The sequence below is a fragment of the Clostridium guangxiense genome, assembly GCF_021043395.1.
GTDB classification, from domain to species: Bacteria; Bacillota; Clostridia; order Clostridiales; family Clostridiaceae; genus Clostridium_S; species Clostridium_S guangxiense.
Genome location: NZ_JAJNKE010000001.1, coordinates 1 through 57,671, shown reverse-complemented (window position 1 = coordinate 57,671; position 57,671 = coordinate 1). Strand labels below are relative to the sequence as shown.

The following is a 57,671-nucleotide window of genomic DNA, read 5'->3' as shown; positions in this document are numbered from 1 at the left end:
TATCTTTAAACTTAGAAGTGTCTAAAGATGAAGAAACAGAATTTTTAGAAAATCTAATATATGAAGATATAAACTATAGAAGGGTTGATGACAGGTTGTATCTTGAGTTCTTACAAAACAAAATAAAAGTTAAACTGTCAGATCTAGAGAAAAGCATTTTAATAAAATCGATATTATATAATAGGTCAATAAAAAATATATCAAAAGAGATTAATATATCACCAAAAAAAATATCTGAGATAAAGTATGTTGCGTTAAAGAAAATAAAAATTAAAGGAATGTAGGCGTTGACTTCAAAAATCGTTGGTAGTATAATTGTAAGAAAATTATTAATTGTTAAAAACTTAGAAGAGGAAGAGTATGTAATGAGAATTATACAGAGAGTAAGAGTTGGTGAAAGCTTATAAATTTGAGTTGCAGAAGGTAGCCTTGGAGTTACGGATTTGAACGGAGTAGGATTCGTCGGTTTTGCCGTTATTTAATGAGTAAAATACTAGCTGTTGTTGGGGAGAATTATTCAACAGTTTATTTAATAAGATGGGTGGTACCGCGATTAGACTTCGCTCCATTAGGAGTGAGGTCTAATTTTTTTATAAATTAAAATAATATTTAGGGGGCTTTTTAATGTCAGAATCATACGTTTTTTACGAAGGTAATATTGTAAAGGAAAGTGAGGTGAAAATAAGCATAAGATCTAAAGTATTCAATTATGGTCTTGGATGCTTTGAAGGTATCAGAGCTTACTTTGATGAGGATAGCGGTCAACTTTATGGTTTTAAGTTAAGAGAGCACTATACTAGATTTCTTCAATCATGTAAATCATTAAATATAAATATAAATTATACTGTTGAAGATTTGAGTAAAGCTACTGTTGAGCTCTTAAAGAAAAATAATTTTAAGCAAACAACATACATAAGACCTATTGCATATAAGGGGGCTGATAGCATAGGTCCAACTTTAGCTGATGATGATAATAGAGTACTTATTTACTGTCAACCATTAGACAAGTATGCTGGAAAACCAGAATTAAGTGTATGTGTATCTTCATGGAGAAGGTTAGAGGATAATATGCTTCCTCCAAGAACAAAACCTATAGCTGCATATCTTAACTCAGCATTAGCATCACTTGAAGCTGCGCAAAACGGATTTGATGAAGCATTATTTTTAACAAACACTAACCATGTTTGTGAAGGACCTGGAGAAAATGTATTTATTGTTAAAAAGGGAAAGTTAATAACACCTCCACCTTCTGATAACATTCTTGAAGGAATAACAAGAGATTTAGTTATGAAACTTGCAAAAGAGGAACTTGGAATAGAAGTAGTTGAAAGAAGTATAGCAAGAACAGAACTCTATGCTTCAGATGAAATGTTCTTTAGTGGAACGGCTATGGAGGTTACACCTATTGTTAAAATTGATAATAGGGTTGTAGGAGATGGAAAACAGGGAGAAGTATGCAAGAAAATTAAGAACTTATTCTTTGAAGTTGCTACTGGTAAAAATGATAAATACGCAGATAGCTGTACTCCTGTTTATTAATATAAGGCAAAAAATTGCAGTGTGATATAATTCACACTGCAATTTTTTTATGCAAATTACAGATATTTAGCGAATAATAAAATAGCATAAATAGCGCACATTATAAATTAAATTATAAATAAATTCAACATTTTATTAATAAATTATTAATAAAATGTTGAATAAATAATAAAACTGTGATATCATTATGTAAAATAACAAACGTTACATAATATGTAAACTTTACAAGGGGGAATTCTTATGTTTAAGAAAAAAATTGCTTTAGGACTTACTGCATTAATGCTAACTAGTATTTTTTCAGCATGTGATGCTAGTGCAGGTGGAAGTTCTAGTGGAACTATTAAAATTGGTGTAGTTGTTCCACTTACAGGTCAAATTGCAGCTTATGGAACATCCGCAAGAAATGGTCTTAATTTACTCCAAGCAGAAGTTAATAATAAAGGAGGAATTAATGGAAAGAAGGTAAAATTTATTTATGAAGATGATGAAAATAAACCTGCATCTGCTGTAAATGTTGGTCAAAAACTTATAAATGATGATAAAGTAGCTGCAATAATAGGACCGCTTACAAGTACTTGTGCAAATTCTCTTGCACCGATAGCACAAAGAAATAAAGTACCTATGGTTACGGGAACAGGAACTAATCCTAAAATTACTCAAGCAGGAGATTATATTTATAGAACTTGTTTTATTGATCCATTTCAAGGTACAGTTGTTGCTAAATATGCAAATAAAAATTTAAAAGCAAAGACCGCAGCAATTTTATATGATAATGGAAATGATTATTCAAAAGGCCTTGCAGAATATTTTGAGAAAGCATTTAAATCATCAGGAGGTAAAATTGTTGATTCTGAAACATATAACACAAATGATCAAGACTTTAACGCTCAACTTACAAAAATAAAACCGAAAAATCCAGATGTTTTATTCTTGCCAGATTACTATGCTACTGTTGGTATGATAGCAAAACAGGCAAGAGATCAAGGAATTAAAGCTACTTTTTTAGGTGGCGATGGATGGGATTCTGCTGATTTATTTAAGGTTGGTGGTGACGCTGTAGATGGTGCATGTTTTTCAGATCATTATTCAGCTAAGGATACTTCCGCTGAAGTTACAAAGTTTATAGCTAGCTATAAGAAAAAGTATGGTAACACACCTGATGGGATGGCAGCTTTAAATTATGATGCTGGAAAAGTATTAATTCAATGCATTCAAAAAGCTGGCAAAACAGATGGTGAAAGTATAAAAAAAGCTTTAAAAACTTATAGTGGTACTGTCGTATCAGGCAAAATAAAATTTGATAAAAATAGAGATGCGGTAAAAGCTGCAGTAATATTAAAAGCTAATAGTAAGAACAAGGATTTTGATTTTATAGAAAAGGTACAGCCTTAGAGTTAATAAAATTTAGAAATGAGGTGTATAGCAAATGGAATTTTTACAACAGGTTATAAATGGACTTGCACTGGGAAGTGTATATGCACTTATTGCCATAGGCTATACCATGGTGTATGGCATAATAGGACTTATAAACTTTGCCCATGGTGATATATATATGATGGGGGCTTTCTTTGGGTTCTTTGCAGCAACAATTTTCAAACTACCATTCATACCAACTCTTTTAGTTGGTATGATAGGAGCAGGTATTTTAGGAATTTTAATTGAGAAAATAGCATATAAGCCACTTAGAAACTCCCCCAAACTGTCACTTCTCATAACTGCTATTGGAATGTCACTTCTTTTAGAGAATGGAAGCAGATTAAACTTTATTTTTGGACCAGACTACAGAACTTATCCTTCAAAGCTTTTGCCTGAAAAAATAATTCAAATTGGCGCTTTAAGGTTAAATTCACTTCATCTGCTTATTATATTGATTTCAATTTTACTTGCAGTAATTCTCCAAATAATAGTTTTTAAAACTAAGGTTGGTAAAGCTATGAGAGCAACTTCTTTTGATAAGGATGCAGCTGCGTTAATGGGCATAAATATAAACAATATAATTTCTGTTACCTTTGCTATAGGTTCTGCACTTGCAGGTGCCGCTGGAGTTTTAGTTGGTATTTTATATTCAAGAATTGATCCATATATGGGAATAATGCCAGGGCTTAAAGCGTTTGTTGCAGCAGTGCTTGGCGGAATAGGAATAATTCCAGGGGCAGTTCTTGGTGGAATTATAATGGGAGTAGCTGAAACTTTTACAAAGGTTTATATTTCATCTAAACTTTCAGATGCAATTGCCTTTACTATTTTAATAATAATCTTGCTCATTAAACCTTCTGGAATTTTGGGTAAAAAAGTTAATGTGAAAGTGTAGGTGACTAGAATATGGTTAAAAGCAGTTTTAAGAGATTAGGAATATTTATTTTAGCTTCTTTAATAATATTTGTAGTTTTTTCATTACTTATATATAAAGGAATATTAAGTGCATATTACGAAAGGATACTTATATTAATATGCATAAATATAGTTTTAGCCTTAAGCTTAAACTTAATACTAGGCTTTACTGGTCAGTTTACCTTGGGTCATTCAGGTTTTATGTCAATAGGAGCCTACACATCGGCAATGATTACAATAAAACTTAACTTGCCATTTCCACTAGCATTATTAAGTGGAGGAATTTTAGCAGCAATTATAGGATTTTTAATAGGAATTCCAACTTTAAAACTAAAAGGAGATTACCTTGCAATTACGACTTTGGGGTTTTGTCAGATAATAGTTGTAATTATTCAAAACATACCTCAAATTGGTGGAGCTCAAGGACTTACAGGTATTCCGGGAAAAACAAATTTTGCGTGGGCTTTCTTTATTATGATTGCAAGCATAATTGTAATTTACAATATAGTACACTCTTCTCAGGGAAGAGCCATGATTTCTGTTCGTGAAGATGAAATAGCAGCGGAGGCCATGGGTATTAATACTACAAAATATAAGATAATGGCTTTCGTAGTTGGTGCTTTTTTGGCTGGTATTGCAGGAGGAGTATACTCTCATTATATGATGTATATAGAACCACAGTCTTTTAATTTTTTAAAGTCTACAGATTTTGTTGTGTATGTGGTATTAGGTGGTATTGGAAACATTCCAGGATGCATATTATCCACCATTGTACTTACTTATTTGCCTGAAGGACTTAGGGGTTTTGGAGACTTAAGAATGGTTATATATCCAATACTTCTAATTGTAATAATGATATTAAATGCAAAGGGAATGTCACCTTCAAAACTGTTAAGAAGAAAAAGTAAAAGGGGGAATTATAATGCCACTGCTTAATGCTAGTAATCTTACCATGAAATTTGAGGGACTTGTAGCAGTAGATGATTTTTCACTTAATATAGGTGATAATGATCTTATAGGGCTTATAGGCCCTAACGGTGCAGGAAAGACAACAATATTTAACATGTTAACAGGGGTTAGAACACCTACCTCAGGCACTATAGAGTTTAATGGAGAAGATATTACAAATATAAAACCATATGAAATAACAAAGAAAAAAATAGCAAGGACTTTCCAGAATATACGTTTGTTTAACGAAATAACTGTATTAGATAATGTTAAAATATCTTTTAATTATCAAATTAAATATAATTTACTTCATTCAATTTTGAGGCTTCCTAGCTTTTTTAAGGAAGAAAAAGAAATTGAAAAAAAAGCTTTAGAGCTTCTATATATTTTTAAATTAGATGGAAAAAAGTATGAAAAGGCAAAAAATTTGCCTTATGGAGAACAAAGAAAATTAGAGATAGCAAGAGCTTTAGCAGCTAACCCTAAACTTTTGTTACTTGATGAACCAGCTGCTGGCATGAATCCACAAGAAACTAGGGAACTTACGGAACTGATTAAATGGATAAGAGAAAGATTTAAAATTTCTATATTATTAATAGAACATGATATGAAACTTGTAATGAATTTATGTGAAAGAATAGTTGTTTTAGATTATGGCAAAAAGATAGCTGAAGGAACACCAACAGAAATAAAATCAAATCCTCAAGTTATAACTGCATATTTAGGAGAGGAGGATATGGATGCTTAAAATTAAAGATTTAAATGTTTATTACGGAGCGATACATGCTCTTAAAAATATAAATATGGAGGTTGATGAAGGGGAAATAGTAACTTTAATAGGGGCGAATGGAGCGGGAAAAACATCTACACTTAGAGCTATATCTGGGTTGGTTAAAGTAAATTCAGGAGAGATTAATTTTGAAGGAAATGCTTTGAATTTAATGCCAAATTATAAAATACCCCATCTTGGGTTATCACATGTACCGGAGGGAAGAAGAATTTTTTGTAACTTAACAGTTATGGAAAATCTTGAATTAGGTGCGTATATAAGAAAAGATAAAAAAGGAATACAAAAAGATTATGATAATGTCTTTGATAAATTTCCAAGACTTAAAGAAAGGACTAAACAGATGGCCGGAACATTAAGTGGAGGAGAACAGCAAATGCTTGCCATGGGAAGAGCTCTTATGATTAAACCTAAAATATTGCTGCTCGATGAGCCTTCCATGGGGCTTGCACCTTTAGTTGTTAAGGATATATTTTCTATAATCAAAGATATAAATGAGGCAGGAACTACAATTTTACTTGTAGAGCAAAATGCACGTATGGCTTTATCTATAGCTGACAAAGCTTATGTAATTGAAACTGGTAATATTACCATGGAAGGAGATGCTAGAGAATTATTAAATAGTGACTCTATTAGAAAAGCTTATTTGGGAGAGTAGTTAAAATAACTGCTGCAGGTTTATTTATATGCAGCAGTTATTTTAACAAATATTTTAATCTATTTCTTATAAGAACTATTGAAAAATTGGATTATTTGAGTTAAACTTAACTTAGAAAATGCAAGTGATAATGATTATCTCATGATAAGGAGGGATAGCAATGAAAAAAGTAGTTCTATTAAGACATGGCGAAAGTGAGTGGAATAAAGAAAATAGATTTACAGGTTGGGCAGATGTAGATCTTTCAGATAAGGGTATAGAAGAAGCTAAAAAAGCAGGTCAAGTATTAAAAACAGAAGGATACACTTTTGATATTGGATTTACTTCTGTGCTTAAAAGATCAATAAAAACCTTATGGTATGTGCTTGAAGAAATGGACTTACTTTGGATTCCTGTACAAAGATCCTGGAGACTTAATGAAAGACATTATGGTGCACTTCAAGGACTAAATAAGTTAGAAACAGCTAGAAAGTATGGAGAAGAACAAGTTTATAAATGGAGGAGGGATTCAGGAATATTTCCTCCATCACTAAAAAAAGATGACAAAAGATACCCTGGCTTGGATATAAAATATAAGGATTTAAAAGAAGAAGAAATACCATTAACTGAAAATTTAAATACTACAATAGAAAGAGTAATCCCTTATTGGAAAAATGTAATTGTACCTATAATTAAATTAGATAAAAGGGTTGTAATTGCAGCACATGGAAATAGTTTAAGAGCACTTGTTAAATATTTAGATAATCTTTCAAACGAAGAAGTAACAGCATTAAATATACCCACAGGAGTTCCATTGGTATATGAACTTGGTGATGATTTGAAACCAATTAAACACTATTATTTAGGGGATTTAGAAGAGATAGAGTTGAAGACACAAGCAGTTGCAAATCAAGGTAAAATATAATAGATACACCAAAAATCAGGATGAAGTTAAAAACTTAATCCTGATTTTTTTATTTTGTAAGATAAAAAGTTTTATTAACATAATTAAAATTATGTTAATAAAAAAATTGTAAACTAAAATAATATAAAAAAACTTTCTGGGAAAACTAAAAAAAGTGATTAAAAGAAATTTTTATTACGGAGATGAGAAAAGTGAAGAATAATTTTTTTAAAAAAGTTATTAGCACGATTCTATGTGTAACACTACTTCTAATTTTAGTTGGCTATAGTAATTATTTTAAAAAGTCAGCTCTTAAATTTAAAGCTGATGGTACCTTTAAAATCATTCAATTTACAGATGCTCATTTAAATTCAAAAATTAATAATAAAACTATAAAGCTTATGAATGATATTTTAGATGAAGAAAAGCCGGATTTAGTCGTACTTACTGGAGATAATATTGATGGACGTTATTGTAATTTTAGTCAAGCTATTAAGTGTATTTCTAATATATCTAAACCTATGGAAGATAGAAAAATACCATGGGCAGTTACACTTGGAAATCATGACACGGAACACGATGGTATTGGAAGAGCAGAAATGATGAGAATTTATTCAGACTATAAATATAATGTTGGAAAAATCGGCGATTATAATATATCGATAAAAAAATCTCATGGAATAGGAACAGCATTTAATATTTATATGATGGATTCAGGAAGCTATAGCTTAGGTGGATATGGGTATATAAATCAAGATCAAGTTAATTGGTATTTAAAGACCGCTTTAAAACTTAAAATAATTCATCATAATGCTCCTTCAATTATGTTTTTTCATATTCCACTTCAGGAATATAAAAATGTTTCAAAGGCATCAAAAGTTGTTGGGGAATACAATGAAGATGAATGCGTACAATCAGCTAACGCTGGAATGTTTCATGCTTTAGCAAAAATGAAAGATGTTAAAGGGGTATTTGTAGGACATGATCATAACAATGATTATATAAGTAAACTAAATGGAATAATTTTAGGGTATGGTAGATGTACAGGATATGATGCCTATAGCAAAAAAAATTATGATAGAGGTGCAAGGGTTTTTCTCATAAATGAAAATAATCCTAGTGAATTTAAAACATGGATTAAATTATATAAAAATATAAGATAATTAAGAAAAACAACATATAAGAAATATTAGAGACATTTAATATTTCACTTTTTAGTAACTAAATTAATTGGATTTTTAATCCGACTAAAGATAAACAATCATGGTAGTAGAAATTTACTTAAGCTTAGAATATAAAGCAAGGCAAATTTTTACCATTAGGATATTTATCTGTAAGCTATATACAAATTTATTGTATATGGCTTTTATTTTACAAAAAATTACAAATAATTAAGGAGGAATAATTAAAAAAATGACGATTGAAAAGGTGGATTTTAATGCTAAGCATTACAGTTATGAGGCAGAAAAAGTAATATCAAATTATATTTATGAAAAGATTAAGGACAAAGAAGAAATTGTTATTCTATGCACTGGGACAACCCGTATTATTGGTGATGCACTTGGACCAATTACTGGGACATTTTTAGAAGAAAATAATGTTGAAAATGTATATGGTAATCTTCAGAAACCTGCTGATGCAACAAATTTATCTAAAGTGGTAGAAGAAATAAAAGCTAGTTATTCAAAACCATATATTATTGTAGTAGATTCTGCAGTAAGCTTAGGAACTTCTTATTTAATGGGAAAACCTGAATTTTTAAAAAGCATAACTGTGGAGGATAAAGCTATAACAGTTAGATCATGGGATACTAAAAATGCAATGCCTGTTGGAGATATTGGTATAACAGCTATAGTCGCTTATGGGTGGTACTATAATTTTCAAAAAAAGATGGAAAATGCTGACTTAGCCATTATTTACAATATGTCAAAAATAATAGCTAAATCTATAAAATCTGCATTGTGCAAGAAGGCAGCATTATAAAAGATTAAAATAACTGCATGTATTAACTTCATGCAGTTATCCTAAAAGAGAAAGGATGAAATTCATCATGAATAATGGATATTTAAGTGTATATTATTATGAAGCAACTGCTGCAAAGAAAATAGAGAAGTTTATCAAAACATATAAACAAGACAGCAGTGACATAGTAATATTGTGCATAGGATCAAGTAATTCAAATGGATGGTCTATGGGTCCAATTGTAGGTTCTATGCTTAAGGATAAAGGAATATTAAATGTATATGGTACTCTAGATAAAACAATAGTTGAAGATAACCTTATGAAAAATTTATTTCAAATAAAGATAAAATATAAAAATCCATTTATAATTGCTGTAAGTTCAGATCTTGGTGATATAGATGATATAGACAGCATAATACTTAAAAATAAAGCTTTAAATTCAGAACTTTTACACTCATTTAAGGTAGGTAATTTAAGTATAAAAGGGATTGTAAACCAATTAGATTATGAATGTTTGTATCAAATGAAAAAAGCTGATTTATGCAGCGTCTATTATATGGCAAAAACAATATCAAAAGGTATTGAAAATGTGGTAAATAGTAGGTAATAATTTCAAATAAGAAATGGTGGGTTTATCCTGCCATTTCTTATTTTATCATATAAAGCCATTAATATTTAAAAATTTAATAATTTAATAATTTAATTGTAAATTACTATAGAATATAAATCTTATGCATTATATAATTTAATAAAATACTAATGCAAGGGTGGCTATAAAATGGAAAAGAGAGTATTACTTACTGAGAATATTGAAAAAGATGGCATAGAATATCTTGAGAAAATGGGATATGAAGTAAAAGTAGCACGTGGAACCTCAGAGGATATACTTGTAGAGGAAGTTAGAGATTGTGATGCTATGTTAGTGCGCATGGCTAATATAACTGCAAAAGTTATACAAGCTGGTTGCAAGTTAAAAGTTATATCGAAATTTGGAGTAGGAGTAGACAATATTGATGTTGAAGAGGCAACAAAACAAGGAATACAAGTTACAAATTCAGCAGAGTCAAACAATAATACTGTTGCAGAATACACTATTGGCCTTATTTTAGCTCTTTCAAAAAAGTTTTTCTTATATGACCATGAACTTAGAAAAGGTAATTTTGGTATAAGAAATAGCTTGGGCATTGATCTTAAGGAAAAAGTAATTGGAATTATTGGGGCAGGAAGTATTGGAAAGTTAGTAGCTAAAAAAGCTGTACTTGGGTTTGGAATGAAGGTAATAGAATTAAAAAGACATAAGGATTTTGAACCAGAAGATGGAATTAAGTATACTTATGATATAGAATACTTGCTTAAAAATTCAGATTTTGTAAGTTTGCATGTACCTCTTACTGAAGAAACTTCAAAATTAATAGGGGAAAAAGAAATATCTATTATGAAACCAGAAGCATTTTTGATAAATACAGCAAGAGGGGGAGTAGTGGATAACGAAGCACTTGTTAATGCACTTTTAAATAATAAAATAGCTGGAGCAGCTGTTGATGTATATGAAGGAGAGATTCCGTCTAAAGATAATCCACTTTTTAAGCTAGACAACGTAATTGTTACGCCACATACAGCAGCGCATACAATTGAAGGTATGCAAAGAATGTCTGTTCATCCTGCCATTGGAATACATGAAGTTTTAAGTGGAAAGAGGCCTTCATGGCCAGTCAATGATGTAGAGGAGATGAAAAAATGATTTATGATCCATTAAGTTATAGATATAGTTCAAATAGAAATGTAATATATGGAACAAAGGGAATGGTTGCTACGGGACAACCACTTGCTGCACAAGCTGGGTTAGCAATATTAAAGGAAGGTGGAAATGCAGTAGATGCGGCCATAGCTACAGCTGCTTGTCTTACTGTATTGGAACCAACAGCTAATGGAATTGGAGGTGATGCTTTTGCAATAATATGGATTAAGAATAAGATGTATGGGCTAAATTCAAGTGGACCAGCTCCAAAGAATCTTTCTTTAAATGAATTGCTTGACAAGGGTTATAAGGAAATTCCTAAAGATGGATGGATACCTGTAACAGTTCCTGGAATTCCTGCTGCTTGGTGTGAACTATCAAAAAAATTTGGGAAATTACCACTTTCAAAGGTTTTAGAACCAGCTGTTGATTATGCTGAAAATGGATATCCTTTGGCCCCAGGGACAGCAGAATATTGGTATAAAAGTGTAAAGCGCTTTTCAAAATGCAGTGGTAGTGAGTTTAAATATTGGTTCGATACATTTACGAAGGATGGAAAAGCACCTAATGCTGGCGAAATTGTTAAGCTTAAATATCATGCTAAAACTTTAAAAAGTATTGGGGAGACTTATGGCAAAGATTTTTATTGTGGAGAAATTTCCGAAAAATTAGATGAATTTTCAAAACAATATGGTGGTTATATTAGAAAAAGCGATTTAGAAAATTATAAACCTGAATTCGTTAAACCTGTTAGCATAAATTATAGAGGATATGATATATGGGAACTTCCTCCAAATGGCCAAGGCATAGTAGCATTAATGGCTTTGAATATATTAAAAGGATATAACTTTACTGAGAGGGAAAGTGTAGATACATATCATAAACAAATAGAGGCAATAAAAATAGCCTTTGGTGATGCACGTAAAGTCATAGCGGATGGGAGTACTTATGATATAAATAAATTATTGAATGATGCTTATGGAGAGGAAAGGAGAAAATCAATACAGGAAAACGCCGTTGTTCCTAATGAAATTAAAGATTTGAGAAATCTTAAAGGAGGTACAGTGTATTTATGTACTGCTGATATGGAAGGAAATATGGTTTCATATATACAGAGCAATTATGCTGGATTTGGATCGGGAATTGTTGTGCCAGAAACGGGAGTGGCCTTAGCAAACCGTGGAAATTGTTTTTCGCTTGATCCAAGTCATCCTAATTGTGTAGTAGGCGGCAAAAGACCATATAATACTATTATTCCTGGTTTTATAACAGAAAACGGAAGAGCTGTAGGTCCTTTTGGAGTTATGGGAGGGTTTATGCAGCCACAAGGACATGTTCAAGTCATAATGAATATGATTGATTTTCATATGAATCCTCAAGAAGCACTTGATGCACCAAGGTGGCAGTGGATTTCGGATAAAAAGGTATTGATTGAGAAGGAGTGTGCCAAAAATTTAGATTTTCAGCTTATACGTAAGAATCATGACATAAAAATTGAAATTGAAAAAGGTGCCTTTGGTAGGGGACAAATCATATTAAAGGATAAAAACAATGTACTATGTGGTGGAACAGAAAAAAGAACCGATGGTCAGATTGCAGTATGGTAATAATAAAAAATGCAGCAGAATAAACTTCACTGCATTTTTTATTTTACGCTATGTTTTAAGATATTTATTTTAATTAACATATAAATAATTGTATAAACAAATTTATTTTGCTTTGCAACTTATTTATTTTGGCTATTTTTTAGCTAACTAACTGTATATAAGTGTTTATTCACCTATATGCGGTTTTTTTTGTACAAAAAATTAAGAAAAGAGGTTTAAAGTTATGGAAAGAAAAAATGAAGAAATTAACGAGAAAAAGGAGGAACTTTATAAGCTTATAAAAAAATATGGTATTAAGAATTATGAAGTGTTATTAAAATCAAAAGAAATTAATGATGACATTAACAAAGAAATGAGAAGGAAAATTAATATGGAATTTCAGTTAAAAGTTTTTAGCGATAAAAATATTATATGGCTTCAAAGTAAGAATTATTCAATTATATATAAGGATTGTAAGGTTTATATTGGTTTAATAGCTAAAAACGATAATACTTTATGGTTTGGATGCATTAATAAGATCTTTTCTACAACTAAGGAAGCTTTTAATTACTTAATAGGTGAACTTGAACATAGAGAAGAAAATAACTTGATTTTATAATTTAATTAAAAAGGAAAGCTTTTAAGCTTTCCTTTTTTAATAAGGTTGTGTTTCAAAATATAGTTTTTAATAAAAAAGGTTCCACTGGGGAACCAAAGTAAAGTTGAATACCATTCTATTAAATTTTACATAAAGATTTATAAAAAATCAAATAAAATCATGTGATTTTACAATCCATTAATAAAAATAATAATTATGTGCTTCTAGTTCCTGTGTAAAAGTTAAAAAAGTACACATATAAGCATAAAAAAGGTGGCATAAAAATGGTAAGATACATGGGTTTCAAATATTATACAATAGTATCGAACTTAAGAAAACTTTAATTTGAATAGGAAATAAAAAATTTAATTAGTAAGCTTTTAGGGGGAATTTCATTGAATAAAACAGATATTATTAAAATGTATTTTGACGAAGGGAAAAAAATACAAGAAATTGCTATTATGATTGGCAGTACAAAACAGAATATATATAAATGCATAAAAAGTGATTCTAGATATTTAAAGGAAGCTGCTAGAAGAAGAGAAGAAAAATCCTTAAAAATCTTTAAAAAATCAGAACAAATTATAAAACTATATTATGAAAATCATAAAAAGGTTTTTGAAATTGCTAAAGAAGTTAAATTGAGTAATTCAGCCATTACATATGTTATAAAAAATGATAAACGATATAAGTTTGAAAAGGAAAGACGAAAGAGAGAAAGTTTAAAAAGAAACAGAGAACTTTCAAAAAAGATTAAAGCTGAAAAAAGAAGTAACTCCAAGGATGATATAATTATGAGTAATTTAAAGTTATTACAAATTCAAAATGCTATATCTATGTCTAGAACACGTAAGATATCAAATGTTGGAATTGTGGACATTAATTTAAGTCATTATAAGTTTAACAGCAAAAAACAAAAACTTGAATTTGATAAATCCTGTGGTGATAGGCCATTTGATTTGCCTAAAAATATAGGGATACATTCTTTTAAAATATATGAGGGGAAAACATATGAAAAGAATAAGGTATGATAATTAGGATAAAGCAAGGAATTTTACAGCAATTCCTTGCTTTGTTTTTTGTGTAGAGAGAAAGTGGTTTAAATGTTTTTTATGAGGAAAAGAGGTGAAACATTAATTGGAAAATATGAAAGCAGGTGATTTTATGAATATACAACCTGTATCGCCAGAAGTGGCCAGCAGTAAGTTAGTTACTGTCGTTATGATGCTTTACAATTTTTTAACTCCAATTATATATCCAATAGCACTTTTAGGATATGCAGCTGCATTTATTTTTCTTATAGGTGGAGCACTACTACACAGCAAGACCATAAAGAAAATGGCAGCGGCAGACTTTGGAGTCATAACATTAGCATTAGTATTTTATTACTTTATGCCAGTATTTATAGGACTTTTAAAGAGCCTTACAAATGTGGTTAAGTAGGAAGGAAAGGTGATTTAGATGATTAAGGAAAAGTTAAAGAAGGTTAATGAGAAAACAAAAAAGATTTGGTTAAAGGCAAGCAAAGTTGCAGTTTCAGCAGGAATATTTATTATGACAAATCCTATTTGTGCTTTTGCTAAAGATGCAACTTTTACATCAGGTAGTAATTCTTCTGATAGTTCAGGAGGAACCACATCAACTCAAATAACTACACAAACTCCAACAGATGTTGCTAGTGCAATATTTAAAGCTAATAAAGGAATAGCCGCAGCTTTTGGTGGTGCACTTGTAGGAATAGCTGTAGTTGTTATAGGTATTAAAATGCTTATGGCAAGTAAAAAGCAGGAAGCAAGATCAGAAGCTATGGATTCGGTGTTAACTGTAATTATTGCAGCGCTTTTACTTGGAGGTTTTGCAGTATTTGCTGGTCTATTCTGGGGAATGGGTCAATAAAGGAAAAGAGCAGGAAACTGCTCTTTTTTTATAAGGAAGGAATGGTTTTATGAGGTATTTTCAGGTACCTTTCAATATAAATGATGAGGACAAAATTATAGGTGGCTACATGTCCCTAAGGCAATTTGGATGGATTATTTGCGCCGGGACTATAGTTGCACTTGTGTTTTTAGGAGATAGAAGTTACATGACTATCCATAAAAGCACCACTGGTTCATCAAGCATAACCTTTAATTATATAGGTCTTACTATAAGGCTTATTATATCAATTGTAGTAGTGGTATTTTCAGCTTTATGTGCCTTTTTTAAGGTGGATGATACCTATAATTTTGATAGTTACTTAATTAAGATGCTTAAATTTAAGTATAGAAATAAAACATTTAAATATGAAAAGTAGAGAGAAGGTGTGAAAGTGGTTTTTATAGGAATAGTATTTCCAGTGCTTGCAGGTATTTTTATGCTTTTTGTAGTTATTTACACGAGAAAGAGTAAGAAACCTAAGGTTAAAAAAAGTAGTAACGGAGACCAGCACGAAAAAGGTGATTATGAACAGAGGCTTGATAGAAACGCTTTAAAAAAGCTTATGAATATAAAGGAAATAAAGAATAACAAAATATACATGAGAAATGGAGCAATTAGAGTTAACCTTGGCATATCGTCTCCAGATTTTGAACTTTTAACGGATGAAGAGCAGACGACTTTTGAAAATTGTCTTATAATGTGTGCTCTATCGCTTAATTTTCCGGTTATGTTTCATACAACTTTAAAGAAAATGGAAATAAAAGAACCAGCGGAGCAAGTTGAAAGAACTATGAACAGCAGCGATACTGCAATTTCAGATGGTCTTAAAGATTACTGCTCCCAGCTTTATACTGCATATAGGAAGATGGAAGATGAAAAAGGTGTCTTTGTAAGGAAGAGCTTTTGCACTGTAGGCGCATATCTTCCAGGTAGAGACGAAAAAAAGGTACTTAATGAACTTCAATCAAGAGTTGACAATATAGCAGGAGGACTTTCAAGAGCAAGAATGAAAGTCAATCTTTTAAATTCTGAAAGTACAGCTCAAATTTTTGCGGATTTATTTAATAGAGGGAAGAATATAAAAGTACGTGAACTTGAAAAGGCTGGAGTATTTGATTTGTATAGTGAGGGGGTAGGACAGGTTGTTGAAATTGATGAAGAATAGAAGTAATTCTAATAAACGAGGAATGGAAAATAAAAAGAATGATAATATAAATTCTCAAGGTAATGTTCAGGAGGATGCCGAATTAACTGAAGAAAATAACTTCTTTACTAGGGGAACACTAAATATATTAGATCTAATATCACCGGATGGAATAATTGAAGGTAAAGATTATATGTATATGGGTCCCAAAAAATACTGTAGGGTATATGCAATTATTGGATTTCCAAGAAATATGGCTGTTGGATATCTTAATGAACTTTTTCAGATAGGAAACATCGATGTTACAACCTATGTTGAGAATATACCGGATTCCAGTGTTATAAAAAGGCTTACATCTAAATTCAGTCAGTATATGAGTAATATTAATCTTCAACTGAAGCATGGTTACTCCATAGATTACGGTATGAAGCTTGCAGCTGAAGACTTAGACGATATGAGAGCAAAGATACAGACCAATACAGAAAGAATGTTTTATGCCCAGCCAATAGTTTTGTTATGGGGTAAAAATCCAGCGGATCTTGATGATAGAGCAGAAATGTTTGATACAATTTGTGCAAGAAAATCTCTTGTAGCTAAATGCCTTGTGGGTGATCAGCTTAAGGGTTTTTTAACTGGTATGCCATATTTAGATGTAAAGTATACTGGAGGATTTAGAAATATGACGACAGGCTCTATTGCAAGTCTTATTCCTGTTGGAAACACAGAACTTTGCCATAAAAATGGAATATTCTATGGAGAAAATTTGTTTACGAAATCTCCAATTGTCTATGATGAATTTATAGGAGCACCAACACTTACAAATCCTCATACTTTTGTTTCAGGCACAACTGGTGCTGGTAAATCAGTATTTTTAAAGCTTAAAGCAGGAAGATGTGCAGCAGCAGGAAGGTGGACAATCGTACTTGATCCTCAAGAAGAGTACCGATCGTGGATAGAACATCTAGGAGGTCAGTATATTCAGCTTAAACCAGGAGTTAAATCTGGAATAAATCCTTTTGAACTTGAAGTTGAAGAAGATGAAAACGGCAAAAGAAAAATAGACATATATGGAAAACGTTCAGAAATAATAGAGATGATATCTATATTCTCTGAAAAGTTTAGAAATGGTATGCCGCTTCAAGGTGAGGAAATTACAGCAGTAGATGAATGCGCGGCGGAGCTTTATGAAAACTTAAAAATAACTGAGGAACCAGATACTTTGTATGAAGAGAAGAGTTATGAAAAAAACGAACAATTTTATACAGGAAAAGTTAAGAAGGACTTACCAACCCTAAGTGATCTAAGAAATGCACTTATAGTTAAAAATGAGAAACTTCAATCAGAAGGAGTAAAAGAGCTTATTGAAGTTATGAAGATGATAACCGGTGATGGTCCAATGGCTATGTTTGATTGTAAATCCTCAATAAATTTAAACAGCAGGATAATTGCAATAAGTTATAAACACCTTACAGATGAATTTACTAAATTTTATGCAATGATAAACAGCCTTTCATGGATATGGACAACCTTCTCAAATTACAAATATAAAGATATTCAAAAGGAAGTTATAGTTGATGAAGGTCATTTATTTGCAAAGTTTGAAAGATCGCTTCATTTTCTTGAGCTTATAGCAAGGCTTGGAAGAAAATTAAAAATAGCGTTAACGCTTGCAACACAGTTTATGCAGGACTTTATAGGAAGTAAACAAACTGAAGCCATAGTAAATCTATGTGGAACTAAAATACTTCTAAAACAGGATGGGGCAGTAGCTAAAAAGGTTGCAGAATTTTTAGGCTTATCTTCAAGATGTGAGCAGCTTATGACAACCTTTATATCGGGACAAGCTATACTTCTTTCAGAGCAGGAACTTGTTTTAATGCATGTAAAGCCATTTGATTTTGAATGGGACTTTGTAAAAACATCATAAAGGAAGTGAAAAAATGTTGGATTTTACATTTCTTGCAAACGTACGTATTGTAGATGATGGAGGAAGTGGAAAGGTGGTATCGCCAGCAGTTTCAAAAGCAGTATCGGCAGTAGCAAATTCATCAAATATTAATTTTATATCAACAAATAGCAATGCTTCAACAAAAATAATATATGAATATATAGCTGCTTTTGGAGGTGTCATTATAGCCTTTGCCATAATAATGGCAGGAATTAAGCTATTACTTTCAGCACATAAAAAAGATGCAAGAGAAAAGGCTATGGATTCATTGGGAAAGATAATAGCTGGTGGATTTATTATAGGTTCAAGCCTTATATTTGCTGGTTTTATAGCTAATGTAGCAAATCAAACAGGAATTGAAATTACAGCTGAAACTCCTGGTGCTGGCAGTCCATCATTTGATACTATAGATGATGATAAAGGTAGTTTTGTGTTAAGGGCATTAACTGATGTAATTGATTTAATTCCGAATAAGCTTTTTGATTGGATTGGAACTGGTTTTGGCTTTCAATCTCTTGATAAACTTATATTTAATACAAGTTCTACTGATATGTCAATGCCTCCATTTAAAAATTCAGAATGGCACAATTTAAATTATCTTTATATAAGTATTTGTACCATAGTTGCACCATTACTTTTAATAATGGTTGCAAAAACAGGTATTGAAATGGTCATTTATTCAGATTCCACATCAAAAAAAATAGACTTAAAGGAAGAAATATCAAAATGGATATTATGCGCTTTTTTACTTGGAACAGCACCTTTTTTAGTTCAAGGGTTGTTTGAACTTTTTAATTCATTTACTGATTCTTTAGGTATAGCAACATCAGCTGTATGGGGAACAGGTGGAACATCAACTTCAGGTGCTACTAAAGCCTTTGGCGTAGATACTTTTAAAAACTTAAAAACTGGTTCAGCATTAACTACAGCTATAGTTCATTTTTTATATGCTTGGCAGATGATAAAAATAAATTTAGTATTTATTTCAAGGAAAGTTGTCCTTGCGGTTATGTACGCATTTACTCCAATAGCGATAGCTCTTTGGGGAATAAATAAAAGGGTACATGCAGCCAGCATATGGTTTGGAGAAATATTAACTAATGCAGCAATGCAGTTCTTTTATGCTTTTACTTTTACAGTAATGATAGTGGCATTAGGTTCGGATTGGAAAAACTGGATATTAACCTTAGTATGGATGTTGGCTATTATAAAAATTGCAGATATGCTTAGAAATTCACTTCAAGGATTTTTTACAAGACTTGCTGGAATTGATGAACAAAGTCTTGCAGGTGGGGTATTCGGAACTGTAGGTTCAACTTTTGCAGGCATGACAGCAGCCTTTGGAATGGCTGCTAATAATAAAGAATTTAAAGGCTCAAGTGTAGGCGGTAAAGTATTTGGAGATGCATTAGGAACAGGTAATGGTAAAAAAGATAAGACAAGTGGAAATAGTGGTACAGCTGCAAACATGCCTTCAAGTAAAGATACACCAGATGTTAAGTCACAAAATAGCAGTTCACCTGCTACTGGAACATCAGCTACTGATGGAGGAACAGGTAGTTCTGGAGGTATAAATCCTTCCGGTTCAACACCAGATGTACAGTCTCCCAACTCAGGTACTGCACCTACAATGTCACCAGATTCGGATAGTGAAAATTCTAATGAAAGTACAGGAAATCCAAGTGATGATTTGCCACCAACAATTCCAACAGACAATAATGATAGTACAGATGTAACAAATGGTGAAAAATCGGGTTCAAGTAGTGAAGGAATAAATCCTAGCCAAGGTAATTTAAACAAAGCTTCCAATAGTAAGTCTATGAAACCAGAAGATTTTAAGAAAAAGAGCAATGAGCAGGCGCTTTACAACTCAATGCTTGCAGATAATTTAAATAGAGAAATGGCTAAATCAAGTAGAAGAAGTGCTTCGGGAATAGCATCAGGAGCAATGCAGGCAATGACAATGAATGATCCTACTATGAAGGGCTTTGTTCAAGGTGCAGGAAATATAGCAGCAGGTATTCAGAAAAGAAGAGCTGTTGCAAGAGCTATAAATAAAACAGCGGACCAAATGCAGCAGCTTAGTGGAGGTAAAATGTCAAAACAAGAGGCACTTACTACACTGTTTGGAGATTCTAAAGTAAATTATCTTCAATCCAATTTTAAAGGTTTTAAAGTACTTTCAAATTCAAACAACAAGGCTGCTAACTGGGTAAATAACAAAGTTTCAGGTGGTGTTAACGGGGCAGTAAACAGAATAAGAGAAATAGGCTCCAATAAGCAGAAATTTGCTGGTGATATAGCAAAAGGAAATAATGAAGGTGCAGCTATGGACTTGGCAGCAGCACATCCATTTAATAAATTAAATGATAGTGAGAAAACAAAAATCATAGCACAAACTAACCCTTATACTTCAATGGATGGTTTTAATCACTGGAATAATTAAGTTAAAGAATAATCTCTAAAATTATTTAGGGATTATTCTTTATTTTTATACATAAAAAAGTGCTTTCGTTTTCAGTCATGTATGCAGCACTAAAAGGGAAAAACATGGAGTGGCTTTTTTAAGGTTTTGCAGATGAAATGGTAAGAGGTAGAAACAGTTACAATTTAACTTTCAAATAGTTTAAGCTCCAGAAGACAAAACTTCTGGAGCTTTTCTTTTTGAAAGGAAGTGATAATAAATGTTCAATGAAGAAAGTGGTGAGGATAATAGAAATTCAAAGGTTAAATCTTTTATAGGAGGGATGGCAAAAAATAAGGGCAAGAAAACATTAAGAAAATTACTGATAAAGCTTATGATACCCTGGGGAGCTTTGATATGCTTTGTATTATTCATAATTATATTCTGTATAGGAGCTGCTAAGGTTGGAATGACAGGAGAGCATACATTTTCTGACACAATGAATAAGTACGATAATAAAGCTTTAGCGGATTATTTAAAAACTAAAGTCAAAAATGCTAATGGAGCTATGGATGATTATTATGGAATGGCTAAAAGGGTTGGTATTACAGAAGGAAACGTTGAAGGCTTTGTTTCACTGGTAGAACTTGAAACAGGAAAAGATATAAATAAAATGATGGCAGTGCAGGCCTTAACAGATTTAGAAGCTTCAGAACTTGTTATATCAAAATATGCAGACCTTTTAAAGCCTGAATTTAATTATTCTGAGTGCTATATAGTTACTACAACAACCACTAATGTTAAGGACAGTGAAGGAAAGAATACTACAACAATTTCAACATCTAAGAAGAAAATAAAACTTTTAAATATGGCTGATACTATTAAAGGAAAAGTTGATATAACTTACAAAATTAAGTCTACTACTTCTAGTCAAACATCAACTAGAACTTATGAAGTTCCAGTATTACCGGCGACAGCTGCATCGCAAGATTCTAACTCTAAACAAACTACAATAAATATTCAGCCAAATGCAACAATATCTACTGCTGTAGATAATAATGGAACTGGTGTTGCAGGTACAAATCCTTCCTTACAATCCCAAAGTTCAAAGACTAAGAAAGTTACAGAGACTGCAACAGTAATAACTAAAGTCGATACTCCAATTGTTGATAAGATAACTGAAAGTAAAAAGCATTTTGAAAGATTAAAAGGCATAATTAAAAGTGAATTTCCCAATGAAAAATCAGATGATGATCTTAATATGGGTGTACATTATGTTATAAATGGTACAGGCAGTGATTATGATACAAGTGAGCAAGATGGAGATTGGATGAACTCAGAGGTAGATGATAACATTGTAGATGATATATTAGGAGTAGATGCTGGTGGATTTTCTGGCATGATACCACTATTTAGACAAAATGATCCAAGGTGGAAGGATATACCTTATGGGCAAGGAACAATAGAAACAAGTGGATGCGGACCAACAAGTTTTGCAATGGTAATTTCAGGGCTTGAAGGAAACTTAGGTTCATGGGATAAAAATGGAGATAAAATTTTAGATCCAGGTGAAGCTGCTGCATATGCAAAAGCAGAAGGATATAACAGCACAACAGGTGAGGGAACGTCTTGGGCACTTTTTGAACAGGCATCAGCATCACGTTTTGGACTTAATAGTACGGAAGTTGAACCTACAAATTATAGCACCGTATATGATGCATTAAAGAATGGCTATCCAGTAGTTGCAAGTATGCATGAAGGACATTTTACTAAAGGTGGACACTTTATAGTTCTTACAGGTGTAGATACAGATGGACAAGTTTTAATAAATGATCCTAATCCAGCTACAGGAATAAATAAATTTCCTATGCAAGGTATTGCTGATGAAGCTAACAGGTTTTGGATATTTAAAAATCCTAATCTGAAATTTGAACAATATGAAATGACTGTTTATGGAGGACATAAAGATGCAATGGAAGGTCTTTCTGGAGTGACAGCAGATGGAACTAATGTAAATGGATACTTAGATTTTTCAGGTAGAATTATTGCAACAGATCCTAGTGTAATTCCAATTGGTAGCAAGATACTTATTAGATTCCCTGAAAATATAAGACACCAAAAAACAGCAGATGAAAAAGATTTTGATATGAATGGAATATATACAGCTAGAGACACTGGTGGAGCTATAAAAGGGCACCATATTGATCTGTTCATGGGATATGGAGCATATGCTGAAAAAATGATAAATTCGATAGGAACAAGACAAGTTTGGATTATGAAAAAATAATTGAAGGAGTGTAAAAACATGAACTTTAATAAAAATAATAAAGTCAAGTTTATTGTTATGATAAGCATAATAACTTTAATTTTTATTATCATTGGGATATTTATGTTCTCAAAATTTGCATATAGAAGTAAAGACAAATTAGATGTTAAAAAAAATATAAAAACAGTAAAACAAGAAAAGCAAAACCAAGACAATAAAGTTCTTGAAATAAAGGTAGTTGGCAATGACCAGAGAGAAAAAAAGCTTAAAGAATTTGCTGATAAGTATAAGGATCATGGAAATAGCGGTTGTACAGTCAATTCAAGTGCTGAACGTAGAACTCAAAATGGAGAGTTTTATATAGATAATGCAGCGGGAGATTTTTACTCCAAAAATATTACAAACTTAGATGATTCAAATAGAATAGAAGATAGACTTAAGGAAGCAGCTAACGATATGAAAAATGTTTATAATGAAACCAATTCATTTAAAGATGATGCACAGCGATTGAATTCATATCTTTCTAAAGGAGATAATAAATCAAGATTCTGTTACTTATATGGTATAAGCAGCATAAATGATCTTAAGGATTTTGTATCAAAGCTATTCTTTTTAAAAGATAGTAGGGTGAAATATGGGGTATTACAAAATATAAAGAAAATTGATAATAATAATATAAATTTTCAATTTCAAGTTAAAACCAATAATAACACAAGCCAAACATTTAATGTTGATGTAAATTTTGCTGATGAAAGAGCCATTTTAAATATTAGGATATCTTAAATAATTGTGCAAAAGCTGTGGAAAAGCTTGTGGATAGGAAAAAAACAGTACCATAAAAAGGTAGAAAAGAGGGTAGCTTTTCTTGGTTATTTTTATGCTACAATGATTTTGTCCTTAGAAAAGTTATATTTTCTCATAAACAATAAATTTTTTAGTCGGTAAGTTTTCAATATTAAATAGTTTCCCCTTTTATTTTATATAGTGGATTATCTTAAATTTGACGGTTTAAGATAATCCCTTTTTTATGTAGAGAATTAAAAGAAAAATTAAAAAGGGAGGTAAATTTAATGACATTAGCAATAGCGACAGGAATGAAAGAACTTGATGAAAAAATTGAAAAAATACTATCCAGTAAAGAAGATATAGAAATCCAAATTGTAAATTACAGAGAGTTTTTTGATAAAAAGGATTTTAATGTTGCAATAGTGTCTCAAAGACTTGTTGGAGATATGGACATGAACCAGTTATTTTTTCTCTTAAAGTCCAAAGATACAAGGATTATATATCTTACAAATGAAGATGATGTGAGGGGAATAAAGAAGTGTTTTAATTATTCTATTAACGATATACTTTTTGATCCTGTAAGGCCTGAAGATGCAGCTAACTTAGTTTTAAATCCAAATTCATTTTCGGATATTTCAGATATTTACTTAAAATACAGCAACATGGAGCTTGAAAAAAATGATGATGGAACGCCAGTAAAAGTTATAAATGTTGGAGGACATTCAAAAAGTAGTGATACAAAGGTAATTGAAAAAAATAATGAAAAAGTAGTAGAAAAAGTGGTGGAGAAGGTAGTTGAAAAACCTGTAGTGATTAAGGAAACTGTTTATAAAACTCAAATTTTAAAACAGAAGGTACTTACTTTTTATACTACAGACAATGCGCTTTTAACAGCGGATCTAATAGCTCAAATTGGAGTATTGTTATCTCAAAAAGTAGAGCAAAAAATATTAATATTAGATTTCAATACACTATTTCCAGTGATGGATCACTTCTTAGGTATCAACAAAAATATAGATATTGAAAGTAAATATGATATCGGGGATAATACAAGTTTAGTTGCCATGTACAATGCAGTAGATAGAAACATTTTAAACAGTAGTAACTTTTCTAACTTTGTAAAAAAACATCCTAAATATAAAAATATAGATATTGCAACAGGATTGTATGATTTAGTGTTATTTGAGAAAATGCCAAATGAGTATTTTGAAAAAATAATAGATACTGCACGGACTGCTTATGACACTATACTTATAAATACAAATCCAGATATAAGTCTTGGAAGCACTTTTATTCCAATAACAAAAGCAACTGATATTATCTGTGTTACCGAAGCTAATTATACCGAAATGAGGAATATGCTCTTTGTCATAAATAATTTTAAGTCAAAAATATCACAAAATAAATTTAAAATTGTAATATCAAACTTAACAGTTAAAAGCTTAGATAAAGAAACTATAAAGGAAATATTTAAAGGATATGATATTCTGTCCTATATTCCATATGATGAGGCAAAAGAAGGAAGTTTAAATGAGCAAAAGCCATTTATAAGCGGACCTAATAAGAAAAAGCTGGAGCCATATATTAAGGTCTTAGAGAATTTAGATTATATTCCTAAAACTTCATTTTTAAATAAGGTATTTGGCACTAAGAAATCAAATAAAACATTGAAGAAAGAAACAGGTGAAGCCTTAGTAAAGGGAGGGAAGAAACTTGAATAGAGTAAATTTAGTTGAAGAGCTTAATTATAACAAATTACAGAAGAACACAAATAGTACCAGCACTCACAATAAGGAAATTATTTCACTGGTAGATAACATAATAAAAGAATTTACAGAGAAAAAATCTTATCTCATTAACGATGTTGAAAAAGGAGCACTTCCTGAAAGTGTAATTAAAGATGAAGTTTTAAATTACTTAGATAAAAAGGATATAACCTTTGATGTGCCAGATAGAAATACTCTTATAAAAAAGGTAATAGACTATTTATTTGGCTATTATCTTCTCCAGGATTTAATTGAGGATGATGATATTTCAGATATTAAAGTTTTGGCATACGACAATGTTCAAGTAAAAATTAAAGGAAAAAGAGTGCCTTCAAATATTAAATTTACTTCAAAAGAGTCGTATGGAATATTTTTCAATTACTTAGTAGTAAAGCTTGGTGGAACACTTGATAAAAGAAATGCTGTTCAGCTTTTGGAAGATAAAACTCAAGAAAAATTTTATTTAAGAATAACTCTAAGTTCAGAATTTGTAAATTCTAATGACACGCCATATATTGTTATAAGAAAAATACCTAAAAATAAGGTTTCATTAGAGCTGCTTATGGGTAAATATGGGATGATGAATAAAGAAATTTATTACTATTTGGTTAAAGCAGCAAGAGCTGGCTTAAATGTTTTTATGTGTGGCAAAGGAGGAAGTGGTAAAACTACTCTTATAAATGCAATGATAGATAAAGTACCATTTTCTATATCGGGGCTTGTGATACAAGAAATTGAAGAACTGCACTCTGAGCATCCTAATATGATGTTTCAAAAAGTAAAGCTTAAAGTAGGAGAAAGTGATGTTGAATACTCATTAAGTAAGCTATCAAGACAGGCTATGACAGAAGATATAGATATGATAGTAATTGGTGAAATAAAAGGTAAAGAGGCGATGGATTTATTTAAGATAATGGGTACAGGACATATAGGTTGGGCTTCAGGTCATACGAATAGTTCAAAGGAAGCACCTGATAAACTTATTGATTATATGGAGGAATCTGGCACAAATCTTGAAAGATCAGCACTTTTAAAGATGCTTTCGGCTATAGATGTCATAGTTTTTATGAAAGACTTTAAGATTATGGAAGTAACTGAAGTAGTAGGCTTTAATGAAGATAAGAAAGAGCTTAATTTTAATCCTATATTTAAGTTTAATAAAGGTGAATTTAATACAATTGGCCATAGCTGTAGTAAAATAAATGAAAAAATTAAGTATTCAGAGTATCTTGAGACTTTGAAAGAAGGTGAATAAAATGCATATATCGCCTTTAAATATAGTTTTAAATGCAATATTAGCTGTACAAATAGTTATAATTGTATTTCTATCACTGGAAATGTTATTTAAAGATAAAAATAATCATAAGTTAAAGGAAATCCTCCAGTTTATTGATAAAAGGTATGAGAAAAGACTTCTTTCAGAAAGAGCAGAAAAAATATACAAGAGAAAGGGAAAAGATAAAAAGTCTTTTTTATTCAAAATTGACACACTTATATATAACTCGAACATAAGAAAAATCTTTAGATTTATGTCCTCGGAGCTTTTTATATTTATAGATATTTTTTTAGCTGTAACTGCTGCTTTTATTATATATTTAATTTTTCAAAGCTGTATATTTTCAGCTATGGCTTTTCTAGCAGTAATCATTATTTCATATGCCGTTCTTAGGGAAATGGCTAGAATAAATTTTGATAAGATAGATAGTAACATAATTCCTTTTGTCGATGCATTAAAAAGCAGTGCTAAGATTAAAAATAGCATACTATTTATGATGGAGGAAGCTACAAAAAGTTTAAAGGAGCCTTTAAAAACACATAACAAGGAATTTGTAATGGAAGTTAAAAGGGGAATTCCAATGGAAACAGCTTTTAATAATTATATAAATAAGGTAGAAAATATAAGACTCAAAAATATACTTAAAAATTTATATATATGTTCTATAAATAATGCAGATTATTCAAAACTTCTGACAAAAACTAAAGTTGTAATTAGGAAATACTATGAAGAGAAGGAAAGAAGAAAAAAGAAAGTTCAGACAGGACAAGCTGGCATTATAGCTATAATACTTATTTCACTTCTTATTATTCATGGTCTTACAGGAATAATGCCTGGTTTTTATGAAAAGATGATGAACAGCGTTATTGGACAAATCATAGTAGTATATATTTCGGGAGTAATAATATTTGCTGTGTATAAATGTATTACACTTAAAGATTTCAACTATTAATGGATTGGAGGCAAATATGAAGATTGTAATTATTGTATTAAAACTAGTATTTCTAACATGTATTATTATGCTTTCTTTTTATTTAAGGAAATTTTTAAAGTTTTATTTTAACTCAAAATATAGAGAAGTAAAATATGGGGAATCGTTAAATCTAAGAAAAAATAAAAATCTTTTTCATAGATTAAAGCTTCCCAGGGGGTTAAGTATGGAGTATACAGAAAACAAACTTGAAAAGTGTGGCAATCCGCTCCATTTAACGCCAGTGAGTTATTTGATCTTAAAAATCCTATTATTTATAGGTTTATTTTTTTCCTCTATGCAAACACAGCCATTAGGGAAAAATTATATTGTAAATACAATTTTTTCTATAGCATTTGGAATATTTGGTTTTTTTATTATTAATATAATAAATTATCTTAATAATAAGGATGATTTAAATAAAATAAGAATGGATTTAGCTGATGTATATGATCTTATAAATCTTCAAACTATGGCAGGAGTAAATATAGGACATGCACTTGTAGAAGCATATACAGTATGCAAGAATAAAAGACTTAAAAAAAGTCTTATAAAGCTTGCTGCAAAGATAAATCTTTCAAAGAATATTGAAAAAGCACTAGATGATTTCAAAGACGAATACAATATGTCTGAAATTGAAACTTTTGTGTCAACAATGAAGGAATGTATAAATTCAGGAACATATGAGGAAACAATAGATGACCAAAGCTCTTCATTAAAGACCGTAAATGCTTTTTTCGTTGAAAAGCAAACTGAAAAAATTGATATGTGGATGCTTTTAATAGATATGCTTATGTTTATGGGAATACTTGCAGTTGTATTCTTTGTTGTAGCAGGCAATTTAATGCAAAGTGGTAATTCAATATTTAAGTAAGCATGGAAATAGTCGTATATTTTTCCACGGTTATTTTTTTATGTAAAGAAAAATTAAAAATAAAAATTCAAAGGAGAGATTTAAAATGAAAAAGTTAGCAGTAAAAGCACATTTAAAGCTTATGGAAGTAAATGACAGAATAAAAAAAATGAAAGGAGAAGTAAATACAGTTGAGGTACTTGTAATTATAGCAGTATTTTTAATAATAACGTATCCACTATATAAGACTATGATAAGCACATTTTTGAATAGTGTTGGAACATGGTTTAATACAGAAACTAAAAATATATTTACGGCTTAAAAAGTTGAAAAATGGCATTAGAAAAAAGTTCTTTCTAATGCCATTTTTATATGGGGCAAAATCAATACGTGTAGAGCGAAGCCACACGAGATAATTTGAGGAAGTGATAAATTGTGGCGAAATATTAATAATAAAATAAGTAAGTTGACTAAGAAGAAGGATGGCAGTGCGGATACAGTTGTTATGTCTCTTATAGCTATTTTAGTTATGAGTGTTGTATTTGTTTATTTCATTTCAAGTGTTGTTCCGATAAAGAAAAGTACAGATGCAGAGGGTATAGCGAGAAAGTATATGCTCAAAATGGAGCAAAATGGTTACTTAACACCAGATAATGAAACAGCAATGATAAGTGATTTTAAGAACATAGGTATAAATAATATAGATATTTCAGGCACTACTCTTAGTCAAGTTAACTACGGTGAAGATGTATACTTATGTATAACTTATAAATATCCTATGAAAGATTTAGTTACAGGAAATGGGGTTATACCTTCTTTTCAAAATGTAGATAAAACCGGTCATATTAAAAAAAGTTCCACCAGTAAGAAAGCTAATTAGGAGGTAGGTGGAGATATGTTAAAGAGGCTTTTGAAAAAGAAAAGTAAAGGTGATGCATCCATAATGGCCTTAGGACTTTTTATGATTATACTTATATCAATTGCACTTATGTTTACTGTTTTTTATAGAATAATACTTAATAGAGTACAGAGTGTTCAGGATGATGTTACATTATCGAATTTAGCAGTATATAAGAATATAGATTTAGATGTTCTTGGACAAGATGGTACTCTAAAAATTAGTGATCCTAATGCAGCTTTTGAGACTTTTAAAAAGCACTTAGAAACTAATATGAAACTAGATTTCAATTTAAATGGACTTGCTGGCAGTGCAGCAGATGGTCAAGTTACTATAGATGAATTTACAATATATAATGTTAAAGATAATTCAGTTGATATATGGGCCTATAATTCTGGTACTCATATGTTTACTGAAAGCACAGCAGATAAGAGTTTAAACGTAGTAAAAACCACTGATAATAGTATAGTTAATAATACAAGTGTTCATGCAACCATAAAGTTTAATACAGATATTTTATTTGGACAGAAGAAGGAAACCAGCATATCTGTGGATACAGACATAGTGAAATAGATATTTTAGAAAGGAAGGATTAAAATTGAATAAGAAAAAAATAATAATAACTACAGTTGTTCTTGCGGGTGTAGTGTTTGCAACATTAATTGCAGCTGAAAAAAAGATAGCAAACTCAACACCTGAGAAACAAATTTATGTTGCAGCAAAGGATATAAGGCAGGGTGAATTTCTTAAAGCAAGTGATTTCATAATAGAAGAAAAGCCTATAAGCAATGTCACTGGTGATATGGCTAAATCTTTAAATGGTATAACAAGTAAATATGCAACTCAGAATATATACAAAGAAGAGCCTTTAAATAAAAACACAATAGCTGATAAAAACGATAGTTCAAAGATGTTTTTAAAACCAGGAGAAAGAGAATTTTCAATACCTCTTACAAAGCTTGACAATGATGCTTTTGCAGGAACCTTAAGACGTGGTGATATAGTTGATATTTCTCACACAGGTGTTGCGGTGCAAGGAGATCCTACGCCAAAAACAGAACTCACTGGAAGAAAAGTAAGAGTACTTGGAGCAGTAGATTCACAGGGTAAATTTTTAGAACCAGGGGATAAAAATGTATTAGCAGCAGCAGTTATGTTTGCTGGCAGTGAAGATGCATTTATAAAGACATCTAATCAAATGTTTTCGGGAAGCTTTAAAATTGCTAAATGTCCTGTGTATAGTGAAAGTACAAATAATAATTAAGTAAATACTATTTTTATATAAGAAAAAATTTTTAAAAATATGATATAATATTAATTAAGAGAACAAATGTTTTTAGTTTGTCACCCTCCAGAGTTTTTCTCTTCCAAAGGAGCTGTTGTGGTTAATTTGACAGCAGAGGGGGGACAGATTTTGAGTGATAAACTTTTATACCAGTGGCAATGTTATGTATAGTGCCTTTAATCATAGCACCTATACTATTCTATGTATAAAAAAGAATTTCTGTTTTATATAAATGGACCATCTTAGAATTAATTTTTAAGATAGTCCATTTTTTATGTAAAGAAAAAAATTTATAATGTAGTTGCAAAAGCTTATTTTTATTTGCGGGAGTACTGGAAAGGAGGTAAAATATATATAGGTAGGAATAATATTCAAATTGTTATATAAAAAATATGGGGGGAATTTACATGAACAAAAAATTAATTTCTTTAGTTACAATGACATCAATAATGTTTACTTCCGTATCACCTGTGTTTGCAAAGAATTTTGACTCAAAGCAGAATGTTGCTTTAAATCACGCATGGACAGTAACTTTTAATAAGTCTGTTGATACTAATGAAGCCTTTGAAAATGTATATATAAAGGACAGTAAGGGTAATAAAATACCAACTAGATTAGATTTTAATGATGATACTACAAAAATGATTGTAACTCCTACGGATGGGTATGCACCTAATAGTACGTATACTTTAGTAGTAGATAACGTAGCAGATACTAAGGGTGACAAGCTTTCAGATAATGCAACAATGCAGTTTACAACTGCAAATGAAGCACAGCAGGGCAGTTTTGATATTAACAAAGTATATTCAAATGGATCTACAGATAATGCTTCAAGCAATGTTCAACCTAATGCTATTTTTGATCTGGAGTTGAGTAAAAATATAGATGCTTCAACTATAGGCAATGTAACAGTTACAGATAAGGATGGGAATAAGGCAAATGTCAAAGTTACAGCTATTGGAAGTGAGATTGACATAGATCCTAATAATATATTTTGGGATGATACTAAAACTATAGATTTGCCAAGAAATGCATACAAGTGCAACACTACTTATACAATTAACTTAAATGGAGTAAGGAGTACAGACGGTCAAGATATAGCAACTAAGACTTACAGTTTTGAAACACGAGCTTATAAGTTAAACCCAACAATACAAGGAATATGCAACGATGACTATATCTCGTTTGGAAGTCAATATGCTAGTGAACTATATCAAATACCAGATGGTGATGGAGACGGTTATTTTACACAGAGTTTACAGAAGTGTCATGATAATAGCGGAACACTTGTACTAGATAATGCATATAAAGTACAGCAAGTAAGTCAAATAACAAATGACTGGAATCCATATGCAAACTTGCAGAATAGGAATATCGTAAATCTTCAAGTAGAACTTAGAAAAGAATATAAAAAGATATTAGCTAAAAATCCTAGTTATTCTGGATATAATGTTGGATTTAGAGAACAAGCACCACAGACGACATATGATGATTCTACAGGAATGGCCTTATACCAGTATATGCCTAATGTATTAAATAGCATGCCAGCTTATACTTTTCAACTTTTCTCTTTTTATAAAACTAATATAAATAATGGGCTATTTCAAGAGGTCTATAGCTCAGAAACTACAGACGATTTAAAAAATGCTTTAATTAGTAATCAGCCACAAGTTGCGGTGCAAATGTCTTCTACAACTAAAGATGCACAGGGGAATTTATCAAGGCTAGCTTTATATCAATCAATTTATTCTATGTTTGGTGGAGATTATGCAAATGAAATTTATGATTATATTGTACAAGAAGATAATGCAGGTTATGATTCTAGGCAAGAATTTCATACAAAGCCAATTGGTGGTATAACTATATATAGTAATAATGGTATATTCTTATTTAAGTATTAATAGGAGGTAAAAAGTGAATAGTAAAGGAAGATTATTAAAGAGAGTGTCATTAATTTTGGCACTCTCTTTAATAGTGTCTAATTTTTATTTCAATAACAGCAAAGTAATGGCAGATACGACATATCCTTATATAGTGTCAAGAGATTCAAATAATTTTCAAAAGCCAAATACTTATACAGGACAGGTTATTATGGCAGACGAATATGTAGACACTCCAGGATGGACAGCTAGAGCAGGCTATAATGAAACTGCTGGATGGAAGTTTTATCAGACGGTTATGTTTCCTCAAGATGCTACAACGACTGATAGTTATATGAAAAATAATTATGATGGTTCAATAACAGGAGCTCAGGCTATGGCTAATGCCAACTATGGTGTAGATTCCAACGATTCAGACGACCAAGATAGCCATTATTACTTAAATTATAAATTTGCAAGTACTGGTTCAGATGAGGCAACTTATAATTATCCATATTTAATTTATTATAGAGCAATTACTATGTACTTAAAAGATCCTGTTCGTATAGGATATAAAATAGATAGTAATTCTTTTACACCAGCAAGTGGTGGAGCAGTTATGTGGCAGACTTTCCCTAATTATGGTGATTATGATGCAAAATCAAAGTTTATTCATGATTATCACATAGCCACAATAGCAGCTAATCCACAGCATACAGCACCTACTACTGATTTCTATTTCAATAGTGGAGATTCAACAGAAACTGTAAGCAGTGGTCAGACTTTAAATGTTACAGATGGTACTACAAGCTCCTCTTATAGCGATACAAGTTCTTTATTTTGGTCAACTTATTATACTATGTCAAATTCTGTAGCAAAGCATGGTTCAAATCACAGCTTACCACAAAGTTACACCTATGATGATGCTGTTATCACTGGTTCAAGTTGGAGTATAACGAACAGCAGCGGAGCTAATGTGAATAGCTTGTTTAGTCCACAGCTTAATAATAAGAGTGCTACAAATGCAGCCAGTGGTATGACGCTCACAGTAGATAGTAATGTACCAGCAGGTACTTATACAGTTCATCACAAAGTAGCTGATAATTGGGGTTCATCAAGTGGAGATCAGACAAAAACTTTTACGGTAACTGATGTTAAGCAAAACTATTTAACAGTGCATTATATAGATAAAGACAGTGGTACAGATATTCAAGATGTAGATAATCAAATAAGCCCATACACACCACAAGCACCTAGCGGATATAGCTTAACAGGTAGTTATAGAACGAGTGTTAATGATACGGATACAGCCTATAATGGCCGTATAAGCGTAGATTTAAGTACTTCAAGTAAAGAAATTTATGTAATGTGTCAACAACTAGAAAATAGTTACACATTAAATCTGCAATATATAGATGAAGATACAGGTAATCCTATATATAATACAGCAGGATGTCCTTCTACTAAGCTATATGTAAATTCAGATTTAACGGATTATGGAAATTCAAAAATAGGCTATTATTTACCGACGGTGGCACCTAGTGGTTATCAACTGGATACATCGAAATATTTTGCTTCATTTTTAGGATATGGTATAGGGTTTGATACAGACTCTTCTTTACTTCCTAAGAATGGATTTGGTTCGGGCAGTACAGCGGATTTACAAATTTATTGTAGAAAAATTCCACCAGTACCCCAAACTGGAACAGTAATAAAAAGATATTTTGTTGATGGGATAGAGCAGACAGCAGATGAAAGCGAAATAGATAATGTAGATGTAGGACCACATACTTACAGCCCAGATAAATCATACCCTAGGCACACATGTTCAAATCCAACAGTGACAGTAAATGTTATATCAAATAGTACGGTATATGCAGACTTTAATTTTGGACTTGTAAATCATCCACCAACAGTAACCCTTCAGGGACCTTCTGAAGTAGTTATGGGGGATGATTTTAGTGTAAATGCTTCGGGTGTAGATCCAGATGGTGACAGCCTTACGTATAGTTGGAATGTACCTTCTGATTTGAAAGGTTCAGCAAGTGGTTATACAGCTTCAGGGTATTTTGATAATACAGGAAATAAAAACTATAGTGTAACGGTTACAGATTCATATGGAGCCTCAGCGTCTGCAACCACTGTTGTAAAAGTAGTTCCTCCAGTACCTAATGTAGTTATAAATAAATCGGGAAATGAAAAAGAAAACCGTAAAGTAACGCTTGACGTTGATAAATATAGTTCAAGTGGTTCAAATAGTGGGAGATATCCTTTAGACTGGAGCAAAGTTAAATGGCAGTTCTTTGATGGCAGCGGTAATGAGCTTACAGTAGATAATAATCCTACTTCAAGTACAATAGTTAAATCATTAGACAGCACTACAGCTTCAAAAAGTATGGATTTAATATTTAAAAAGGCTGGAAAGTATACAGCAAAATGTACGCTTTACAATACGGCAGGATATTCAAATTCATTTTCTGTTGATTTAAATATAGTTCCTGACTTATCACCAACAGCTAACCTTGATTTAGACAGTGACACAGGATATAGAGATCCAAAGGATTTAAGTCCCAATGGTCTTGCACAGGGAACTACAGTTTTAACAGATAACAGTACTTCCAGTGATGATAACATAAGCAAAAGAATGTGGATAGCTTGTTTTGACAGCGATAATGATGGCAGTTACATTAATATAACAAATAATGAAGATGGAACAAAGAAAACAACACCAGAAAAAGAGCGATGGTACGTGTATGATCTTGACTATAATGGTGATTCAGATACTAGATATAAAATACAAGTACCAGATAGCACACCACTCAATGGTAAGCTTGTTACTATAGGTTCGGATGGACATAAGTATGCTTACGTCAATGACAGCTTAAATCCTCACTGGCGATATGTAGGAAGCTATGATGATGTATTAAAGCTTGATATAAATAAAATTAACTGTGGAAACTTAAAAAGCGTAACATTTAAATCAACCTCAGTTGGAAAATTTGATTTTGAAAAAGTAGTTCAGGAGAGCTTTGGTCAGGAAACAATACCACAGCTTATAACAAATAGTGATATAAAGCAAGCTAATACCTTTGGCAGCGTTCACTAAGATGAAAAAGAGAATTGTATTTTTTATGCAGTTCTCTTTTTTATTTTATATGAGGAGGTGAAATAGTGAAAAGAAAAAAGAAATTTATTATAGGAACAGCGTTAGCGGTGATATCAGCATTGATTGTAAGTTGTGTGGTCTACGGAAAAGAGAAGCAGGAGAACAATACTCCACCAACGGCAACTATAGCTGCTGTGAAAAACTCTAAGCCAATAAATCTTGAAATATTGACTGATTATTCGGAGCAAAAATTAAGTGCCTTAAATTCAAAGTTAAATGCATTTAAGGCAGATATGTCTTCCCATGGAGTAAATGCAAATATTGATGTTATAACATCAAATAAGCAAGTAGGGACATATAATTATACTTCGTTTAAAAGCAAGAATGTAACTGTAAATGAAACTTTTGTAGATCAGGTACCGCCATCAACCTATAATTATTATGAAAATGGACTTAGCGGTAATTTAAGCGCTTTAGGTGGGTACACGCACGCTACAAGAAGTTATTATTATCCACCTTATACGCAGCACTATCATGTTGAACAGAATTTTACAATATACTATACTCACAATGAAGATGGTACTATAACTATGAGTGGATCTCCTCAACATCCACCTTATTTAAGTGTACCGGATGGTCAAGTCCCTTGTGTTTCTGCTGATGCTGTTAATATTGGAGGAGGGTCACCACCAGCACCATATACTGATTGGGTTACTTATGATGTTGTGTATGATGGAGATGTAACACATCCTGGATACACTGTTACAACTACAACCTACACTCAAACTTACACAGGAACAATTTCAGGAACTACGACAGATGCACTTCCAGTAAATGCGGTTAATGTAGATACAGTAAAAAATAAATCCTTTAATACTAATAGTGATAAATATCTTATTTATGTATCTGATGGAACAGGGAACAGTATTCAAAATGGAGATGGTAACTATTTTGGCTTTGGAGATCTAAATAGTTCTTTTATGAATTATTTATTGAAAAATAACTTTACTAGCTATGCTGTAACACCTGGTTCTAATTATGATTATAAGCTTTCACAAGCAGGAAGTAATCAAACGCTTACAATAAGGCAGCTCATAGGAAGTTCTCTTGACGGAGGAAAACTTTTTGATGAAGGTCAAATTCAAAATGCTCTTGATGATATAAAGTCAAGATATACTCAGGATGCCTTGTTAGGCGAGATAAACTATATGTGTACTGATGAAACTTTAACTTATAATAAGACTTACAGTGATGCAGAAAATGATCCACAAGCTAAAAATTCAGATGGAACACCTGTTGAAAGGTGGAGATATGACCACGATCCAAGTATTTATGAAAATAACTCTGGTTATATTGACAATAATAATCAGTGGATTGATACACCTATAACTCAATTTGGCAAAACTGGAGAGTATAAAATAAGTTATCAAGCAAAAGATGATACTTCAGCTAGAATTCCTTTAGGATTATATTCAATGTGGAGTACTGGAGAAAATCAACTTGTACTTAGAGTTCACCACAGACCTATAGCCGATTTTTCAATGGCACTTAAACTAGGAACCTTAACTATTAATATAAAAGATAATAGTTATGACATAGACCATGAAAGCAGAGCTGATAAAGGTCTTGTAAAAAGGGAATTCAAGTGGAAATTAGATACTGACAGCAGCTGGACAGATGGAATGTCACCAAGCACAGTACAGATGTCAAAAACCTATGAAGTAGCCGAAAGGGTACAGGATATGGATGGAAATAATAATGAGGGTGCGTGGTCAAATTGGACAGTTAAAACAATTACTATAGGACAGAATAATCCTCCTATAGCCCAATTCACACTTGATAAATATGAAATGTCAGAAGGAGAAGAGAATAATATAAATGATACAAGTTATGATTCCGATGGAGACTCGCTTTCAGAAAGGCATTTCTGGGTAATAGACAGCAGTGGTAATACAGTTCAAGACTGTTTAAATTATCAGCCTAATTTAAGTAATTTAACTAAGGGAATATACACTATAAAAGAAATAGTAAAAGATTCTCCTAAAGTTGGAAGTCCATTAAGTTCAGATCCATATACAAAAACTTTGACAGTTGAAGACTTAGGAATAACAGGACAGCTTTATCCTAATCCTGCAGCACAAGGACAGCAGGTGACCTTTGATATAACTACGACAGGCAATGCTAAATATTTAAAGATATATATTCCAAATGAAATAAGTTCACTTGATAAAAAGGGAACAGCTTTTCCAATTACAAAAACTATTGTGGAAGAAGAACATCATAATGAGAAAATAGCCTATATGCTTCCAATAAATACGCCAGTTACATTAGATAGTAATGGAAATAGAGTGAGACAACCTTATGTAATACCAGTAGAAGCACAAAAGGCAAATGGTACAAGTAAGTCAATAACGCTGTATCTTGATGTTAAAGGGAATATACTTGATGGAATAAAGACGGAAATAATAGGTACTGGACAGGACAGAAATTAATAATTAAAAGCGGATAAATAACTTTTATAAGTTGCTTATCCGCTTTTTTTATATAGAAAACAAAATGAAAAGAGAGGAAGTGGAAAATTGCTTGTAGTATTAATCTTTATATTTGGCTTATTCATAGGAAGTATGGTGGAATGGTTTTCATATAAGATTCCCAAAGAAGAAAATGGGCCAATGAAAAGTAATATAGAGAAGTGTTTCAAATATGCTAGAAGAGTATTTAACAAACGTACAATTATATCAATATTAATAGGAAGTGTATACTGTATGCTTTATTTTAAATATAAATTCAGCATTGATTTTTTTAGATATACTTCAGTATGTACAATTCTTTTTGTGGTAGCTTTAATAGACTACAAAACTAAAGATGTGTATTTTTCAACTACATGTATTGCGGCTGTTTTAAGTATTGCCTTTATCATAATAGGATATTTTAACGGAGTAAATATAAAAAGCTATGTATTTGCAGGAATAGCAGCAGGAATATTTTCAACAATACTTGCAGCCTTAAATGTAATTGGATGGGGTGATGTTGAGATATTTATTGTGTGTGGACTTTTAGTAGGAGTATATAAAGTGGCTGTAGTAGTTTTTATTTCAATAGTTTTATGTGGTGTATATGGGATATATATTCTAATAAGAAAAAACAACAAAAAAGGATTAAGAGTAGCATTTGGACCTTACATAGTAGTTGCTTTAATGCTTGTGATAATTTTTGTAAAATAGCTGTGGAAAAGGTTGTGGATAGGGAAAAAACGTTACCGTAAAAAGGTAGAAAAGTGGGTAGGTTTTTGCCTTGATTTTTGTGCTAAAATGATTTTGTCCTTAGAAAAACTATATTTTCTGATAAGAAGTAAATTTTTTAGTCAGTAAGTTTTTCTAATTAAATTTGTTTCCACTTTTATTTTATAGAATGGACTATCTTGAAAGTAGTATTTTAAGATAGTCCATTTTTTATGTAGAGAAAAATTAAAAAATATTAATTGGAGGTAAGGAAATGGAAATAACAAATGTAAGAATAACAAAAAATAGTTCAATACTAAAGGATTCAAAGATCAGAGGATTTGTCTCAATAACTATTGATAATGCAATTGCAGTAAATGGTATAAGACTGATAGAAGGTAAAAAAGGAATGTTTTTAAGTTTTCCAGACAGAAAAAATAAAAATGGGAACGAATATGTTGATATAGCTTTTCCTATCAATAATGAGGCTAGAAATGCTATAACAGAAGCAGTACTTAATGCATATAAAGAATAGTTTCTTATAATTTCATTAAAACATAGCAAGTGTTACTATAATGACACTTGCTTTTGTGGTTTTTTATTATTTTACATATAAAAATTAAAATAAGTAGTATTTAACAACTACTTATTATCAAAATCGTTTGCTTTTTTATTGTTATTTGTGTAAAATATAATTATAAGTAGTATTTAAGTAGTACTTATAATTTATTGATAAGGAAGATGTATAGAATGAAAATAGGAAGATTAGAGGCTGATTTTGGTAATTCAACAAATAACTTCTTGGTTGACGGATATTATTTTGAATTAACTACAAGTGTTGCAGAAATTTCAAAGCAAGATGCTGAGAGGATGTTTGTTTCCCCCATAACTGAAAAGAAAGAATTACTAGATAGAATTATGATTTCAACAGGAGAAGGCGAAAATGAGAAGTTTTATCTCGTAGGCAAGTTTGCTGAAGGACATGAGATAAAATCTCACGTTAATACTATGAATGACAAAATACACAGTATTATACCATATGCATCATTTTTAGCTGCAATATCATATTACAATACAATAAAAGCTGAAGATACAGATAATGAAGTAGAAATAGATAGTATGATGATGATGCTTCCGATATGGTTGCTCAAGAGAGCTGAGAAGTTTAGTATAGCACAAAATGAAATGGCTAATCGTTTTATTGGAGAACATAAGGTTAAAGTACTTACTATGGGAATGGAAAAAGAAATAAAAATAAAAGTAAAAAATTCTCAATGTAAGATAGAAGGTGAAGTTGCTCGCTTTGCTTTGAAATATAGGATGGTTCAAGAAGAAAGTAATACGATAAAAATTGAAAAAAGAAAAGAAATTGAAATGTTTCAAAATTTTGAAACAGTACTATGTGACGTAGGTGGAGGATCTACAGATTGTGTTTTGCTTGTGAAAGGGCTTACTGCTCCAAAAGAAAGGGACAGCTTTAAGGTTATTGATATAGAGCCTTTTTTAGGTAAATTAGAAACTTTTAGAAAAGAAAAATTACTACAATATTTCTCAAATGTAAAAGAATTAGAGAGTTTTATTGTAAGAAATTATAGTAAACAAAAGTATATTTTAGAAGATTTAAATACAGGAAAAACATATGATTTTACAAAGCAAATTGTAGAGATGTTACAAGAGTATGCAAATAAGCTTATAACGCAAATATTCAGTGCATTTAGAAAAAAGGATAGAGTTGTTAAATTTATATATTTTGGAGGTGAAACTCCAATTTTGAAGCCATACATGAAGAACTCACTTTTAAATATAATTACAGAGAAAGCTTTGGAAGAAAATCATTTGTTTCTAGATGAATTATTCAATGATGAAAATTCAGAGATATTTAAACCAACTCCAAGAACAATTAATTTAGCATCATTAGAAATACTTTCTGTAAATCAGCTAGGTAGAAAAAATGAGCAACAGTAAAAAAAATAAATTTGCCATACAAGCTAAGATATTACCAGAGAACGTTTATAAAATTTTAAATGAAAAAGCTTCAAAACATGCTTTGACTTCATATATAATAGAGCTGGTACAAGAAAAGGAAAGTACAGAGTTGATACTTAAGGAGTTAAAAAATATTGAAAACAAAATTGATAATCTTTCACCTAAAAGTATTATTGTAAAAGAGAAAGCTGTAAATGAAGATAAATTGATAGAAGGGAACATTGTTAAGAAAGTTGACAATGTTGAATCTGGAATAGATGATGATGATTTAAATGGTGAAGGTGATTTCTAAGATATAATAACTCAAATTTTATACTAACTAAGTGGTATGTAAATACAAGTAGAACAATTAAACTTGTTAGCTTTGAAATGATTTTATATTAACTATGAGGATTAATTAAAAATAAAATGTAAAAGAGGCTTGCTAATAAATATAGCAGGTCTTTTTTTATGTAAAAAAGAAAGTGAAGGAGCTGATAATAATTGCATGAAGATAGACTAATGTACCAAGATACAACATTTGCAAAGACAAGAAAAAATGAAGAGATAATCCATACAATCAAATGTTTTGAGGATTTAAGGATGAACCTATATAAGATTGCAGAGGAAAGAATAGAAGTACTTAAGTTGTTGCCAGAAACATATGATCTGGCAGAAAAGATGCAAAAGGAATTAGAAATTAAGTATGAGATTGAGTGCAGTAAAGAGAGAATAAAACTTACTATATTTGATTTCCTGCCAATTATTTATATTAAGACAACTAATAAAGGAGCAGGCTATTTTGTTGAAAAGTGGAAAACCACTATTAGTAATGCTTTAAGATCACTTAATCTTAAAAGCGTAAATGAAGTTTTTGTTTGGATTAAAATGTTTATTCCAGTCAAAAGTAGAACTTGTGATTTAGATAATAAATATTTCAAACCGGTTTTTGATGGAATTTATAGGAGCGGTTTGGTTCAAGATGATTGCATAAAATACATTAGAAGTTTCGGCTTTGAGATTGAAAAAAATGATGAAAACCCTAGAACAGAAATTTATATTTACTTAGATGATATGAAAAAAAGAGTGTCAGAATTAATGAAGTAACATATGGCAAAATATATAAAAAAGCACAACGGTAAAATGCGGGTTTGAAGTATATAAAACCTATGGCAAAGTGTTAGTTTTGCCATAGGTTAGTAATTGCCATAATGGCAAAAGTCAAAAGAACATAGAAAAAATAAGCGTTTTGAGGGGATGAAAATTGAAAAATCTAGACAGCTTATAGGCACTCTCTGTCTTAATGACACCAAGGAGCAGTTTACTGTATAGGTAAATAAAAATTATGATATAAAAACAATCCTTTTATAGAAACAAAAAAAGACCAGTGAAGAATTAAAGGAAAAACTATAAATCATATAAAATGCTAAGTATAAATATAAAATTAAAATAATAAATATACAAAACTATAAGAAGATTGAAGGTGATAAAAAATGCTTAGATTACAAGAAAGAGACATAAAATATTTGAAGTTGTTAGCTAGATTCGGAGTGCTAAATAAAGAAACAGTAAATAGAATATATGAAAATCATGAAAGATATGCAAGATATAGAAGAAAAGACTTGGCAGATGAAGGATATATTCTAAAAAATAACAGTTATAGTTATCTAGGCAGTGAAGGGAAAAAGTATATTAATAATATTGGAATACCTGTAAGAAACGTAAACGGAAGTAAAGAAACAAGAAATAGAATTGCTAAAATAGGTGAAATAATGTTGCCACTTGAAAAAGCATATGAAATACATCCAAGTTGGGAAATCAAGACTAATAAAGCTGAAATGAAAGCATTGTATTATGGGAGTATAACACGCAAATTACAAGCAACCGAAACCAGTGAGGGTTTTTCCAGTGAATATTATATATATAATATTGGAAAGCTTAAAAATCCTTCAAAAGGAAAAAAATTAAAGCAACGATTGGTATATAGGATACGTGAGGAGATAAAGCAAAATGTTCAAAATAATAAAATTGATAGAGTAATTATATTCGCTGAAGATGGAAATGCAATGAGTGTATATAAAGAACAGATGGAGGATTTGGGAGTAAAAGAACAGCTCCTATTACCATTAACTGATTTTGGTATAGAACTTTTAATTCTGTATGGAACGAAAGATGTTAATAGAATGGCTGCTGAACTGATTTATGGTAAAAACAACATTGTAAAGTCTGAGCTGGTTTTTGTAGATTATAAAACAAATGATGGAATTAACATAATTGTGATGATAAACAATGATATGGAAAAAGTTATAAAGTTAAGGCAGTACAAAGATATGTATAAGTATAATACAACATTTACAAGAACTAAAATAGAATTACTGTGCTTAGAAAATCAAAAAGAATCATTAGAACGTGAAATACCAAGAATACCTATAAGAACTGTAAAGCTAGAGGATTTAGTTTAATGCTGCTAGCTTTAATTGTATATGTAATTGTTGTTCTTTTGATTGTAGAGATATTAAGCATAGCCTTTGAAATGACTGGTGTTCCTCATGAAAAAGCAAAATATCAAGTTATCACAATGATAACAACAGGTTATTCAACAAAAGAAAGCGAAATTATTGTCCAGCATCCAGTGAGAAGAAAATTAGCTTTGTTTGCCATGATATTCACATATGTGAGTAATGTAACACTCTTCTCAATAATAGTTAATCTAACTAAATCTGAAATAACTAAAAGTTTAATTGTTAAGAGCTTAATTGTGCTGCTTGTATTATTTATGTTCATAAAAAATAGAATGATACTTGAAGGGAAGCTAAGAAAAGAATTTATTAAGCATAGATGGTTTTCAGTAAATAAAACTAATGTATATTATCTCTTATCGAAAAATAATGGATATGGCTTGTATAACTTGTATATCGATAGAATGTTTAAGTTTGTTGGAGAAACCATTAAGGAGAGTCCCCTTAAAGAAATGGGAATACAAGTTCTTAATATTGATAAGGGGAATAAAATAATAGAGTTTCCCGAAGCTGATTATAAGATGGAGTTAGGAGATAATCTCTTAGTGTACTGTAAATTAAATACAATTAAAAAGTGTTTTATCAAGAAAGAAGGTGATAAAAAGTGATTCCAGTAAAAAAATTACTAGAGTTCACAGAAGAAGAGCAAATATTGTATCAAAGGTATATAAAGGCCAGTGAAAAGAAAAAAAGAATACAGTTTATTAAAGTACCTGTGTTTTGGGTAATAGAGGATTTTAGAGCTACTGTAGGTACAAGCTATAAGATAATATATAGCAATGGCAATCGTATATGCAGTGACATTTTTGATGTACTAGATAATAAATTCGACATAGTTGATTATAAGGATGAAGGACTAAGCTATGCTATAATTCTGAAAAAGAAAACTAATGGAATAATATTCGAACGTGAAGAAAATACGTTATTTAGGCTTTCTTTCAATCCTCACTGCAAATGGAATTCATTTCAATAAAGGGGTGGTATTTTGGATGAAGAAATAAAAGACTTGGATAAAAAAATTAAAAAACTAAAGAAAAAAATTATTAAAGCTAAAAAAGCCTCTGTTGTAGTATCAATTGTTGGGGCTATAATTACTACTGTATTTGCTGTGGCTAATGTACTTGTACCTGCGGCGATAAGTTTTGCAGTAACTATCTTTAGTACATTTCTTGCAGATCTTGTTAAAAGAATATTTATGATTATGCTTTGGAGAGATAATAAGCGTAGAAATGAGTTAATAGTAGGTGAGAATGAAAGTGAAGAGTTGTAATGTTCAGGTGATATTAAATTTTGAGGGGGCAATTTATATATTATGATTATGAATGATATTTTAGGATATATAAACAAGATGAATTCGTATATTGAAACTAAGAATTATGATGCTTTTATAAAAGACATGGATTGTGACAATAAAAAATATTGCTATTTTGAAAAATTCTATAATGAAATAAATGAAGTAAATATTAAAGACATTTTAAATCAAGTAATTAAAGAAAAATTAACTCATTTGGGCTTGGAATTAAAAGATGGTTACTATTCGAGTGATTGGTCGGAACTAACATACAGCGGTTTGCTCTTTGGTGGAATAAAAATACAAGAAAAAAAGATAAAAATAAATCGTAAAGAATTAAAAGATATTAAACAATACCTTTTTAATATATCTTGTTCTTTAGATAGAATAGAAAATTTACTACCACGTAATAAGTTTAAAAAATTGCAAGAAGATGAAATTGACAATTATTTGAATAAAATAAAATGGAGTTGTAAAAGATTAACATTGCCTAATGAGGAATGGGCAGAGCTTAAAGAAAAGTTATGTAATCAATTTGGAAACTTAGGATTTGAAGTAATTGAAGTATCAGAATAGCTAAGCATTAATCTAATAAAAAACTTAAATAGTCTTTATAGGCTGTTTTTTTATACAAAAAATTAAGTGAAAGGATGAGTTGATGGGAAAAAAGAAAATAGTAAGCTTGATAATTACCAATGCTTTGATTTTTAATTTGGTGGGAAGTAATGTCCTTGTTAAGGCTGCTCCTGTAGATAGCGTTACTAATACTAGTAATCAATCCAGTGATGTAACTAAACAAATTAGTGATTTAGAAACTCAAATGGAGAAAACAGATAATGAGATTCAAAACACTATGATTGATATAAATAAAAACACTGATAATATAAGTAAAATAAATGCTTCCGTAAAGATAACAAGTAAAGAAATATGGGATAGAGAAGAAATATTTAAAGATGATGAGCTAAAAAATAGGGATACTGCAAAGGCTATTTATGAGAATGGTGACAGTACAGTAACTTTACTAAATGCAGTTCTTGAAAGTAAGAATTTTGCTGACTTCATTGGTAAAACAACTGCTGTAAATAAAGTGCTTACAGCTAATAAAGAAGTCATGAAAAAGGTTCATGAGGATAAGAAATATATAGAAAATAAGCAAAATAAATTACTTTCAGATAGGGATAAAATACAAAAACTGCTTAATGAGAATAGAGATAGGTTAAATAAGCTACAATCAGATAAATCTAAGCAAGCTGAGGCACTGATAAAATTGAATTCTTTAAAGATACCTCAAGACAATGCATCAAATTCGGTGAATGTTTACAATCAATGTCTTTTAGCAGGACACTTAATCTATGGTGATGATAATGTAGTTAATTATGCCAAAAATTTTCTTGGAGTTCCTTACTTGTGGGGAGGCACCTCTCAGAGTGGATTTGATTGTTCTGGTTTTGTTCAATATGTGTATGCTCATTTTGGTATTAATCTTCCTAGAATTACGTATGAACAGGTTAATGTTGGTACAACTGTTACTGGAAATCTTAAGCCAGGGGATTTGATTTTCTTTGGAGACACTAAGGCTCCGCATCATGTCGGAATGTACATTGGAGGAAATCAATATATTCAAGCACCTCACACAGGGGATGTTATAAAGATATCTTCCGTTCAAGGATGCGGATATTCTATTGCTAAAAGGATTAATAAGTAAAAAAGATGAAATGGGGGGAAAGTATGAAAGCAGGTGATAAGATAATATGTAATTTTATGGGGAATATATGCATGTTTACAATTCAAAAAATATTTGGAGGTAAGGCAATACTAGAAGATAATGGTCAAAAGCTTATTATTCCTACAAAATTTATATGTAAAAATTATAATATATTAATTTGATTGGAGAAATGTATGTTAATTAAAACTTTAATTGCAATTATAGCAGTTTTAATAGGAACTATTTTATTAGCTACTACTACTTGTCTTAAAGCAGCAAGTAGAGCTGATAAGTGGAAAAGAGAAATTGAAAGAAGAAATATATGAAAAATGTAAAGATCAATAAATAGAAATGGAGATGAATAAAGGCAATGGAAGAGGTAATTAATTGTTCCAGTGAAAAAAGTATAATAAACAGTTTAAGATCAGGAAAGAAACTTGTAGTGGTTACAGAAAACAATGATTTGAAAGAAATTGAGGATAAAGCGAAAATTTATACGAACTTTAAGCGTATATATAGCTTTAAGAATGAGTTAACAATAATAAAGTTAACTGAAGATAGGAAAATAGACAAGATCACAGTAAATATACTTTTAATTTTGCTTAAAACAGCAAAGAATCAAAATGTAGATTTGGTATATATGCCTAAAGAATATAAAACAATACTTTGTAGTTCTCAATTTGATAGGTACCAGGATATTATAAAATTTATGTGAGGTAAGTGGGAGATGAATAACAAAGAAATGAATAATTTTGAGATGAAAAGTATAGTTCTGAAACTAATTTCCAGTGGTGTAAGAATGGTTATTAAAGATATTGACCAAGAATACAGATCTATGGCAAGGTTGCTAAATGGGAAAGTTACAGGTGATACTATAATTTTTAATTAAAAATCTTTTATAAGGAATGGTGGTGCATTATGGATGGAAAATTAACAGCAGAGGAGATGGCGCAAAGACTTATAGCAGCACAAAATGAAAGGCAGGAGGCAGTTGAAAGTGCTAGAGCTGAAGAAAGAGCAAAAATAGAGGAAGAGAAAGATAAGGAGATACAAGAGCTTAAAAATAAGCTTGAAGTTGTAAATTCAGATAAAGAGGTTCTGACCAGTGAAAAAAAAGAGTTAAAAAAGCAACTAAAGCTTATAAAATCAAAAGTTGATGATGAAATCAACAAAGGAATTATAGACAAGCTTGCACAGTTAGATTATGCTCCTGGTATTTTGGCTATATGCGATACTATAGATGAAACTGTAGGAGGGCAGGTGACTAAGTTAAGCGGAATATTTGAAGCTCTTGGAGAAAATTTTGATGATATAAGTAAGCAACGCCTTTATAGTGTTCTTATGAACATGGAAAACAATGCTGAACTTATTAAGAAGTTCCTTAATATTCAGGACGATAAGATCATTGAAAGTGAAGATGTAAATTCGGAAAGCTCAATTAAAGATAGTGCTATTAGTAGCAGTGATAATTCAGATAATAATACTAAATTAAGCTTTGATTTCTAAAACTAGGAGTGAATTAATTATGATTTTCTGGTGCTTTATTTTTGTAATTGCATTTTTAATTGGGATAACAACAATTGTAAGTGGTATTTTGGATTAAATAAATTTTACTTTTTGATCAATAAAAGCAATAACAAACAGAAAGATGACCTCCAGTAGAGGACTATACCACGGGAAGCCACTTTATTTTAATAGGTAAATTTTGTGTTGAATTTTTCTACACCGATTTTAACTTTCATAGTAATTAATAATCTATAGTATTAATAAAAACCAGTTTGCAGAAAAGCTAATAATACATCATATTAAGTATAGTAAATTATTTTAATTTTTTTAAGATCTCTTCTAATTTTAAATTAATGGTTTCAAAATCTTTTTTATAGTTTCTTAAAAATTTAAATAGTCTCACAAATAATACTACATATACGAAAAATAGGATTATATTAGTAATTGATATTAAGATAGATATACTATTTATCTCCAAATTAATCTCCTCCTTTTTACTATATTTATAATAATATATATATATATACTATTCAATATTTACTTGAAAAATTTTATAAATTTAAAAAAAAATGTTTACTTTTCAAAAAGAATAATGTAATATTATGTAAAAGGAGATGGTTAATTTGAAAAAAGTATTTAGTATTATTTTATCAGTGTTAATTCTATCGACTACCGTTGCCGTTGTGCCCGCTAAAAATACTGTTAGCGCTGCCACAACATCTAAAATAGGAAGTACTGTAAAAGTGGGTAAATATACTGGACAAGTTATTCCTTATAGTAAATTACCTGCAAATGTAAAACCAACAACAGTGAAAAGTCTTGCAGAAGCCGAAAAAGTTGTAGATGAGGTTAATAATTCATTTAAAAGTACACTCAAAAAATTTAACGCCAATGCAAAAATCAATTCTTCAAATCAAATAAAACCTGATGGTACAGTTTACACCATGAGTACAGGTACTCAAGATAAGGTTAATGGAGGTCCAATGGTAGGTACTAGTTTTCATGTTAGAGTTCAGTATAGTTATGTTAGTAATAGATTTTCATCTTGTAGTAACATAACAAGCTATTTATCTGGTAATACAGTTACTTTCTCTTGGTCTCAACAAAGTAGTAATTATAGTATTATTGATAGTTCAAGGACATTAGCTACTAATGTAGATGGAATTATAACAGACTATCTAATCACTCCTATTGGATTAGTGGCTGTAAGTAATGATCCTGAAAGTGTTTACACAGAATTTTATCTTTAATGTAAAGAAATAGGACGGGCATTTAAACCTGTCCTATTATATTCTATTTTATCTAGTGTAATATATCTTTATGAAATAATATTCTTTTTATTAAGAAAGTCTTCATGCTAAATTATAGCTTCCTACTGGATTATGTTTAGCTTTGAAAATTGGTTTTGATGAAGATATATTATCACAGTGGATAGCAGAAAACCCAAATTCTAAATCTTTAAATATTAATAATGCCATTGATGTTGCCTCTAAATCGCTTGACCCAAAATTTATTGCTACTTATTCAATAAACTCAATGAAAGACTTGCTACAGGTTACAAGGGACATTGATTATTCAGTTAAGAAATTCATACAAGATACTTTTAGTAAACACGTAACCATTAGAAACTTAAAGAATATGAATAGGCAAGAAATATTTGATAAACTCATTAAGGAACTAACAGGTAAAAAGTTATAAAAATTAATTCACAAAAATACTACAGATATTGTAGACAGTGCAGGATGCGATGGAATACATTGCTGTGGCTGTAATGATAAGGCTTCACCAAGCACATGTAGAAGTCATTAAACAGTATGTGTAGTAGAACAATCGTAAAGGTGATTTAGTAAGAATACCATATAATAAATTGATAATTGATACTTGCAAAGAAAAGCACAGATATTAAAGATACTTATAACTATCTAGAAATAATAAGTAAGGATAAAAAGTAAGAATGGCTTATGAAGCTAGAGAAGCTGAGCTTCATGACAAAAATACAATGATTAAATCAGGTGTAATTAAAGTTGCGGAAAACCTATTGAAAATGGAGATGCGTATTGAATTAGTAGCAAAAACGACAGAATTATCAGAAGAAGAAATTCAGAATTTAAAAGAAAAAAATGAGTTAGTATTTAAGCAGCCACTTATTAATTTAAGCGGATGCTTTTTTGTTTATAACTTATTATAAGTAGTTTTATGATACTTTGAGTATAGTGGTAAAGATCACTATCATCATCAAGAACTGCAATTTCACCACAAATAGTACATTGGTAAGTACATTTATCTGGTTTACCTCCTATTTTATGCATAAATATCTCCTCCTCGAATAGCACATTAGTATAAGAGCAGTTGGATAGTATATCATCCAGCTGCTTTTTATAATGGCTTATTTAGCCAAGGAATGTAATTGTAATAGAAGCTATTTACATAAAAAAATACATGTGGTATAATTTATATAAATAGTTACAAATTTACAAAATGAGAGGGTTTTTAAATGAAAAAAAATATAGTGCTATCGGACGGTGATAAGTTAAAGGAAATTAGAAGAAAGTATGGTTTGAAACAGGAAGAAATTACGGGAAGTGAGATAACAAGAAATCTTATAAGTGAGATTGAAACTAATAAAGCAAGTATTACTAAAAAAACGGCAGAGGTTGTTATAAAAAACTTAACCGCATTGGCTAAAAAAAGGCGCTTTGAAGTTGATGAGACCGTTGATTATTTAATGGAAAATCAAATTGTACAAGCTAATAAAGCTCTTGATAATTATATAGAAGAGCTAAACACTTTAAGCATTTCTAAGGGTGATAGCTTTATTAAAACACTCAAAGAAGCAGAAAGTTTTTTAATTGACTGGGACATAAAAGATAAAAAATTAAAGATATATAAAATAGCCGGAGATTATTATTGTAATAATAATGAGATGTATAAAGGTGCTGTATATTATGAAAAAGCTTTAGCATTAATTAATCGGGTGTTTTTAGATAGAGAATTAATACCACTTTCAAGGAAACTATCCATGGTTTATGTATATATAGGTGACTATAAAAAAAGCATTGAATGTTGTGAGTTTATATTAAATCGCTTTGATGATATTTCAGTTAATGATAAAGTGATTTTTACATATAACAATGCTTTATCTTATTTTTATATGAATAATTTTGAAAAGACTTTGCAAAACCTTGAGATATCTGAAAAATTAGTAGATAGAAATGATAATTTAAAATTATTTAAAATACTAGATAGCAAGGCTGTTTGTTTGTGTTCAATGAAGCGTTATAGTGAGGCATTACAGGTATTTGATGAACTGATAAGCTTGGTTAAAAGTAATTATGTAGATAGGTATGTAACAGTGTTATTGAATATCGTAAATGTTTATTTAGACATGCAGGAAAAGGATAAAGCTCTTGAAAACTTTAATTGTGTTATTGAAAGGCTAAATAGTGTCAATAATGATAGTCCTTATTTATCAGAAATTTATTTTCATGTTGGTAAATTTTATAGAAGTTTTGGTAATGAAGAAAAATCTGAGCAATTTTATTCAAAAGCTTTGAATTTATGTGAAAAACAAAAAAACTATGTTTTGGAAAATGACATATTATGTGATTTAATAGAAATGTATACAGTTGAAAACAAAGTAAAGGAAATGAACAGTATAAAGTACACGTTATTTTCTTTGTTTAATAAACAGGGGAATATAAATCATATGCTAGTTCACAAATTGGTGCTTTTTTATATTGATAATAACGTTGAAACGGCTAAGGAACTTATAAACTTTGTACTTAAAACAAATTAATGGGAGGTGTTGAATATGTCAAAATTAAGTCGTAAGAAAGCATTACTATTGTTTACTTGTATGCTGCTTATGTTTGTATTTATAGGTGTAAATACACAAATTACAAGTAATATTGCTTATATAACAGGAGGTGCTATGGCTAAGGCTGTAAAAGTAATTCCATTTATATTTTAACGAAGTAAAAGCAATTTGGAGCACAAAACCAAGTTGCTTTTTTATTATAAGATTTTTGTGTTTTGCAAACTCTGTATAAGGATATTTTAGAATAATTAAAGAGTTTAAAGGCAGAAATTAATATAAGAGCAATTGGTTGAGTTACCTTTCTAGCTACCTTTTTTATGTATCTAAATAAAAAAACACTTTGAGAAGGTTAATAAAAAAGACAGGAATTAACCTGCCTTTTTATTAATAATGATAATTAATAGATAACTTAGGATCTTGCTGCCAAAATGCCGAATCAAATTTAACTATGCTAAATTCAGATACACCAGTTAAGAAAAGGTTTATTATTAGTGAGTGGAGCAGCATAAAAGATTATGTTATTTCATTATTTAATGATGAATTATCAAGAGAATTTGCTGAAAAGCTGGTAGATCTTTATAATAAGTTTTTTGAAATCAATTATAAAATTGATAATAATAAATTTGTAATTACAAATAAAGAAATAACTGAAATAAAGAAAGAAATAGAATATGTAGAGGGATTAGTTGATTCTGATAAAAATGAAAATCGAAGCAAAAAATAATTATATAAATTCCTCTGATAAAACCCGAAAAATGACATATAAAGAATAGTAGATACATTTAGTATTTGCTATTCTTTTTAGCAACAAATTATTTTTAGGTCAAATTGGCTAACAAAACTGTGTGTAGGCATTTTCTGCTTATATGCGGTTTTTTATTTTGTTTAAATTTAAAGGAGGAATTATCTATGGGACAATACTTTAAAGCAGTAAATATTACAAAGGGAGAATTTGTAGATCATATGGATTATAATTCATTTTCAAAGATTACAGAACATTCATTTAGACCAAATGAGTATATGCTTGCAGTTGAAGGATTACTTCAACCTGATGGAAAATGGTATAAAGATAAAATTGTGTGGGCTGGTGATTATGCTGATGATGGTCTGTTTATACCTGAAGGATACAAAGGCAATTTATATGATTGTACTTCTGATGGTACATTCAAAAAGATTAAGGCTAAACCTACAAAAAAATTATCAAAGTATATTTTAAACCATGATAAAAAGCAATTTATAGATATGGAAGCTTTGCCTTCATATGATGATGGTTGGATTTTACATCCCCTATCACTGCTAACAGCTGTAGGCAACGGACAAGGTAGTGGAGATTTCTATACCAGTGATAAAAAAATGCTTTCATACGTTGGAACTTGGGCAGGTTTGGTTGTAGTTCAGAAACGGATGTAGAAGCTAAGAAATGGAATAAAAGCTTCAAAGAAGCCTTTATTGATAAAGCAGATCCAGAGCTGAACTTAACCATAGTTGACTGTCACATTTGAGAGAGGAGCTTTGGCTTCTCTATTTTTATAGAATTAAAATTTTAAAGGAGAGAGATTAAAATGTTAAGCATAAATCAATGGCTTGAAAAAAGAGTAAAGAAAAACATTCTAAAAGCTGCATGTGTTGCAATTAATCCAGTTAAAGCTAAACACTGGAAGCGTGAATGGAATAGATACAAGCTTTCACAGAAAAGAAGAAAACTAGGAAAATTTCGATCAAGGAGGAGTAAAAATGATTAATTATTCAGAAGAATTCAAAAGTCAATGTAAGGATGTATATCCAAATTGGAATGAACTTCATGAAGCTTTGGAGCATGGAAGTGAATTTGCTGGAAGATACTTAAATGATGCATCTTTTGATACTATAAATATTGATGATGTTTTGAGTATTGAAGATATGACTTCACTTAAGCAGCTTAAGGAAAAGGCTTTGAAAATTAAAAAGAAGAAAGAATTGTATAATAAGTGGTGCGAAATATTTAATCAAAATATTAAGGAGGATTAACTTTCAAAGTTAGTCCTTTTTTATTAAAGAAACGTTGATAATTTTAAATAAAAAATGAATAGGAGGTCAGTTTTTATTATGAAAGTAAAATATAAGGGCGTGACTTTTGATGAATTTACAGTAGAAACAGGGAATGGAAAAGTTTTTGACATAAGTAAATTAAACAAGGATATACCAGTTGGAAACATAAAATATGCATGGGGTTATATTTGTGAAGAGTGTGCTCAAAAAGTAAATTGGAATATCAATCTTAATGATTTTAAAGAGACACTTGATGGCTATTGTTGTTATGCAGATGGTTGTACCAATAGGAGAAATATTCATGAAATACAGTTGTCACTTAATGAAATTAAACAACTAGAATTTGTTAATAAAGCGAAAGAGACCAAAAATATTAGTATAAATGATTTTAAAGATCAAAAGCACATAGCGGTTGATGAAAGTAAATGGAAGGAATATAAAGGCTATAAGGATGTTGATTATAAAGACAAACAATATGACAATCCAAAATACAATTGGAAAATGGTTTATTGGGAAAACAATGATGAAAAATACGGAAGGATCATGGTTAGTGAAGCTTTTAAGTTAAAAAGAGGCTTAACTATGGGTGAATTCTATGGTACAGGAGTAGTGGATTAATAAGTATAAAAACTAGGAGGATTAACTTTCAATGTTAATCCTTTTTTATTGGAGGGGTAAGAATGAAGTTAAAAGTAATAAAGCAAATAAAGTCACCATATGGAGTATTTGCAGAACCTGGTGATATTGTCGAATATAAATGTGGAATGGCAAGAAATAAAAAAGTACACATGGGAGTTGATTTTATAGAAAATTATGTAAAACTAAATATTTTCCAAAGAATAATACTAAGTTATACATTTGAAAAATATCGCTGTAAATTAAACAAAGTTTTATACAATTTAAAAAAATATTTTTGTAAAATGAGGTGAATATTTTGAAAAATGTAATTTTACAAAATTTTAAAGGCATAAATTTCTATCATGCAAAAAGAATTTGTATAAAAGGTAATATCGCATTGTTTACCATATATAAAAACCCAAAAGACTTTGCAAACAAGTACGTTGTTAGGCTATGGGAAATCAATAGACAGCTTGGCAATTCATTTGCTACAAAATATTGCGTAGTTAAAGGCACATTAGAGGAATGTAGAAATTCACTGCCGGAGGGTCTTTATAAAATTGATAGATTTAAAAGCGACGATCCTGTAATCGTAGAAATTTGGATATGATAGATTGAGAGGAAGTACTTCAATATGGATGTTTATATAGGTAAGAAAGTTAAATTTCAATATAAAGGAGAAATATTAGAAGGATATGTTCGTTCAATATATAATAACGGCGACACTGTAAATATAACAGTTGACAAAAGTGCATATACTTATCCAGTATGCTTATTAGCCAAAAATAATCAAGAAATAAAAGAAAAAAAGGGAGAACAGCTGTCTATGAAATTTGAGTAGGTAGCTGCTCTTTTTTATAAGGAGGACGGTGCTTATGGAAGGTAATTATAAACAGAGTGATTTTGATAATTTTAGATGTCCAGAATGTGGTGGTAAACTTAATTATGAATTTGGTGCAGTACGTTGTGAAAATGATGATTGGTTTGCAGAAGATGGTGAAATTGAAGAACTTTTTAATCTTAATGATGGGAGAGATAAGGATGAGTAAATACGTTATGTCAGATATACATGGATGTTATGAAAAATTTATAAGTATGTTGAAATTAATTAATTTCACAAACAATGATGAATTGTATATAATAGGTGACATATTTGATAGAGGACCGGGATCATTAAAAATATTAGATTATGTAGTAGGGCACAAAAACATAACTTTGCTTAAAGGTAATCACGAAAAAATGTTTGAAGAAGCCGTTGAAACAGGTAATTATAATTTATGGTACTGCAATGGAGGACAAGTCACGCATTTCAGTTTATTAAAAGAAGGATTTGATAAGGAACTGCTGATTTATAACTATATTAAGAGACTGCCGATTATTAAAGTAGTCGATAAATTTATATTGGTTCATGCAGGTTTGAAGTTTTCAGGTAACTATAGCTCAATAGAGCTTGAACAATTTCTAAAACAGGATGAACAAAACTGTTTGTGGACAAGAGATAACATAGGTATCGAGAAGCAATATAAAGATTATACCGTAATATGTGGTCATACTCCTGTGCAGGCTATATTAGATAATTCTAATACACCTCAAATATTAAAAAGACAGGGAACAATTTATATTGATTGTGGTAGCTGTTTTCAAGGTGGCAAATTAGCATGTTTAAGGCTTGATGATATGAAGGAGTTCTATGTTTAAAGGAGGCAGTTGGTATGAAAGGACGGGTTACTAAAAATATCCTAGAGTATATGAATTCAATGTCTATAAAACAGTTCTCTTATATTCAAGTAAGTTGTATAGCTAGTTCAATAAAAACTGAATACTACGACAGAAAGGATAAAAACATAAAAATAAATGGTAAAACTGAAGATGGTAAAAAGCAATTAAACAAGAGAATTGCCGATATAGTAAATAAAAAATTATTAAACAATGATATAACTCCTGATGATATAAGACTTTACAAAAGGTGTTTTGCTGAAGAATATACTAATCGTACAGGCAAATGTGCATGGGGATTTACAGAATTAAGGCAACGTTTAGGATATGATCCTAAAACAGGAATTGAATTGAAGAATTTATAAAAAGATAAAAGGATGTCTACACTTAGATGTCCTTTTATTTATAAAAATAATAAAGGATGGTGGATCGAATGGAGTATTGCTGTCATGGTTGCACAAATTTAAATAAAGATGAAAAGAAAATAGATGGAACTTGTTATATGTACGGATGCAGGTCGGATAAAAGAGGAAAAATATGCGGGTGGATACAGTCGGACAATGAGCTTAAAACAATGGGATGCTCTAGTTGGACCAATAAGCCTACTCAAATTAATGAACAGTTGACATTATTTTGATAAAAAACATTTTTTAAATTTTAAAGACAAGGAGGATGAAAAAAATGAAAATAAGTAATGATATTAAAATTGAGGCTGTAGATGATAGAAATATATGCATCCTTAAAAAGATGGTAGTTAAAGGTGAAGAACAGTGGAAGAGACTAGGTTACTATACAACGCCACAAGGTGCTTTAAAAGGAATGGTTAATGATGAAATAATAGGCACTGGCTTGAAGGATTTCCAAGTGGTTTGTAATAAGATCGATGAATTGTATAAGATTATTGATGGACTTTCTGTGAAGCTAGAATCTCATGCTAAAAATAAACAAGATACTTATGATCTTCCAGAAGAGTAAAGTTCATAAATTTAATTTCAGAATTCAAAAACAGTTTCAAGAGCTGAATAAAATACGTCGCAAATGAGGTGATAAAGTTAAATGATAAGAAAAATATTGTATTATTTTATAACGCTTATAGCGTGGTTAATTGCAACTTTATATTTACCATTCTATTTGTGCAAAAATCATGAAAAGCATGATTTTTGGTATCTTGAAATAGGGAAATATTATAGTTCAATAAAAACCGTAGTAGGTATGTTTATTATTGGTTAATAGTTTAGAATTCAAATAAGGCATAGCTGGTCTATGAAAGGAGAATAAAAATGCAAGAAAAGTTGATAAAGCTTTGGAAAACTTGTGAAACAAAACAATTAGCAAAAATATTTGAAGAATATATGAAAAGTATTGATATAAAAAAATATGATGGTAGAAGAAAAAACAATGATAATACCTATATTATAGATGGTAAGAGTACAAACTGGAATAGGGTTCAATGCTTTTATCATAAAGGGTCTACAAGCTTTGGACACGAAAATTTATTATTTGTACTAAGAAAAGAATCTGGAAATTACTTTATTATTGAAAGGGAATCAGTAAGAGCATTTGAATGTGACCATAACGGCGTAATAGAATATAATGAAAAATTACTTGATGAAATCATAAAAGAACATAAACCTTTATTTGACACATTATTAAGCATGATATCTTAATACACAATTCAAAGACCAGTGATATGAATAATTAAGTCCAGCTAAGAAATGTCAATAAGAAATAAAAAATAATTATTATTTTTATGAGATTAAAAAAGGTTAACTTTAAT

At 30.4% G+C, this 57,671-nt stretch carries 70 protein-coding genes and 1 other annotated feature (1 of these 71 running past the window's edge); all 70 genes read left to right on the top strand.

Going from position 1 to position 57,671, the window contains the following annotated elements:
* On the top strand, positions 1-284 hold the end of the coding sequence (locus LQK79_RS00345) for a sigma-70 family RNA polymerase sigma factor (protein WP_231014999.1). The gene continues 448 nt to the left of window position 1, outside the view; the window shows 284 of its 732 coding nt (coding positions 449-732); its start codon lies beyond the left edge, outside the window; its stop codon occupies positions 282-284.
* Between the two features lie 52 nt (positions 285-336).
* Positions 337-571: a binding site (T-box leader), on the top strand.
* Positions 572-624: 53 nt separating this feature from the next.
* A complete protein-coding gene (locus LQK79_RS00340; protein ID WP_231014998.1) occupies positions 625-1,539 on the top strand; it encodes a branched-chain amino acid transaminase in 915 nt (304 codons plus the stop codon).
* Between the two features lie 240 nt (positions 1,540-1,779).
* Positions 1,780-2,931 carry an ABC transporter substrate-binding protein gene (locus LQK79_RS00335; RefSeq protein WP_231014997.1) on the top strand — a complete coding sequence of 384 codons (1,152 nt, stop codon included), beginning with the start codon at positions 1,780-1,782 and terminating at the stop codon, positions 2,929-2,931.
* Positions 2,932-2,965: 34 nt separating this feature from the next.
* Positions 2,966-3,850, top strand: a complete 885-nt coding sequence (locus tag LQK79_RS00330; protein WP_231014996.1) for a branched-chain amino acid ABC transporter permease — start codon at positions 2,966-2,968, stop codon at positions 3,848-3,850.
* Positions 3,851-3,861: 11 nt separating this feature from the next.
* The gene (locus LQK79_RS00325) at positions 3,862-4,806 is read left to right on the top strand and encodes a branched-chain amino acid ABC transporter permease (protein ID WP_231014995.1); all 945 of its coding nucleotides are present in this window, start codon (positions 3,862-3,864) and stop codon (positions 4,804-4,806) included.
* Positions 4,793-5,566: an ABC transporter ATP-binding protein gene (locus LQK79_RS00320; protein ID WP_231014994.1), complete on the top strand. Its 774-nt coding sequence runs from the start codon at positions 4,793-4,795 to the stop codon at positions 5,564-5,566. Before LQK79_RS00325 ends, LQK79_RS00320 begins: the two co-directional genes overlap by 14 nt.
* The gene (locus LQK79_RS00315; RefSeq protein ID WP_231014993.1) at positions 5,559-6,263 is read left to right on the top strand and encodes an ABC transporter ATP-binding protein; all 705 of its coding nucleotides are present in this window, start codon (positions 5,559-5,561) and stop codon (positions 6,261-6,263) included. The genes LQK79_RS00320 and LQK79_RS00315 overlap by 8 nt, the downstream gene beginning before the upstream one ends.
* 160 nt (positions 6,264-6,423) lie before the next feature.
* Positions 6,424-7,167, top strand: a complete 744-nt coding sequence (gene gpmA / locus LQK79_RS00310) for a 2,3-diphosphoglycerate-dependent phosphoglycerate mutase (RefSeq protein WP_231014992.1) — start codon at positions 6,424-6,426, stop codon at positions 7,165-7,167.
* Between the two features lie 191 nt (positions 7,168-7,358).
* Positions 7,359-8,309: a metallophosphoesterase family protein gene (locus tag LQK79_RS00305; RefSeq protein ID WP_231014991.1), complete on the top strand. Its 951-nt coding sequence runs from the start codon at positions 7,359-7,361 to the stop codon at positions 8,307-8,309.
* 250 nt (positions 8,310-8,559) lie between these two features.
* On the top strand, positions 8,560-9,129 hold the full coding sequence (locus LQK79_RS00300) for a DUF1256 domain-containing protein (RefSeq protein ID WP_231014990.1): 570 nt from the start codon (positions 8,560-8,562) through the stop codon (positions 9,127-9,129).
* A 67-nt stretch (positions 9,130-9,196) separates the two neighbouring features.
* A complete protein-coding gene (gene yyaC / locus LQK79_RS00295; protein WP_231014989.1) occupies positions 9,197-9,715 on the top strand; it encodes a spore protease YyaC in 519 nt (172 codons plus the stop codon).
* Between the two features lie 171 nt (positions 9,716-9,886).
* Positions 9,887-10,849 (top strand): hydroxyacid dehydrogenase, encoded by a 963-nt coding sequence (locus tag LQK79_RS00290; RefSeq protein WP_231014988.1) that lies wholly within the window; start codon positions 9,887-9,889, stop codon positions 10,847-10,849.
* Positions 10,846-12,453, top strand: a complete 1,608-nt coding sequence (locus LQK79_RS00285) for a gamma-glutamyltransferase family protein (protein ID WP_231014987.1) — start codon at positions 10,846-10,848, stop codon at positions 12,451-12,453. Before LQK79_RS00290 ends, LQK79_RS00285 begins: the two co-directional genes overlap by 4 nt.
* 223 nt (positions 12,454-12,676) lie before the next feature.
* Positions 12,677-13,051, top strand: coding sequence for a Spo0E family sporulation regulatory protein-aspartic acid phosphatase (locus LQK79_RS00280; protein ID WP_231014986.1), 375 nt, complete (start codon positions 12,677-12,679; stop codon positions 13,049-13,051).
* 374 nt (positions 13,052-13,425) lie between these two features.
* Entirely contained in the window at positions 13,426-14,061 is a 636-nt protein-coding gene (locus tag LQK79_RS00275; RefSeq protein WP_231014985.1) for a helix-turn-helix domain-containing protein, read from the top strand.
* Between the two features lie 106 nt (positions 14,062-14,167).
* Positions 14,168-14,473, top strand: coding sequence for a hypothetical protein (locus LQK79_RS00270; RefSeq protein WP_231014984.1), 306 nt, complete (start codon positions 14,168-14,170; stop codon positions 14,471-14,473).
* 18 nt (positions 14,474-14,491) lie between these two features.
* Positions 14,492-14,926 carry a hypothetical protein gene (locus LQK79_RS00265; protein ID WP_231014983.1) on the top strand — a complete coding sequence of 145 codons (435 nt, stop codon included), beginning with the start codon at positions 14,492-14,494 and terminating at the stop codon, positions 14,924-14,926.
* Between the two features lie 49 nt (positions 14,927-14,975).
* Entirely contained in the window at positions 14,976-15,323 is a 348-nt protein-coding gene (locus tag LQK79_RS00260; protein WP_231014982.1) for a PrgI family protein, read from the top strand.
* Between the two features lie 15 nt (positions 15,324-15,338).
* Positions 15,339-16,112, top strand: a complete 774-nt coding sequence (locus LQK79_RS00255; RefSeq protein WP_231014981.1) for a hypothetical protein — start codon at positions 15,339-15,341, stop codon at positions 16,110-16,112.
* Positions 16,090-18,018, top strand: a complete 1,929-nt coding sequence (locus LQK79_RS00250; RefSeq protein ID WP_231014980.1) for a VirB4 family type IV secretion system protein — start codon at positions 16,090-16,092, stop codon at positions 18,016-18,018. Before LQK79_RS00255 ends, LQK79_RS00250 begins: the two co-directional genes overlap by 23 nt.
* 13 nt (positions 18,019-18,031) lie before the next feature.
* Positions 18,032-20,485, top strand: coding sequence for a hypothetical protein (locus tag LQK79_RS00245; protein WP_231014979.1), 2,454 nt, complete (start codon positions 18,032-18,034; stop codon positions 20,483-20,485).
* Between the two features lie 238 nt (positions 20,486-20,723).
* Positions 20,724-22,730 carry a C39 family peptidase gene (locus LQK79_RS00240; RefSeq protein WP_231014978.1) on the top strand — a complete coding sequence of 669 codons (2,007 nt, stop codon included), beginning with the start codon at positions 20,724-20,726 and terminating at the stop codon, positions 22,728-22,730.
* Between the two features lie 18 nt (positions 22,731-22,748).
* Positions 22,749-23,492 (top strand): hypothetical protein, encoded by a 744-nt coding sequence (locus LQK79_RS00235; RefSeq protein WP_231014977.1) that lies wholly within the window; start codon positions 22,749-22,751, stop codon positions 23,490-23,492.
* 287 nt (positions 23,493-23,779) lie between these two features.
* Positions 23,780-25,216, top strand: a complete 1,437-nt coding sequence (locus tag LQK79_RS00230) for a P-loop NTPase family protein (RefSeq protein WP_231014976.1) — start codon at positions 23,780-23,782, stop codon at positions 25,214-25,216.
* A complete protein-coding gene (locus tag LQK79_RS00225; RefSeq protein WP_231014975.1) occupies positions 25,209-26,516 on the top strand; it encodes an ATPase, T2SS/T4P/T4SS family in 1,308 nt (435 codons plus the stop codon). Before LQK79_RS00230 ends, LQK79_RS00225 begins: the two co-directional genes overlap by 8 nt.
* 1 nt (position 26,517) lies before the next feature.
* Positions 26,518-27,489 carry a type II secretion system F family protein gene (locus LQK79_RS00220; RefSeq protein WP_231014974.1) on the top strand — a complete coding sequence of 324 codons (972 nt, stop codon included), beginning with the start codon at positions 26,518-26,520 and terminating at the stop codon, positions 27,487-27,489.
* Positions 27,490-27,694: 205 nt separating this feature from the next.
* Positions 27,695-28,381 carry a type II secretion system F family protein gene (locus tag LQK79_RS00215; RefSeq protein WP_231014973.1) on the top strand — a complete coding sequence of 229 codons (687 nt, stop codon included), beginning with the start codon at positions 27,695-27,697 and terminating at the stop codon, positions 28,379-28,381.
* 85 nt (positions 28,382-28,466) lie between these two features.
* The gene (locus LQK79_RS00210) at positions 28,467-28,682 is read left to right on the top strand and encodes a hypothetical protein (RefSeq protein WP_231014972.1); all 216 of its coding nucleotides are present in this window, start codon (positions 28,467-28,469) and stop codon (positions 28,680-28,682) included.
* Between the two features lie 111 nt (positions 28,683-28,793).
* The gene (locus LQK79_RS00205; protein ID WP_231014971.1) at positions 28,794-29,240 is read left to right on the top strand and encodes a hypothetical protein; all 447 of its coding nucleotides are present in this window, start codon (positions 28,794-28,796) and stop codon (positions 29,238-29,240) included.
* Positions 29,241-29,255: 15 nt separating this feature from the next.
* Positions 29,256-29,831, top strand: coding sequence for a hypothetical protein (locus LQK79_RS00200; RefSeq protein ID WP_231014970.1), 576 nt, complete (start codon positions 29,256-29,258; stop codon positions 29,829-29,831).
* A 25-nt stretch (positions 29,832-29,856) separates the two neighbouring features.
* The gene (cpaB, locus tag LQK79_RS00195; RefSeq protein ID WP_231014969.1) at positions 29,857-30,522 is read left to right on the top strand and encodes a Flp pilus assembly protein CpaB; all 666 of its coding nucleotides are present in this window, start codon (positions 29,857-29,859) and stop codon (positions 30,520-30,522) included.
* A 428-nt stretch (positions 30,523-30,950) separates the two neighbouring features.
* Entirely contained in the window at positions 30,951-32,444 is a 1,494-nt protein-coding gene (locus tag LQK79_RS00190; RefSeq protein ID WP_231014968.1) for an Ig-like domain-containing protein, read from the top strand.
* Between the two features lie 13 nt (positions 32,445-32,457).
* Complete coding sequence (locus LQK79_RS21010; RefSeq protein WP_231014967.1) at positions 32,458-35,508, top strand: PKD domain-containing protein; 3,051 nt, start codon at positions 32,458-32,460, stop codon at positions 35,506-35,508.
* Positions 35,509-35,573: 65 nt separating this feature from the next.
* On the top strand, positions 35,574-38,000 hold the full coding sequence (locus tag LQK79_RS00180; RefSeq protein WP_231014966.1) for a hypothetical protein: 2,427 nt from the start codon (positions 35,574-35,576) through the stop codon (positions 37,998-38,000).
* An 87-nt stretch (positions 38,001-38,087) separates the two neighbouring features.
* Positions 38,088-38,732 (top strand): prepilin peptidase, encoded by a 645-nt coding sequence (locus LQK79_RS00175; RefSeq protein ID WP_231014965.1) that lies wholly within the window; start codon positions 38,088-38,090, stop codon positions 38,730-38,732.
* 271 nt (positions 38,733-39,003) lie between these two features.
* Positions 39,004-39,264: a SpoVG family protein gene (locus tag LQK79_RS00170; RefSeq protein ID WP_231014964.1), complete on the top strand. Its 261-nt coding sequence runs from the start codon at positions 39,004-39,006 to the stop codon at positions 39,262-39,264.
* Positions 39,265-39,479: 215 nt separating this feature from the next.
* On the top strand, positions 39,480-40,694 hold the full coding sequence (locus LQK79_RS00165; RefSeq protein WP_231014963.1) for an Alp7A family actin-like protein: 1,215 nt from the start codon (positions 39,480-39,482) through the stop codon (positions 40,692-40,694).
* On the top strand, positions 40,681-41,007 hold the full coding sequence (locus LQK79_RS00160; RefSeq protein ID WP_231014962.1) for a hypothetical protein: 327 nt from the start codon (positions 40,681-40,683) through the stop codon (positions 41,005-41,007). The genes LQK79_RS00165 and LQK79_RS00160 overlap by 14 nt, the downstream gene beginning before the upstream one ends.
* Before the next feature lie 191 nt (positions 41,008-41,198).
* On the top strand, positions 41,199-41,801 hold the full coding sequence (locus tag LQK79_RS00155; protein ID WP_231014961.1) for a RusA family crossover junction endodeoxyribonuclease: 603 nt from the start codon (positions 41,199-41,201) through the stop codon (positions 41,799-41,801).
* A 386-nt stretch (positions 41,802-42,187) separates the two neighbouring features.
* A complete protein-coding gene (locus LQK79_RS00150) occupies positions 42,188-43,156 on the top strand; it encodes a hypothetical protein (protein ID WP_231014960.1) in 969 nt (322 codons plus the stop codon).
* A complete protein-coding gene (locus LQK79_RS00145) occupies positions 43,156-43,821 on the top strand; it encodes a TrkA C-terminal domain-containing protein (RefSeq protein WP_231014959.1) in 666 nt (221 codons plus the stop codon). The genes LQK79_RS00150 and LQK79_RS00145 overlap by 1 nt, the downstream gene beginning before the upstream one ends.
* Positions 43,818-44,186 (top strand): hypothetical protein, encoded by a 369-nt coding sequence (locus LQK79_RS00140; protein WP_231014958.1) that lies wholly within the window; start codon positions 43,818-43,820, stop codon positions 44,184-44,186. Before LQK79_RS00145 ends, LQK79_RS00140 begins: the two co-directional genes overlap by 4 nt.
* A gap of 12 nt (positions 44,187-44,198) precedes the next feature.
* On the top strand, positions 44,199-44,483 hold the full coding sequence (locus LQK79_RS00135; RefSeq protein WP_231014957.1) for a hypothetical protein: 285 nt from the start codon (positions 44,199-44,201) through the stop codon (positions 44,481-44,483).
* Between the two features lie 48 nt (positions 44,484-44,531).
* Positions 44,532-45,080, top strand: coding sequence for a hypothetical protein (locus tag LQK79_RS00130; protein ID WP_231014956.1), 549 nt, complete (start codon positions 44,532-44,534; stop codon positions 45,078-45,080).
* 82 nt (positions 45,081-45,162) lie between these two features.
* On the top strand, positions 45,163-46,209 hold the full coding sequence (locus LQK79_RS00125) for a C40 family peptidase (RefSeq protein WP_231014955.1): 1,047 nt from the start codon (positions 45,163-45,165) through the stop codon (positions 46,207-46,209).
* A 23-nt stretch (positions 46,210-46,232) separates the two neighbouring features.
* A complete protein-coding gene (locus LQK79_RS00120) occupies positions 46,233-46,391 on the top strand; it encodes a hypothetical protein (RefSeq protein ID WP_231014954.1) in 159 nt (52 codons plus the stop codon).
* A gap of 12 nt (positions 46,392-46,403) precedes the next feature.
* A complete protein-coding gene (locus LQK79_RS20800; protein ID WP_269144016.1) occupies positions 46,404-46,535 on the top strand; it encodes a hypothetical protein in 132 nt (43 codons plus the stop codon).
* A gap of 44 nt (positions 46,536-46,579) precedes the next feature.
* Positions 46,580-46,924: a hypothetical protein gene (locus tag LQK79_RS00115; RefSeq protein ID WP_231014953.1), complete on the top strand. Its 345-nt coding sequence runs from the start codon at positions 46,580-46,582 to the stop codon at positions 46,922-46,924.
* 12 nt (positions 46,925-46,936) lie between these two features.
* Positions 46,937-47,098, top strand: a complete 162-nt coding sequence (locus tag LQK79_RS00110) for a hypothetical protein (RefSeq protein ID WP_231014952.1) — start codon at positions 46,937-46,939, stop codon at positions 47,096-47,098.
* 29 nt (positions 47,099-47,127) lie between these two features.
* A complete protein-coding gene (locus LQK79_RS00105) occupies positions 47,128-47,715 on the top strand; it encodes a hypothetical protein (protein ID WP_231014951.1) in 588 nt (195 codons plus the stop codon).
* A gap of 623 nt (positions 47,716-48,338) precedes the next feature.
* Positions 48,339-48,965, top strand: a complete 627-nt coding sequence (locus LQK79_RS00100) for a hypothetical protein (protein ID WP_053243233.1) — start codon at positions 48,339-48,341, stop codon at positions 48,963-48,965.
* A 142-nt stretch (positions 48,966-49,107) separates the two neighbouring features.
* Positions 49,108-49,413, top strand: coding sequence for a hypothetical protein (locus LQK79_RS00095; RefSeq protein WP_053243232.1), 306 nt, complete (start codon positions 49,108-49,110; stop codon positions 49,411-49,413).
* Between the two features lie 256 nt (positions 49,414-49,669).
* On the top strand, positions 49,670-49,903 hold the full coding sequence (locus LQK79_RS00090) for a hypothetical protein (RefSeq protein WP_053243231.1): 234 nt from the start codon (positions 49,670-49,672) through the stop codon (positions 49,901-49,903).
* Positions 49,904-50,209: 306 nt separating this feature from the next.
* A complete protein-coding gene (locus LQK79_RS00085) occupies positions 50,210-51,511 on the top strand; it encodes a helix-turn-helix transcriptional regulator (RefSeq protein ID WP_231014950.1) in 1,302 nt (433 codons plus the stop codon).
* A 15-nt stretch (positions 51,512-51,526) separates the two neighbouring features.
* Positions 51,527-51,685 carry a hypothetical protein gene (locus tag LQK79_RS00080; protein WP_157055803.1) on the top strand — a complete coding sequence of 53 codons (159 nt, stop codon included), beginning with the start codon at positions 51,527-51,529 and terminating at the stop codon, positions 51,683-51,685.
* 295 nt (positions 51,686-51,980) lie between these two features.
* Positions 51,981-52,256 (top strand): hypothetical protein, encoded by a 276-nt coding sequence (locus LQK79_RS00075; RefSeq protein WP_053243228.1) that lies wholly within the window; start codon positions 51,981-51,983, stop codon positions 52,254-52,256.
* Positions 52,257-52,441: 185 nt separating this feature from the next.
* Complete coding sequence (locus tag LQK79_RS00070) at positions 52,442-52,942, top strand: hypothetical protein (RefSeq protein ID WP_053243227.1); 501 nt, start codon at positions 52,442-52,444, stop codon at positions 52,940-52,942.
* A gap of 152 nt (positions 52,943-53,094) precedes the next feature.
* Complete coding sequence (locus LQK79_RS00065; protein WP_053243226.1) at positions 53,095-53,274, top strand: hypothetical protein; 180 nt, start codon at positions 53,095-53,097, stop codon at positions 53,272-53,274.
* Positions 53,267-53,539: a hypothetical protein gene (locus LQK79_RS00060; protein ID WP_053243225.1), complete on the top strand. Its 273-nt coding sequence runs from the start codon at positions 53,267-53,269 to the stop codon at positions 53,537-53,539. Before LQK79_RS00065 ends, LQK79_RS00060 begins: the two co-directional genes overlap by 8 nt.
* A gap of 78 nt (positions 53,540-53,617) precedes the next feature.
* Entirely contained in the window at positions 53,618-54,178 is a 561-nt protein-coding gene (locus LQK79_RS00055; protein ID WP_053243224.1) for a hypothetical protein, read from the top strand.
* 62 nt (positions 54,179-54,240) lie between these two features.
* On the top strand, positions 54,241-54,489 hold the full coding sequence (locus tag LQK79_RS00050) for a hypothetical protein (RefSeq protein WP_053243223.1): 249 nt from the start codon (positions 54,241-54,243) through the stop codon (positions 54,487-54,489).
* A 5-nt stretch (positions 54,490-54,494) separates the two neighbouring features.
* The gene (locus LQK79_RS00045; RefSeq protein ID WP_053243222.1) at positions 54,495-54,788 is read left to right on the top strand and encodes a hypothetical protein; all 294 of its coding nucleotides are present in this window, start codon (positions 54,495-54,497) and stop codon (positions 54,786-54,788) included.
* Between the two features lie 24 nt (positions 54,789-54,812).
* Entirely contained in the window at positions 54,813-55,019 is a 207-nt protein-coding gene (locus LQK79_RS00040; protein WP_053243221.1) for a hypothetical protein, read from the top strand.
* A 34-nt stretch (positions 55,020-55,053) separates the two neighbouring features.
* Positions 55,054-55,227 carry a hypothetical protein gene (locus LQK79_RS00035; protein ID WP_157055802.1) on the top strand — a complete coding sequence of 58 codons (174 nt, stop codon included), beginning with the start codon at positions 55,054-55,056 and terminating at the stop codon, positions 55,225-55,227.
* The gene (locus tag LQK79_RS00030; RefSeq protein WP_053243220.1) at positions 55,220-55,876 is read left to right on the top strand and encodes a metallophosphoesterase family protein; all 657 of its coding nucleotides are present in this window, start codon (positions 55,220-55,222) and stop codon (positions 55,874-55,876) included. The genes LQK79_RS00035 and LQK79_RS00030 overlap by 8 nt, the downstream gene beginning before the upstream one ends.
* 14 nt (positions 55,877-55,890) lie before the next feature.
* A complete protein-coding gene (locus tag LQK79_RS00025) occupies positions 55,891-56,259 on the top strand; it encodes a hypothetical protein (protein ID WP_053243219.1) in 369 nt (122 codons plus the stop codon).
* A gap of 68 nt (positions 56,260-56,327) precedes the next feature.
* Positions 56,328-56,531 carry a hypothetical protein gene (locus LQK79_RS00020; RefSeq protein WP_053243218.1) on the top strand — a complete coding sequence of 68 codons (204 nt, stop codon included), beginning with the start codon at positions 56,328-56,330 and terminating at the stop codon, positions 56,529-56,531.
* Positions 56,532-56,575: 44 nt separating this feature from the next.
* Positions 56,576-56,869, top strand: a complete 294-nt coding sequence (locus LQK79_RS00015; RefSeq protein ID WP_053243217.1) for a hypothetical protein — start codon at positions 56,576-56,578, stop codon at positions 56,867-56,869.
* Positions 56,870-56,950: 81 nt separating this feature from the next.
* On the top strand, positions 56,951-57,124 hold the full coding sequence (locus tag LQK79_RS00010; protein WP_157055801.1) for a hypothetical protein: 174 nt from the start codon (positions 56,951-56,953) through the stop codon (positions 57,122-57,124).
* Between the two features lie 50 nt (positions 57,125-57,174).
* On the top strand, positions 57,175-57,561 hold the full coding sequence (locus tag LQK79_RS00005) for a hypothetical protein (protein ID WP_053243216.1): 387 nt from the start codon (positions 57,175-57,177) through the stop codon (positions 57,559-57,561).
* Positions 57,562-57,671: the final 110 nt, after the last annotated feature.

Bases quoted from the DNA above. Each gene is read 5' to 3' on its own strand.
- LQK79_RS00090 (WP_053243231.1), top strand. From the start codon at position 49,670: ATGGCTTATGAAGCTAGAGAAGCTGAGCTTCATGACAAAAATACAATG.
- LQK79_RS00040 (WP_053243221.1), top strand. From the start codon at position 54,813: ATGGATGTTTATATAGGTAAGAAAGTTAAATTTCAATATAAAGGAGAA.
- LQK79_RS00190 (WP_231014968.1), top strand. From the start codon at position 30,951: ATGAACAAAAAATTAATTTCTTTAGTTACAATGACATCAATAATGTTT.
- LQK79_RS00215 (WP_231014973.1), top strand. From the start codon at position 27,695: ATGGAGTATACAGAAAACAAACTTGAAAAGTGTGGCAATCCGCTCCAT.
- LQK79_RS00170 (WP_231014964.1), top strand. From the start codon at position 39,004: ATGGAAATAACAAATGTAAGAATAACAAAAAATAGTTCAATACTAAAG.
- LQK79_RS00335 (WP_231014997.1), top strand. From the start codon at position 1,780: ATGTTTAAGAAAAAAATTGCTTTAGGACTTACTGCATTAATGCTAACT.
- LQK79_RS00325 (WP_231014995.1), top strand. From the start codon at position 3,862: ATGGTTAAAAGCAGTTTTAAGAGATTAGGAATATTTATTTTAGCTTCT.
- LQK79_RS00035 (WP_157055802.1), top strand. From the start codon at position 55,054: ATGGAAGGTAATTATAAACAGAGTGATTTTGATAATTTTAGATGTCCA.
- LQK79_RS00145 (WP_231014959.1), top strand. From the start codon at position 43,156: ATGCTGCTAGCTTTAATTGTATATGTAATTGTTGTTCTTTTGATTGTA.
- LQK79_RS00245 (WP_231014979.1), top strand. From the start codon at position 18,032: ATGTTGGATTTTACATTTCTTGCAAACGTACGTATTGTAGATGATGGA.
- LQK79_RS00085 (WP_231014950.1), top strand. From the start codon at position 50,210: ATGAAAAAAAATATAGTGCTATCGGACGGTGATAAGTTAAAGGAAATT.
- LQK79_RS00330 (WP_231014996.1), top strand. From the start codon at position 2,966: ATGGAATTTTTACAACAGGTTATAAATGGACTTGCACTGGGAAGTGTA.
- LQK79_RS00300 (WP_231014990.1), top strand. From the start codon at position 8,560: ATGACGATTGAAAAGGTGGATTTTAATGCTAAGCATTACAGTTATGAG.
- LQK79_RS00080 (WP_157055803.1), top strand. From the start codon at position 51,527: ATGTCAAAATTAAGTCGTAAGAAAGCATTACTATTGTTTACTTGTATG.
- LQK79_RS00160 (WP_231014962.1), top strand. From the start codon at position 40,681: ATGAGCAACAGTAAAAAAAATAAATTTGCCATACAAGCTAAGATATTA.
- LQK79_RS00120 (WP_231014954.1), top strand. From the start codon at position 46,233: ATGAAAGCAGGTGATAAGATAATATGTAATTTTATGGGGAATATATGC.
- LQK79_RS00010 (WP_157055801.1), top strand. From the start codon at position 56,951: ATGATAAGAAAAATATTGTATTATTTTATAACGCTTATAGCGTGGTTA.
- LQK79_RS00060 (WP_053243225.1), top strand. From the start codon at position 53,267: ATGATTAATTATTCAGAAGAATTCAAAAGTCAATGTAAGGATGTATAT.
- LQK79_RS00210 (WP_231014972.1), top strand. From the start codon at position 28,467: ATGAAAAAGTTAGCAGTAAAAGCACATTTAAAGCTTATGGAAGTAAAT.
- LQK79_RS00220 (WP_231014974.1), top strand. From the start codon at position 26,518: ATGCATATATCGCCTTTAAATATAGTTTTAAATGCAATATTAGCTGTA.
- LQK79_RS00075 (WP_053243228.1), top strand. From the start codon at position 51,981: ATGCTAAATTCAGATACACCAGTTAAGAAAAGGTTTATTATTAGTGAG.
- LQK79_RS00070 (WP_053243227.1), top strand. From the start codon at position 52,442: ATGGGACAATACTTTAAAGCAGTAAATATTACAAAGGGAGAATTTGTA.
- LQK79_RS00020 (WP_053243218.1), top strand. From the start codon at position 56,328: ATGGAGTATTGCTGTCATGGTTGCACAAATTTAAATAAAGATGAAAAG.
- LQK79_RS20800 (WP_269144016.1), top strand. From the start codon at position 46,404: ATGTTAATTAAAACTTTAATTGCAATTATAGCAGTTTTAATAGGAACT.
- LQK79_RS00285 (WP_231014987.1), top strand. From the start codon at position 10,846: ATGATTTATGATCCATTAAGTTATAGATATAGTTCAAATAGAAATGTA.
- LQK79_RS00290 (WP_231014988.1), top strand. From the start codon at position 9,887: ATGGAAAAGAGAGTATTACTTACTGAGAATATTGAAAAAGATGGCATA.
- LQK79_RS00030 (WP_053243220.1), top strand. From the start codon at position 55,220: ATGAGTAAATACGTTATGTCAGATATACATGGATGTTATGAAAAATTT.
- LQK79_RS00315 (WP_231014993.1), top strand. From the start codon at position 5,559: ATGCTTAAAATTAAAGATTTAAATGTTTATTACGGAGCGATACATGCT.
- LQK79_RS00320 (WP_231014994.1), top strand. From the start codon at position 4,793: ATGCCACTGCTTAATGCTAGTAATCTTACCATGAAATTTGAGGGACTT.
- LQK79_RS00050 (WP_053243223.1), top strand. From the start codon at position 54,241: ATGAAGTTAAAAGTAATAAAGCAAATAAAGTCACCATATGGAGTATTT.
- gpmA (WP_231014992.1), top strand. From the start codon at position 6,424: ATGAAAAAAGTAGTTCTATTAAGACATGGCGAAAGTGAGTGGAATAAA.
- LQK79_RS00260 (WP_231014982.1), top strand. From the start codon at position 14,976: ATGAGGTATTTTCAGGTACCTTTCAATATAAATGATGAGGACAAAATT.
- LQK79_RS00235 (WP_231014977.1), top strand. From the start codon at position 22,749: ATGAACTTTAATAAAAATAATAAAGTCAAGTTTATTGTTATGATAAGC.
- LQK79_RS00340 (WP_231014998.1), top strand. From the start codon at position 625: ATGTCAGAATCATACGTTTTTTACGAAGGTAATATTGTAAAGGAAAGT.
- LQK79_RS00025 (WP_053243219.1), top strand. From the start codon at position 55,891: ATGAAAGGACGGGTTACTAAAAATATCCTAGAGTATATGAATTCAATG.
- LQK79_RS00230 (WP_231014976.1), top strand. From the start codon at position 23,780: ATGACATTAGCAATAGCGACAGGAATGAAAGAACTTGATGAAAAAATT.
- LQK79_RS00165 (WP_231014963.1), top strand. From the start codon at position 39,480: ATGAAAATAGGAAGATTAGAGGCTGATTTTGGTAATTCAACAAATAAC.
- LQK79_RS00065 (WP_053243226.1), top strand. From the start codon at position 53,095: ATGTTAAGCATAAATCAATGGCTTGAAAAAAGAGTAAAGAAAAACATT.
- LQK79_RS00125 (WP_231014955.1), top strand. From the start codon at position 45,163: ATGGGAAAAAAGAAAATAGTAAGCTTGATAATTACCAATGCTTTGATT.
- LQK79_RS00150 (WP_231014960.1), top strand. From the start codon at position 42,188: ATGCTTAGATTACAAGAAAGAGACATAAAATATTTGAAGTTGTTAGCT.
- LQK79_RS00055 (WP_053243224.1), top strand. From the start codon at position 53,618: ATGAAAGTAAAATATAAGGGCGTGACTTTTGATGAATTTACAGTAGAA.
- LQK79_RS00265 (WP_231014983.1), top strand. From the start codon at position 14,492: ATGATTAAGGAAAAGTTAAAGAAGGTTAATGAGAAAACAAAAAAGATT.
- LQK79_RS00130 (WP_231014956.1), top strand. From the start codon at position 44,532: ATGAATGATATTTTAGGATATATAAACAAGATGAATTCGTATATTGAA.
- LQK79_RS00115 (WP_231014953.1), top strand. From the start codon at position 46,580: ATGGAAGAGGTAATTAATTGTTCCAGTGAAAAAAGTATAATAAACAGT.
- yyaC (WP_231014989.1), top strand. From the start codon at position 9,197: ATGAATAATGGATATTTAAGTGTATATTATTATGAAGCAACTGCTGCA.
- LQK79_RS00200 (WP_231014970.1), top strand. From the start codon at position 29,256: ATGTTAAAGAGGCTTTTGAAAAAGAAAAGTAAAGGTGATGCATCCATA.
- LQK79_RS00105 (WP_231014951.1), top strand. From the start codon at position 47,128: ATGGATGGAAAATTAACAGCAGAGGAGATGGCGCAAAGACTTATAGCA.
- LQK79_RS00280 (WP_231014986.1), top strand. From the start codon at position 12,677: ATGGAAAGAAAAAATGAAGAAATTAACGAGAAAAAGGAGGAACTTTAT.
- LQK79_RS00110 (WP_231014952.1), top strand. From the start codon at position 46,937: ATGAATAACAAAGAAATGAATAATTTTGAGATGAAAAGTATAGTTCTG.
- LQK79_RS00015 (WP_053243217.1), top strand. From the start codon at position 56,576: ATGAAAATAAGTAATGATATTAAAATTGAGGCTGTAGATGATAGAAAT.
- LQK79_RS00240 (WP_231014978.1), top strand. From the start codon at position 20,724: ATGTTCAATGAAGAAAGTGGTGAGGATAATAGAAATTCAAAGGTTAAA.
- LQK79_RS00005 (WP_053243216.1), top strand. From the start codon at position 57,175: ATGCAAGAAAAGTTGATAAAGCTTTGGAAAACTTGTGAAACAAAACAA.